The sequence below is a fragment of the Actinoplanes sp. NPDC024001 genome (assembly GCF_040638955.1).
In the GTDB taxonomy this organism is placed as follows: domain Bacteria; phylum Actinomycetota; class Actinomycetes; order Mycobacteriales; family Micromonosporaceae; genus Actinoplanes.
Genome location: NZ_JBEZZB010000040.1, coordinates 1 through 55314, shown reverse-complemented (window position 1 = coordinate 55314; position 55314 = coordinate 1). Strand labels below are relative to the sequence as shown.

Sequence of the window (55314 nt, the reverse complement as noted above, 5' to 3'; positions counted from 1 at the left end):
GCCCCTTTCCGGCGGCAACCCCCGACGAACGGCCAGGCCACCCTCGACCCCGCTCTGACCTGCACCGCGATAGCCCGCCGCAGGGAAGATTCCCTCGATAGAGGCCCCGGTCGAGTGACGCTGGCACTATGCGGGCATGGATGCGCAGCTCGCCGTCGACGCGCAGGGCAGCGACCCGGGGAACTACACCTACATCTACCGGTTGGACCGGCCGTGAGTTCGCGTGGCGCCCCCGGCCCCACTCCGGGGGCGCCACGCGGGCCTCGTCAGCTGCGGTAGACGCCGAACTCGTGCAGCGAGTAGCCGTACGTCGTGGCGCGGCTGGTGCCGTTGACCCGCACGTATCGGCCGGTTCCGGAGACGTTCAGCTGGTCGAAGCCGCCGTCACCGGAGGCGGTGGTGTACACCGTGGTCCAGTTCGACCCGTCGGACGAGGTCTGCACGGTGTACGCGGTCGCGTACGCCGCCTCCCACGCGAGCTGCACGTGGTTGAACGACTGCACCGAGCCGAGGTCCACCTGCAGCCAGGCGGTGTCCACCCATTCGCTGGCCCACCGGGTACCGTAGTCGCCGTCCACCGCGTACGACGGCAGCTGCGGCCCGTTGGTGCCGGTCGGCTGGTGCGACGAGGCGGTGACGGTCCTGCCGCGGGCCAGGTTGGTGCCGGGCACGGTCGGCGGGACGACCTTGAACGAGCGCTGCTCGATGCCCACGTTGCCGTGCCCGTCGTAGGCGTACACGTACACCTTCCAGACCCCGAGCGCTTCCGGGGCCCGTACGGTGAACTGGCCGTTGCCGGTCTGAGTGAAACTCAGATGGCGCAGACCTCGGTTGCCGGTGATGTGCTTGTCGCTGGCCATCAGGTGATACCGGATCAGGTCGCCCTGCGGGTCGGTGGCGGTGGTGGACACCGTGAAGGTGCCGCCCGCCGGCACGGCGGTCTGGTTGCCCACCGTCATCGCGGTGATCTCCGGCGGCGTGTTCGGCGCGGCCTGCCCGGTGTAGGCCTGCCGCATCGCGTGATATCCGAGGCGCCGCCAGCCGCCGGTGGTGGTGTTGAGCCAGACGCCGCCGAAGTCGTTCTCGATCCCGTAGTGGAACTCGGTGGCGCCGAGCGCGACCCCGGGATCTCCCTTGATGGCGTTCCAGCTGTACGTGTATCCGGCCCGCTTCTGCAGGTCGGTGGGCTCGTTCGGCACCCCGTTGACGTCGTTGGGCACCTCCCACTCACCGGCCGGCCCACCCTCGGTGAGGATGTACGGCTTGGTGTAGCCGCCGGCGATCCAGTCCCGTTTGACGGTGTCGATCGCCCCGTAGGAGTTGACCGCGAGCAGGTCGAGCGCCGGCGCGTGCGGCTTGTAGTAGGTCCAGGCGTGCGTGTAGGCGTCGGTCGAGGTGACCGGGTGGTGGGGGTCGGCTCCGTGGATCGCCTCGGCGACCTCGTTGACGAACTTGGCGTAGGCCACCCGCCGCGCCTCGACCACCTCGGCGGAGAGCCCGTAGTTCTGCATCTCCAGGATGACCTCGTTGCCGACGTCCCAGAGCAGCACGCCGGAGCGGCCCTTCAGCTCGTTGACCTTGGCGACGATCTCGGCCTTGACCGCGGTCTTGTAGGCGGTGTCGTTGACGTAGTCGGCGCCGTGGTTGAGCCACAGTCCGACGACCACCTTGATGCCGTGCCGGGCGGCGGTGTCGAGCAGCAGCGGGGTGCTGGCGTCCGGGCCCCAGATGCGGATGGTGTTGACGCCCATGTTCTTCAGGTCTCGCAGGTATCCGTCGGCGGCGCCCTGCGGCGGGCCGTAGGTCATGCCCTTGACCTCCCACGGGGCGCCGTTGACGGTGAGCTGCCAGTTGCCCTGCGTACCGGTGACCTTGACGACGCTCGGCCCGGCGGGGACGGGCGGGTCGGTCATGGCCGGCGCCGTGGCGCCGGTCGCCCGGGACACGGTCACCGAGTCGATGCTCAGCACGCCGCCCGAGGTGGTCTCGGCGGTCGGCGTGGTGTGGCCGGCGATCGCGTTCGGCAGGGAGCCGCCGATGGCCAGGTCGAAGCGCAGGTAGAAGCCGTGGTGCACGGCGGCCTGCCAGGCGGCGACGCCGACCTGTGACTGGCGGACCACCCAGGTCTGCCGGCCGTCGAGGTAGAAGCGGATCTCCTCGTCGGTCCTGGTCCGGTCGATGATCTGGGTGTACTCGTGGTAGCCGGTCTGGCAGCCGGCGCAGGACGCGAAGCCGGAGGAGCGGCCGTCGTACTCGTTGCACGGCCCGCCGGGCGCGGTGCCGCAGTGCAGCGTCTGGGACAGCTCGCTGCGGCCGTTGACGCCGGTCATGATGTCGGTCTCGCCGACGCCCGGCCAGTTGGTGTAGTTGCCGCGGTAGGCGGCGCCGGTGGCGCGGAAGCCGGGCCAGTAGCCGAGGCCGTTGGCGACGTCCGGCTGCTTGAGCACGGCGCTGAACTTGAGCAGCTCACCGCGCTGCGGGGCGAAGTCGGTGCGCTGGGTCTCGATGCGCCCGGAGGTCCACTTCCCGGCGCCGTCGCGGATCGCTTTGATGGTGAGCTTGCCGGGTGCCGTCGAGGGAGACGTTGGCGGTCGAGTCGCTGGCGGTCTCCACCGAGCCGGTGCCCCAGTTGGCCGCGCCGCCCGGGTACTGGGTGCCGGTGCGCCGGATCCAGTTCGCCGCGCTCGGTGAGGTGTTCGCCGGCCCGTCGAAGGTGTCGGTCCAGATCGTGCTGAACTCGTCCGGCTCCGTCGTCGGCCCGCCGCCGGTGAGCACCTGGAACTCCCACAGCGAGTAGCCGTAGCCGGAACCCCGGGCGGTGCCGTTGAGGCGCACGTAGCGGCCGGTCGCGCTCAGGTCGATCGTCTCGGTGCCTCCGGCACCATTGCTCTGGGTGTGCACGGTGGTCCAGGTGGCGCCGTCCGCCGAGGTCTGGATCTGGTACGCCTTACCGAACGCGCCCTCCCACTGCAGGGTGACGCGGCAGATGCTGCGGCTGGCGCCGAGGTCGACGCGGATCCACTGCGGGTCGGCGAACTGGCTGGACCAGCGGGTGGCCGCGTTGCCGTCGAACGCCTTCTCCGGCCCGACGTCGGCGCCCTCGGACGAGGAGGCAGTGGCCGGCCGGCCCTGTGCCGCGTTCTCGGTGCAGCCGGCCGTCGGCGTGGACCCGCCGTAGACCTTGAACTCGTAGAGCGAGTACCCGTAGCCGCTGCCGCGGGCGGTGCCGAGCAGCCGCACGTAGCGGCCACTCGCGGTGACGTCGATCGTCTCGGTGCCTCCGGCACCATTGCTCTGGGTGTGCACGGTGGTCCAGGTGGCGGCGTCCGTCGAGGTCTGGATCTGGTACGCCTTACCGAACGCGCCCTCCCACTGCAGCACCACCCGGCTGATGCTCGCGGTGGCGCCCAGGTCGACGCGGATCCACTGCGGGTCGGCGAACTGGCTGGACCACCGGGTGCCGGCGTCCCCGTCGAAGGCCTTGTCCGCGCTGACGTCCGCGCCCTCCTGGGAGGAGGCGAGGGCGGGCTTGCCCTGGGACAGCAGGGTGTCGGCGGCGCTGGCGGCGGTCGTCACGGCCACGCCGGCGAGGCCGAGCAGCACCGCGAGGACCGCGGCGATACTTCTCTTACTCATGATCACGCCCAAGGGAAAAGGGGTTGGAAAGCGCTCTCCAAGCGAGGGCGATTGTTTCGCCCATGTTGCCGGGCGTCAATAGACAGCATTGACATCGGTGGTTCCGGAACCGGAGACTGCGCGGGTGTTCGCGAATCCCCGGCTTCTTCTCGCCTGCGCCGCGATGGTCACCCTGGCCGGATGCGGCACACCCGCGGCGACGGCGCCCTCCCCCGCTCCGGCCGCGTCCGCCACCCTCGATGCGGCGTTCGGCGGCACCGACCGCTCCTGGATCGAGATCAACATCGCGATGGACGAGGAGCTGATCCCGCTGCTCGCCCTGACCGCCGCGAACAGCGACGACCCGGCCGTCCGGGAGCTGGCGACGCAGGTCAGAGCCGTGATCGACGAGGAACTGGCGACCCTGCGGACGCTGCACACCGAGGCCGGCCTGCCGTCGGAGAACCCGCACAAGGGCATGCCGATGCCGGGAATGGTCACCCCCGAGCAGGTCACCGAGGCCGCCGCCAATCAGGGGCCGGCCTTCGACGCGATCCTGCGCGAGTGCCTCCGGGCACACCTGCGGCAGAGCCGCCAACTCGCCGACAGCGAGCAAAAAGCCGGCACCGAACCGCGCACGGTGGCCCTCGCGGAACGCATTTCCGCGAACCGCGAATTGTTTCTGAAAAAACTGTAATCGGGTTGCCGTCAAATCCGTCCGTGTGGGAGTTGAGCGCGCCGCGCCCAACTCCCACAGCGCCGGGTTACCGGGGCAGTTCGTAGTTCTCGTTGAGGGCGGCGCCGCGCTCCGGCTTGTACTGGTCGAAGCCGCGCGGGTTGCACTGCAGCCCACCGTTGATGCAGTGCCGCACCAGCGCGGCCAGCGTCGGCGGGTCCCAGACGTTGTAGACGTCGTAGTGGAACGAGTACCCGCGCCCGCTGGAGAACCGGACCTGCGACATGTCCCCGCTGACCGGCCACGCCATCTTGAACTCGATCATCGGCACGGCCACCGGGTGCGAGGCCGGGCAGACCCCGTTGACCGGGTACGACATGTGGCTCTTGTGGTCCGGCGAGTCGAGGTGGATGCCGTTCCAGCAGCTCGGCGCCTGGTAGCGGACGTTGAGCTGGGTGCCGGCCGGGCAGTTCGCCGGGATGTCCCAGTTGAAGGCGCTGTTGCCGCACTCGAAGCCCTCGACCGCGCCCGGCGCGTAGCGGAACTCGTCGAGCGTCGCGGTCGGGCTGCCGACCACATAGCGCAGGCCCGGCGGGAACGGCCGCACGCTGCGGTAGTCGATGACACCGCTCTTGTAGTAGATGACCTGCGGCCCGTCCGGCTGCACCGCGGTGTTGCCGTTGAGCAGCGTCGGCATCCAGTAACCGGTCTTGTCGCCGGGCGTGATGCAGCTGGTCCCGCCCGCCTGCAGCGACGCCAGGGTGGAGTTGGCGTTGGTGGTGCGGTTGCCCATGAACGTGTGCGAGTGCGAGGCGCCGGGCAGGTTGGGGAAGACGATCGGGTCGTCGTTGAGGTTGGTCCGGCTCACCGAGCAGTTCGCCTGGAACTCACGGTGGGTGACCGGCGGGTTCTGCGCGGGCGGCGTCGCGGTGGACGGGACGACGCCGGTGACCGGCGGGTTGGCGTAGACGTATCCCGGCCCGTCGGTCGGCTGCGGGGTGGCCGACGAGGTGCCGTAGACCTGGAACTCGAAGAGCGAGTAGCCGTAGCCGGTGGCCCGCTGGGTGCCGTACATCCGCACGAAGCGGCCGCTGCCGTTGACGGTGAGGCTCTGCCGGCCGCCGGTGCCGGCCGTGGTGCTGTAGACGGTGGTCCAGGCGTTGCCGTCCGGCGAGGTCTGGATCTGGAAGGCCCGCGCGTACGCCGCCTCCCAGTCCAGCACCACCTGGCTGATGGTCGCGGTGGCGCCGAGGTCGACGCGCAGCCACTGCGGGTCGGCCCACTGGCTGCCCCAGCGGGTGTCGGAGCGGCCGTCGAAGGCCGCGATGGCGGGCGACTCGCCGTTCTCCAGGGACGAGGCGAGGGCCGGGCGGCCCTGCGAGAGCAGGGTGTCCGCGGCTTGCGCGGACGGGTTGCCGACGAAGAGCAGCGCGCCGGCGAGCACCACGGCGCACACCGGCGCCAGGATCCGTTTTCGCATGGGGATCTCCACTGGGGGTGAGGACGGGACACGCTTGGAGAGCGCTTTCCAGTGTTGGTGTGCTTCGTCACGTACGTCAATGTTCTGAGGTTCCGGAACGCGGCTGTCCGGGGCCTCTGGGCAAGCGCTCTCCGTGCTATAAACGTCGGCATGCAGAGTGAGCGGCTGCCCACGCTCGAAGACGTGGCGCGCGTGGCAGGCGTCTCGCGCTCGACGGTGTCGCGTGTCATCAACGGGATCCGCAACGTCGACCCGCAACTGCACGAGCAGGTGTGGAGCGCCGTCGACCAGACCGGTTACGTGCCGAACCTGCTGGCCCGTTCGCTGGTCACCCGGCGCACCGGCACGGTCGCGCTGGTCGTCTCCGACTCCGAGACGCACGACGACGACCCGTTCATGAGCCGGTTCTTCTCCGACCCCTATTTCGGCCGGGTGGTCGGCGGCCTGATGAGCGTGCTGCGCCCGCTCGGTGTACAGCTGGCGCTGCGGATGGTCGGCGCCGACGGCCACAAGCGCCTGGTCGGCGATCTGCGCAACGGCCAGGCCGACGGCGCCGTGGTGCTGTCGCTGCCGGCGCACGACCCGCTGCCCGGCATGCTCGTCGCCGCCCGCATCCCGGCGGTGCTGATCGGCCGCCCGGCCGAGCCGGTGCCGATCAGCTATGTCGACCTGGCGAACGAGGCCGGCGCCGCGCTCGCCGCCGACCGGCTGGTCGAGCACGGCTGCCGGCAGATCGGCATGATCTCCGGGCCGGTCGAGGTCCCGGCCAGCGTCGACCGTGACTCCGGCTTCCGCCGGGCGCTGGCCCGACACGGGCACGCCTGGGTGCCGCAGCGGGTCGGCAACTTCACCAGGGACAGCGGTGAGCAGGCGATGCGCGACCTGCTGGCCGAGCAGCCCCACCTGGACGGGGTGTTCGCCGCCAACGACCTGATGGCGCTCGGCGCGCTGCTCGCGCTGCGCGACGCCGGCCGCCGGGTGCCGCAGGACGTGGCGGTCGTCGGGTTCGACGACAGCAGCGCCGCGGTCGCCGCCCGCCCGGCGCTGACCACCGTGCGGCACCCGCTGGAGGACATGGCCGCCGAGGCCGCCCGGCTGCTGCTGGCCCGGGTCGACGATCCGGGCGCCCGGGTCGCCTCGGTCATCTACGAGCCGACGCTGGTGGTGCGCCAGAGCGCCTGAATCACCCGCCCCCGGTGGGGTAATACGTCGATATGGCCAACCCCGAACAGGACAACCTCGGCAGCAGCACCGACCAGCACGTCGACGACCTCGAGGAGACCGGTACGTTCGTCACCGACGAACCGCCCCGCGGCGACGTCCCCGCCCACGGCAGCAGCAACGCCGGCGTCAACGCCACCCGGGCCAACCGTCCCGACCACGACAGGGACGACACCGAAGCCTAGGGTGGAACAGCGGTTCGAGAGCGAATCGAGAGCCGCGCCCGCCAGCATGGAGGGAGCCGGGCGGGGTCCTACGCCCCAAGCAACGGCCTCGCCCGGCCCCGCAGCGATCTCGGGAGGCTGCGGTGACCACACCGGATTACGACGATCTCTATCGCGCCGCCGGCTCCCGGCCGCCGTGGGAGATCGGCGGTCCGCAGCCGGCTCTCGCCGCGGTCCTCGACGACGGGATCCGGGGGCCGCGGGTGCTCGACGCCGGCTGCGGCACCGGTGACCTCGCGCTCGCCCTGGCCCGGCGGGGTTTCCAGGTGACCGCGGTGGACATCTCCCCGGTCGCCATCGAGACCGCACAGGCCCGGGCCGCCGCCGCCGGGCTGAGCGTCGACTTCCAGGTGCAGGACGCCACCCGCCTGTCACTGCCGCCGGCCGGTTTCGACACGATCGTCGACTGCGGGCTTCTGCACAACCTGCACCGGCACGGCGGCGCCGACACCTACCTCGCCCAGCTGCCCGCCCTGGCCGCGCCGGGCGCGCACCTGATCGTGCTGGCCGTCAGCGCCGCCGCGGGCGAGGGCTGGACCGTCACCGAGCAGTACCTGCGGGACGCTTTCGCCGAGCCGGCCTGGACCGGTGCCCGGATCGAGGAGACCGAGGTGGTCGCCCAGGTGGACGGCGAGCCGTTGAGCCTGCGCGGCTTCCTGCTCAGGGCAGCAGCGCCGCCACGTCCGGCTTCTCCTTGACCAGGCCGTCGGCCACGGCCAGGTCGGCGAGGGTCTGCACGGACGCCGTGTTGATGTCGGCCGGCCAGCGGGGCAGGATCAGCTTGTCCCGCGTCTCCGGCGGGATCTTGGTGTAGGTGGCGAGCACCTCCCGCACCTCTTCCGGGTGGCCGTCCGCATAGGCCAGCGAGGCCTTGATCGCCTCGGTGAAGCGGGCGGCCAGATCGGCGTCCTCGGCGAGCAGTTTCTGCGAGGTGAAGTACATCGCGACGGTGAGGTCGGGCGCGACGTCGACGTAGGGCGAGGCGATCCGGCGGGCGCCGGCCGCGATCGCCGTCTGCTGGAACGGCTCGACCACGAAGATGGCGTCGACCCGGCCGGCCTCCAGCGCGGGCACCTGGTCGGGGAAGGCCAGCTCGGTGAACTTGACCGCGGTGGCGTCGCCACCGTCCTTCTTCACCGACGCCTTGACGCTGGTCTCGACGATGTTCTTCAGCGTGTTGGCCGCGACCGTCTTGCCGGCCAGGTCCTTCGGCGACTTGATCGGGCTGTCCGCCTTCACGTAGAGGGCGCCGAAGTCCTTGCCGTCCTCGCCGGTCGAGTTGTTGCCGTTGGCGACGACCTTGATCGGCACCTTCTGGGTCTGGGCGATCAGCAGCGAGATGCTGTTGCTGAAGCCGAACTGGAACTGCCCGCTGAGCACGGCCGGCACGATGGCCGCGCCGCCCTGGGCGGTGGTCAGGGTCAGGTCGATGCCCTTCTCGGCGAACAGGCCCTTGGCTTGGCCGAGGTAGATCGGGGCGACGTCGACGATCGCGATGACCCCGACGTTCACCTTGTCCAGCTCGCCGGAGGCCGCCGGCTCGGGATCGTCGCCGCCGTCACCGCACGCGGTGACCGTGAGAAGCAGCGCGGCGAGAGCCGCGAGAACAGGACGTCGTCGCATCGGGACTCCTATGTCGGCCGGCCTTTCGCGGTCGATCTTATCGACATATGTGGATCTTCGCCGCCCTCGTTCAGCAGGCTCGCATCATGCTCGTAAACCCAGCCGAGCGCGTTGAACGACCAGGCCTGCGAGCCGGCTGTCAACTGCCGGTCACGCTCGCGCTGGGCGGGCCCGTCCGGCAGGTGGAAGCGGGTCTTGTTGCCCGCCGACATCTCCTGCAGCCGGGCGGTGCGGGGCAGGCGCAGCCGCTCGTAGCGCAGCAGCGCGTCCGGCACGGCGGCGTCCTCGCGCAGGCAGGCGGCGAGGGTGGCGCCGTCCTCGACGGCCTGCGCGGCGCCCTGGGCCATGAACGGCAGCATCGCGTGGGCAGCGTCGCCGAGCAGGGTGACCCGCCCGGACGACCAGCGCGGCATCGGCGGACGGTCGAACAGCGCCCACACGTACGTCTCGTCGGCGGCCCCGATGATCTCCCGGACCTGCGGATGCCAGCCCTGGTAGGCGGCGAGCGCGTCCCTGATCTCGCCGTGGTCGGTCCAGGACTCCCGGGTCCACCGGTCCTGCTCGATCACCGCGACGTAGTTGACCATCCGCTGGCCGCTGATGAAGTAGTGCACGAAGTGCTGCCCGGGCCCGAGCCAGATCTGCGCGGTCACCTCCAGGTCCAGGTGTTTCAGCCGGTCGGCGGGCACCACCGCCCGGTACGCCACGCAGCCGGTGAACCGGGCCGTGTCGGCGCCGAACAGCCCCTGCCGCACGGTGGAGTGGATGCCGTCCGCGCCGACCAGCACGTCCGCCGTGACGCGGTGACCGCCGGCGAACCGCACCCGCACGGACGAGCCGTGGTCGGTGAACCCGGTCAGCCGGTGCCCGGTGTGCACCCGCTCCGCGGGCATCGCGGCGGCGAGCGCGGCGAGCAGGTCGGCGCGGTGCATCTGGTAGTGCGGAAACCCGTACGTCGCCTCCAGCGCCTCGGCGAGCGGCGCGCGCAGCAGCGTGCGGCCGTCGTCCCAGCGGCGCTGGTGCCAGGCGAGCGGTTTGACGCCGGTCGCGGCGAGCGCCCCGGCCAGACCGAGCCCGTGCAGCACCCGTGACGCGTTCGGGCTGACCTGCACGCCGGCGCCGACCTCGGAGAGCCGGGCCGCCTGCTCGTAGATGTGCACGTCGAAGCCGGCCCGCAGCAGGCAGAGGCCGGCGGTGAGCCCGCCGATGCCGCCACCGATCACCGCGACCGACCGCTGCTCGTCCCCCATGGCCCGATCATTCATCGACGCCGGTCGCCGCGCTACCGGATTCTGGACAGCCGGCCGTTGATTGATTTGCTGGTCAGGGCGTCTCGATCAATCAATTCCGCGGATAGAAACACTCTCGGTCGAGCGCCGCGCACTGACGGAGGGCGGCGCTCCGGACGAAGGAGACACACGTTTTGAAGACGAAGATCGGTGCCGCTGCGGCGGCGCTTGCCGCCGGTGTCACGACGGTCGTCGCCGGGCCGAGCGCGGCGGTCGCCGCCGACGTCAACCCGTACTCGGCGTCGGCGATCTGCGGCTCGGGCTACACCGTGATCGACAAGCAGGTCAGTGAGGGCGAGTACTACATGTACCTGCTCTACAACAGCAGCAACGGCAAGAACTGCGCGGTCACGCTGAAGCAGGCCAACCTGGGCACGCCGACGCTGACCGACGTCTACCTGATGGGCCAGAAGGACGCCGGGGCGGCCGAGGACTACGGCAAGTTCACGTACTACGCCGGCCCGGTCTACCTCTACGCGCCGAACGAGTGCATCCAGTGGGGTGGCTTCGCCACGGTCGGCAGCAAGACGTACTACTACAACAGCCCGTGGGAGCACTGCGGCTGATCACTTGGCCACCGGGTACAGGCAGGCGGTCTCGGCGGCGGTGCTTCGCGGCGCTGTCGAGGCCGCCCGGCCGTCCAGGGTGCGCAGGTCGGCGACGGCGGTCGGGCTCTCCCCGCCCAGGCAGGCGACGGCGGCGAGCACGGGCGCCGTCCCGGCCGGCCGCCGCCAGGACACGGCGGCGCCACGGCTGGTCAGGGCGATCTGATGCCAGACCGGCGGGCCGTCCGGGGCGGCCGGGTCGGGATGGTAGGCGGCGTAGCCGACCACCTCGACGCCCGGTCCGGCCGCGTTCAGCGTCACCTGGTCGCCCCGCGCGGCGACGTCCAGGGTGATCGCGCTGGGTGCGGGCCGGTCGCCGGCGCAGCGGGTGGCACCGGCGCCGGCCGGCGGGTTGCCGTGCACGATCGCCGACGCGAGCACGCCGCCGCCGGCCACCTGGAACCAGCGCACGTCCGGGGTGCCGGCGGTGGCGTCGAAGATCGGCTCGCCGAGGCAGAAGCCGGTCAGGCCGACCGTGCAGCCGGGCGGGATCGTGTAGAGCTCGGGTTCCACGCGGGCCGGGCCCCGCCGGACCTTCGCCCCGCTGCCGTAGGTGGTCGCGGTGAACGCGGCGCCGTCCGCGACAGCCGGGCAGCCGGGCGCGGCGGGCGGCTTCCGCTTCGCCTCCGGCTCGTTCGACCGGGTTCCCCATGCGACGCCGGCCGCGGTCAGAGCGAGGATCAGCCCGGCCACCGTGGCAAGGCGACGGCCGACCGGCCGCGCCGCCGGCACGGCCGGCTCGCCCGCCTGCGGCGGCTCACTGCCGGAGATCGGTTCGGCGCCGGAGATCGGTTCGGCGCCGGAAACGAGAGTGCCGGAGACCGGCTCCGGCACGGGGTCGAGCTCCTGCCACCGGTTGCGCCAGGCCTCCTGGTCACCGTTCAGGGCGCCGACGTACGCCAGGAGCACGTCCAGTGACGGCCGCCGGGTGCCGCTCGCCGCCTCGGACAGGGTGGACGCGCTGTACCCGGTCCGGCGGGCCATCGCCCGGTAGGTCGGGCTGCCCGCCTCGGCCCGCAGCTTGCGCAGGTCGTAGGCGAGTGACTCGACCGGTCCCGCGGCCGGGTCGATCGGGCGTTCCTGGCGGGCCATCCTCTCCCCCTCCGCCGGAGCGGTACAAACCGGGAGATCCTACGTGGCTGTATCTCCGATGTGGACGGCCGGTCTCTCGTAGCAGTACTCCAGGCCGTCCTCCTCGTCCCATTGCTCGCCGACCTTGCGGAACCCGTACTGTGCGGCGAGCCGGTAGGAGGGCTCGTTGTCGGGGCGGATGCTCACCCGTACCCGAGAGACCTGATCGTCGTCGGCCGCGCGAGCCAGCAGGGCTTCGAGGGCGGCGCGGGCGTAGCCGCGCCGCCGCTGCTCCGGATCCACCGCGTAGCCGATCTCGACCAGCCCGGTGGCGTCCGGCGGCTCGTGAAACCCGGCCCGGCCCACCGCCAGGCCCCGCTCCTCGTCCCAGATGATCCCGGTCACCCAGGCGGCGCTGGCCGGGTCCTCGTCCCACTGGCGGCCGCGCATCTGCCACACCGCCCGGCATTCCGGCCCGGCGAGATAGGCGGAGGCCGGCACCGGGCTCATCGCGTTCGCCGCGGCGAGGTCACCGTCGGCGAGCGCCCGGAACACCGGTCCGCTCAGGTGCACGATGCGCACCCGTGGGCCGCGGTTGTCGTCAACTGGTCGCTCGATCACGGTGCGAGGGTGCCGCATCCGCCGCCCGGCGGGTACCGATTTTTCGCAATGATCTCCGCGGCGATGTCGGCGGCGGGCCGGCCGTCGGTGCCGACCTCCAGGCCGCCGAGGCCGGCCAGGGCCCGCAGGTTCTCCGCGGAACGGGCCGCGACCTCGGCCAGGTGGGCGGCCGGGCGGCCGGTCAGCTCGTCGCCGGCCAGGGCCGCCGGGGTCTCACCACGGCCACGGCGGGCGGCGCGCTCGGCCAGCGTCTGCGGGCTCGCGGTGAGGCGGCACAGGGTGAGCGTGGTGGCGGGCAGGGCCGCCCGGTAGGTCGCGAGGTCCCGCGGCCGGTCGAGCGGGCCGACGGCGACCAGGCAGTCCGCCCCGGCGTCGCGGAAGGAACGCCAGACCGCGGCGAGGTTGGCGGCCTTGAGCCGGTGGTTGCCGGGGTCGGTGTCGTGGGCCGGGCGGCGGAACCCGATCTGGTCGAGGTCCACGAAGGCGGCGTTCACCCCGGCGAGCCGCAGCTGGTGGTAGACCTGCCAGCCGATGGTCGACTTGCCGATCGCGGCCGGACCGCAGACCCACAGGACGTCGCCGGGCGTCGCCGGCAGCCGGCTTCCCGGCGGTTCCGCGGCAAGGGCCGGCGGCTCCGGCAGTTCCGCGGACAGGCCCGGCGGCTCTGCGGACAGGCCCGGCGGCTCCGCGGTCGGTGCCGACAGCGGTGGACCCGGCGGCTCCGCGGCCGTGACCGGCGGCTCCGCTGCAGGGGCGGGCGGCGGCCAGCCGGTGCGGGCCAGCACCCGGTCGGCCACCTCGGCGACGGTCAGGCCGGTGGTGTCCACCCACAGCGCGTCCGGGAAGGTTCGCTTCAGGGTGGCGGCGTGCGCGACCGAGTTCGCCAGATCGTCGCCCGGATGGTTGCGGGCCGCCAGCCGCCGGGCCAGGTCGGCCTCGTCGGCGTGCAGCAGGCAACTGGTCACCGCCGCGTGCGGGACGAGGGCGGTCTCCACGCCGCGCGCCGGATCGGTGACGCCGGAGACGAGCAGGCAGCAGACGCCCGCCGCGCGGAAGTTGACGGCGAGCGCGTCGAGGGTGCGGGCCTGCAGCAGGTGCCGGCCGTGGTCGCCGGCCGGTTCCGGCGCCCAGTGCCCCGGCGCCGGCGGCCCGTAACACATGCCGAGCTGGTCGATGTCGACGAAACCGGCGTCCACCCCGGCCGCGGTGAGCCGGGTGAACAGCTCCCAGGCCACGGTCGACTTGCCGGCGGCGGACGTGCCGGACAGCCAGAGCAGCGGCAGCATGGCCGCGAGTATCGCGGGCCGGCGTGCGGTCGTCGACCGAATTCCGCGCCGGTCAGAGCAGACCGTGGTCGCGGGCTTTGACGACGGCGTCGCCGCGCCGGGAGGCGGCCAGCTTGCGGTAGATCGATCGCAGGTGGGCCTTCACGGTGTTCACCGAGATGCCCAGCTCGACGGCGATCTGCCCGGCGCTGAGATTGGTCGGCAGGAACCGCAGCACGTCCGCCTCCCGGTCGCTGAGCCCGCCGGCACCGGTGTCGTGCGGTGACCTGCGCGCGGCGCGAATGTCCGCGAAGAGCTGATCGGTGAAGGCAGTGCGATCGCACAGGTGCAGCAGTTCCTCCAGCCGGCCGCCGGCCTGGTGCCGGAACGGCCGCCGGATTCCCTCCCGCTCGGCCAGCGAGACCGCGCCGCCGAGGAAGTCCACAGCCCGGCTGGCCTGCCCGTGGGCGTCGGCGAGCAGGGCGTTGAGGATGCCGGCCTCGACGGTGGCGACGGTGTGCGGCAGTGCGGTGGGTTCCGGGGCGAGCAGCCGCTCGGCGAGGCGGAGGTCGCGCAGTGCCAGGGCGGCACGGGCCTGGACGACGCGTCGCGGCAGGTCACCGGCCGTGCCGGGATCGCGGTGCGCGACCCGTTCGGGATGGCCGGCGGCCAGCTCGGTCTCGTCGTCGAGCAGCGACAGCCAGCCGTCCAGGGTGGGCACCCGGGTCCGGGGGTTGCGGTCCTCGCGCGCGGTGCGCAGGTGGTGCCGGGCCAGTGCGGGGTCACCGTGTGCCAGGGCGAGGCGGGCCTGGACCCCCGACAGCACCAGACGCTGAGCGGCCTCCGGATCGTTGCGGTGTGCCTGTGCTCCGGCGTGCAGGGCTTCCTCGGCCGCGACCAGGTCGTGGCGGTCCAGGTGGACCAGGGCGAGGGCCAGGTACGCGGCGACCGCTTGCAGAGTCGTCGCCCAGCCGCCGCGGTCGGCGAGGTCACGGGCCCGCCCGGCCAGGTGCGCGGCCTCGTGCACGGATCCGCACATGACCTGCAGCAGGGCCAGATGACCGGCGGCGTTGATCTCGGCGAGTTCCAGCCCGGCGGCCCGGGAGGCGCCCGCGGCTGCCCACAGGTCGCGGGCGGCCGCTTCGGTGCGACCGGTCCACAGCTGGGCGACGCCCCGGTTGTTCAGGGCGATGGCGCGGTGCTGGGCGGCCGGGGCGCCCTCGGCGGCACCGCCCTCGGCGAGCAGGGCGAGCAGCTCGGTGCCGCCGGCGGCAACGGCCGGCATGTCGCCGACCGCCCGGTCCACGGCGAGTTGCAGGGTGAGCACCATGACCTCGACCGGGCGGTGCTCGCCGTTGACCGACCGGCTGCGCAGCAGCTCGCGGGCGCGGTGCAGACGGGCCGGGATGGCGTCGTAGTCGCCGGCGTGGAAGAGCAGGACGGCCGCGCAGATCATCAGTTCCGGGGTGCTGTCAGTTCGTCAGCCGGCACCTGCTGCAGGACGCGCACCAGCGAGCGGCGGTGCGCGGAGAGGATCAGCGGCGCGGCCTTGCCGGTCACCAGCCGGCCGACGTACGCCCAGTCCCGCGCCGCGATGGCGTGCGACAGCGCCTCCATCACCTCGTTGTTCGCCGCGTACCAGCGGGCGGCGCGCCGGTGCAGTTCGGCGACCGCGGCCGGCGTCTCCCGGATCAGGTTGTGCCCGAGCGCCTCACGCAGCAGGTGGTGGTAGCGGAACCAGAGCGGTCTCTCGCCGAGGCGGACCACGAAATCGTTGTCGTTCTCCAGGCTCTCCAGGGTGCGCTGGCTGTCCGGCTGCGCGGTGATCGCGCTGGCCAGGCCGGCGCAGAGCCGCTCGCAGATGCTGGTCTGCAGCAGGAACCGCCGCTGGCGCCGGGACCGGCCCTCCAGAACCTCGCTGATCAGGTATTCCTCGACGCCGCGCAGGTCACCGGCGAAGTCGGCGAGCCGGCGCCCGCCGTCCGGAGCCGCCAGGAAACCGGCGCCGAGGTTCAGCCCGACCGCCCACCCCTCGGTACGTTCCAGCAGCGCGGCCAGGTCCTCCGGGGCGGGACGCGGCCCGTGCCCGTCGATCAGTGCCGCCGCCTCCTCGGCGGTGAACGCGAGGTCGGCCGACCGGATCTCGGTGACCTGCCCGGCCGCTCGCAGCCGGTGCAGGTTGAGCGCCGGGCGCGACCGGCTGATCAGGACCAGGCGCAGCCCGGCCGGCGGGTGGCGCAGCAGGTCGTCGATCTCGTGCAGCACCTGACCGTCGGTGATCTCCTGGAAGTCGTCGACGATCAGCACGCTCGGGTACGGCAGCCGGCCCAGCCCGTCGGCGAGGCGGCGGGCCCGCTCACGTTCGCCGGGCGGCACCGAGCCCAGCTCCGCGAGCGGATTGCCGGCGGGCACGGCGCCGGCCACACGCAGGGCGGCGATCACGTACGCCCAGAAGATCTGCGGATCGTTGTCGTGCCGGTCCAGGCTGAGCCAGGCCACCGGCCGGGTCTGCGTCTGCGCCCACGCCGAGACCAGCACGGTCTTGCCCCAGCCGGCCCCCGCGCAGACCAGGGTGACCGGCGTGCCCAGGCCGGTGTCGAGCAGGCCGAAGAGGCGTTCCCGGTCGACCCGGGAGCGCATCGGCTGCGGGCGTGCGGTCTTGGCCTCGATCAACGGCATGGACAAGGAGCGCCACCTCGCACCAACCAGGATTCGGCGCTAGCCAAGCACGTTGTTGAGCGCTGATGCAACAACCCGTTCAGCCGGTGGGCGCCCCGACGGTGCGGCGCACGCTCCAGTCGAAGCCGCCCTCGCAGACCACCGTGCCGCTCGCCGCGCTGACGCTCGCCGTGGTGGTGAAGCGGGCCCGGTCCGTGGTGCCGGCGAAGACACCGGTGAGCTGGGCCCGGGCCGTGTCGTCGAGGACGCAGGTGGCGGTGAGCCGGCCCCGGGCGGGCGCCCGGAAGCGCAGCCTCGCCGAACCGCCCAGCGGAACGATGCCCTCGAACGCCGCCTCGGTGGGCCCGGCCGCGATGATGGCCGCCAGGCCGGCCGCGTCGATCAGCGTGATCAGCCCGCTGGAGTGCAGCGATCCGATGACGTTGGTCAGCTCCGGCCGGACGTCCAGGGCGACCACACCGACGCCGTCGGCGGCTCGCAGCACCTCCAGGCCGGCGGCCTGGTGCGCCGGGATCGAGCCGAGCAGGGTGCGGGCCAGGCCGGTCAGGTCCATCCGCCCAGGTTGACCGGCCGAGGTGAACGACATCTGTCGTGCTGTCGGCCGATGGCCGTCGTTTCCCCCGCCCAGCGGCGACCTGCCCCGCCCGGCAGTTCGCCGCAGCTCACCATCCGCCAGCACCTGGCGCCGGCTCACACTCCGGCAGGACCCCTGCTGGACGCTCATACTCCGGCGGCGACCGCGGCGGCGACGAAGAGCACCTGCAGGGCGGTGCGCTGCGGCAGCGGGGTGACCGGCCGGCCGCCGAGGGTGCGGGAGCGCCGGGCGGCGGAGACGTTGGCCGGGAACATCGCCAGCATGAGCAGCGCGAGCCCGGCGGCCGCGAACGGTGCGAGACGCGGGATCAGCAGGGCGATCGCGCCGGCCAGTTCCAGGACGCCGGTGACCGTGACCAGCAGGCCGGGCCGGGGCAGGCCGGGCGGGACCATCGCGATGAGGTCGCGCCGCATGGCGGGTGGATAGAAGTGCACCACCCCGGTCACCACGAACATCAGCGCGAGGCCGCCGCGCAGGGCGGGCTGCCAGGCGTCCAGGGCGTCGACGCCGGCCACGCCGAGCAGCCGGAGCACCACGAAGCCGCCGATCAGAGCAATCAGAGGAGCCATCACCATCACCTTTCCAGTGGAAAGTTTCCACTGGAAAGATAGCGCGCTGGCGCAATGTTGCCAATGGCAAGATAGGATTTCGGGGTGACGAAGACCGAGCAGCCGGGCTACCACCACGGCAACCTGCGGCGGGTGATGCTCGACGCCGCCCTGCAAGCCATCGAGGAGTCCGGCCCGACCGGCTGGAGCCTGCGGGAGCTGGCCCGCCGCGCCGGGGTCTCGCACACCGCGCCGGCACACCACTTCGGCGACAAGACCGGGCTGCTGACCGCGGTCGCCGCCGAGGGTTTCGAGCTGTTCGCCACGGCGCTCACCGCGGCCGGCGACGACTTCTTCGAGGTCGGCACGGCCTACGTCGGCTTCGCCGTCACCCACCCGGCGCATTTCCGGGTGATGTTCCGACCGGAGCTCTACCGTCCCGACGACCCGGCCGTCAGCCCGGCCCGCGAGCGCGCCGGGCAGATCCTCGCCGCCGGTGGCCGCGAGCTCTCCCCCGGCCCGGGCCGCGACCGCACCACCACCGTGGCCGCCTGGTCGATGGCGCACGGCTTCGCCAGCCTCTACCTCGACGGGGCGCTCGCCGACGGCGCCGAGATCGACCCGGTGGCCGTCGCCCGCGACATCCTCGGGCTGACCTTCGGCCACCTGCGCCCGGGAGCGACCACGCCGAAATAAGCGCGGAAGCGGTCACGCCGCGGTGAGCGCGGTCACGCTCCGGTAAGCGCGGAAGCGGTCACGCCACGGTGAGCGCGGAAGCGGTCACGCCGGAATGAGACCGGCCAGGGCGGTGCGGGCCTCGCTCAGGGTGGCGATCTGCTGGTCCAGGTCGGACAGCCGCTCCCGCAGCAGCCCGGCGACGCATTCGTCCACATCGGGGCCGGCGCCGGTCACGCAGGGCAGCACCTCGCGGATCGTCGCGGTCGGCAGCCCGGCGGCGAGCAGCGCCCGGATCTGGCGGACCACCAGTGGGGCGCCGGAGTCGTACCGCCGGTGGCCGGTGCCGCTGCGCTCGGCGGTGAGCAGGCCCTGCTCCTCGTAGTAACGCAGCAGCCGGATGGACACCCCGGTCTCGCGGGACAGGGCACCGATGCGCATGAGCCACCTCACAAGCGCTTGAATCTCACATCGGTGAGAGATTCTAGCGTCGACCGCATGAGCGAAACGATCTTCTCCATCGGCGGCGACCTTCCGGTACGCCGCATCGGGTACGGCACCATGCGGCTCACCGGGACGCCGGAACCGGATCCGGCCACGGCGCCGGTCTGGCACGGGCCCACCGACCGGGACGCGGCGAAAGCGGTGCTGCGGCGCGCCGTGGACCTGGGCGTCAACCTGATCGACACGGCCGATGCGTACGCACTGGGGGCGAGCGAGGAACTGGTGGCTGAGGCGCTCTACCCGTACCCGGAAGGTCTGGTGATCGCGACCAAGGTCGGCGTGGCGCGTCCGAGCCCGGCCGAGTGGGTGCCCGTAGGGCATCCGGCCTACCTGCGTCAGCAGGTCGAGTTGAGCCTGCGCCGGCTGCGCACCGACCGCATCGACCTGCTGCATCTGCATCGCATCGATCCGACGGTGCCGTTCGCCGAGCAGATCGGCGCGCTGCGCAGGCTGCGCGACGAGGGCAAGATCCGGCATGTGGCGCTCTCCGAGGTCGGCGTCGCCGAGCTGCGCGAGGCGTCCCGGATCGTGCCGATCGCCGCGGTGCAGAACCAGTACAGCGTCTCGAACCGGATCCACGACGAGGTGGTGGACCACGCGGCCGCGCACAAGATCGCCTTCCTGGCGTTCTTCCCGCTCGCGATGGGTGAGCACGCCCGCGCCGGGTCCGCGATCGCCGAGGTGGCCGCTCGGCTCGGCGCGACACCCGGGCAGGTGGCGCTGGCCTGGCTGCTGCGCCGCTCCCCCACGCTGATCCCGATTCCCGGCACCACGTCGATCGCGCACCTCGCCGAGAACCTGGCCGCGCTCGACCTGGAACTGCCGGAGGCCGAGTTTTGATCAAAGGCGGTGGGGCAAGCACCTGGCCATGACCACCACGCTGAAAGCCCTCGTCCTCGGCTGCTCCCTGAAGAAGTCCCCGGCACCGTCCAGTTCGGAACTGCTCGGCCGCGAGGTGCTGACCGCGCTGGCCGACCACGACGTCGACGGGGAGCTGCTCCGGGTCGTCGACCACGACGTCCGGTTCGGTGTCACCACGGACGAGGGCGACGGCGACGCCTGGCCCACCATCCGGGAGAAGATCCTGGCGGCGCAGATCCTGGTGATCGCCACCCCGATCTGGCTGGGCCAGCCGTCCAGCGTCTGCAAGATGGTGCTGGAACGCCTCGACGCCGAACTGTCCGAGACCGACGATCAGGGCCGCCTGCTGACCTACGGCAAGGTGGCCGCGGTCGCGGTCGTCGGCAACGAGGACGGCGCGCACCACGTCACCGCGGAGGTGTACCAGGCGCTCAACGACGTCGGGTTCAGCCTCGCGGCGTCCGGCGGCACCTACTGGGTCGGCGAGGCCATGCAGGGCGTCGACTACGACCAGGCCGGGCCGAAGCCGGACACCACCGGCAAGGCGACCGCCACCCTGGCGGCGAACACCGCCCACCTGGCCCGGCTCCTGCAGGCCCAGCCCTACCCGGCCGGCTGATCGGCCGACTTGGCGTCCTGCTCGATCTGGGCCGGGTCGGCCTTGAGGTCCTTGGCGGCGAGCTTCTCGGCGCGGGCCATCGCCCGTTCCACCTTGGCGCCCATGTCCGCGACGGCGATGACGATCAGCCCGGCCTGGCCGGCGTCGAGGCTCTCGCCCAGCTCCTTGAGGTCCTGGCGGCTCATCCCGGCGGCGGCGTGCCCGGCGAGCGCGCCGAGCAGCGCTCCACCGCCGGTGGTCGCCGCGAGCAGGCCGCCGCCGACCGCGGCGAACGGGAACAGCGCCACGACCAGGCCGGTGGCCAGTCCGAATCCGCCGCCGAGCACCCCGCCGACCCGGGTCGGGGTCTCGTGCTTCTTGACGATTTTCGTCTTGCCGTCGGCCCGGCGCTCGACGACGGCCGCGTCGTACGCGTCGATCAGGCGCGCTTCGGTGTGCAGGTCCTTGACCAGTTCGTAGTCCGCCTTGGCCGCGTCCACGGAGGCGTAGACGCCGACGTAGGCAAGAAATGTGTCGACAGCCATGAGCTGATGCTCGTCGACGGCTACCGGGCGCGCCTCATCCCTGGGAGGTGACTACCCGGTTGCGGCCGGCACGTTTGGCCGCGTAGAGGCGGCGGTCGGCCTCGGCCAGCAGGTCCGCCTGGTTCGCGGGCCCGGCCGCGCCGGTGCTCACCGCGCCGATGCTGACGGTGACCGGCAGCTCCCCGGTGATCGGCGCCCAGTGGTGCCCGGCCACCCGCAACCGGACGGCGTCGAGCAGGGCGGTCGCGTCGCCGGGCAGCACCAGCAGGAACTCCTCGCCGCCCATCCGCGCCGCGAAGCCGTCGCCCACGACGTCCGCGAGGAGTTCGGCGACGGCCATCAGCACCCGGTCGCCAGTGTCGTGCGACAGCGTGTCGTTGATCCGTTTGAAGTGGTCGAGGTCGAGGAGGGACACGGTCACCGCGGTGCCGGCGGCGGCCGCCGCGGTGAGCACGTCGGGCAGCCGCTCGTCGACGTAGCGGCGGTTCCAGAGGCCGGTGAGCGGGTCGCGGCGGGCCTGCTCGCGATAGCGTTCGGCGTCGCGGCGGGCCTCCGCGGTCTCGAAGACCGCCTGCCGGGCGCGGGCCTTCGCCTCCTGCTGGGTGGAGCGCAGCTGTTCGCTGGCCGCGTGGTAACGCTTGTACTCGGCGAACGCGGACCGGTGGTCCCCGGCGGCGGCGAACAGTTCGGCCTGCTCGGCCAGGACGCGCACCCCGACGGCGGTCAGCTGGTGCTCGGCGCAGAGCTGGCGGCAGCGGTCCAGGCTGGCCTGCGCCCGGTCGAGCGCGCCGCGGTGCCGCTGGGCCACGGCGAGAGTCAGGGCGGCCTCGGCGGCGTCGTGGGCCTCGTACCACGGTGGCGCGTCGTAGACGTCGCGCAGGATCTCCTCGGCCTCGGCGTAGCGGCCGGCGCTGATGTGGATGTTCGCGACCGTGTCGCGTTCGACGATGAGCAGGTCGCGGCCGATCGCGCGGGCCGCGCGGTACATGCGTTCCACCGCGGCCAGCGCGGTGCCGGCGTTGCCGGCCTCCAGTTCGGTGTACGCGAGGTTGTTCAGCACCAGCAGCTGGCGGGTCAGGTCGCCGATGCCGACGGCGATGCTCTCCGCCTGCCGGTATCGCTCCCGCGCCTCGTCGGTGGAGCCGTTCTCGGCGAGCGAGTTGGCGAGCCGGATCAGATGGATGATGCGCAGCCCGGCCGGCGCCCCGTCGTCGAGCAGGTCCACCGCGCCCAGGGCGTGTTCCAGGCTGGCCGCGTGATCGCCCAGGTAGTGGAAGGTGAGCGCCAGGTGGAAGTGGCTGCGGGCCAGCAGCGGCCGGCAGTCGTGCTGTTCCGCCCACCGGTGGGTGGTGAGGAAGACCCGGGTGGCGTGCTCGACGTCGCCCTCGCGGCGGCGCATGTCGGCCTGCACCAGCCGGGCCCGGTGTGCGGACACGACGTCGCCGAGCCGGTCGGCGGCCGCGGCGACGGTGGTCGCGCGGGCGAGGATGGCCGCCACGTCGTGCCCCTCGTGGTTCTCGAGGTCGTCGAGTTCGGCGGCAACGTCCAGGGTCACCGCCGACGTATCGGCACCGGGCGCCGGAACTGAAGCAAACAAAACCCTCAGCCCGCACCCCGCCCCGCCGATGTCTGGCGACCGTATCGCAACCGGCACGCTACGGAGGACGCACGATGAGACGTACGAACAAGGTTGTGCGGACCGCGGTGGCGGCTGCCCTGATGAGCGGCAGCGTGCTGGCCGCGCCGGTGCCGGCGGCCGCCGCGACGGGTGGTGGGTGGCTGACCACCGTCCCGGCCGGCACCGGCGGGACCAGCCTGAAGGACGTGCGCACGATCATCGGCGCGGACACCGGGACGGCGGCGAGACTGACCGGCGACGGGGTGGGTGTGGCCCTGCTCGACACCGGGGTGGCCCCGGTCGCCGGGCTGCCGGCCGCGAACGTGGTTAACGGGCCGGACCTGTCGTTCGAGTCGCAGGCCGACAACCTGCGCTACCTCGACTCCTACGGGCACGGCACGCACATGGCCGGCATCATCGTCGGCAACGACAGCGCCAGCGGCGCCCGGGGCCTCGCCCCCGGCGCGCAGCTCACCTCGATCAAGTTGGGTACGGCGAACGGCGCCGTCGACGTCTCCCAGGTGATCGCCGGAATCGACTGGGTGGTTGAGCACCGCAACGACGACCCGAGCAACCCGATCCGGGTGCTGAACCTGTCGTACGGCAGCGGCGGCAACCCGTCGGCCGCGATCGACCCGCTGCAGTACGCCGTGGAACGGGCCTGGAAGGCCGGCATCGTGGTGGTCGCCGCGGCCGGCAACGAGGGCAACGCCGAGGCGCAGCTCACCAACCCGGCCACCGATCCGTACGTCATCTCGGTCGGCGCCGCCGCCACCAAGGGCACCGTGAGCACCGCCGACGACGACCTGGCCGCGTTCAGCAACAGCGGCACCACCGGCAAGCCGCTCGACGTGCTGGCGCCCGGCGAGTCGATCCTGTCCCTGCGCGACCCCGGCTCCAGCATCGACGACGCGTTCCCGGCGGCGCGCAGCGGCACCACGCTGTTCCGCGGCAGCGGCACCTCGCAGGCCGCCGCGGTGACCTCCGCCGCCGTCGCCCTGCTGCTCGAGGCCAAGCCGTCACTCACCCCCGACCAGGTGAAGAACCTGCTCAAGCGCGGCACCGCGCTGACCACCGGCAAGGCCGGCACGCTGAAGCTCAAGCAGATCAACGTGACCACCGCGCTGGGCCTGACCCCGGCCGCCGACAGCGCCCAGAAGCACCCGCTGTCCAGCGGCGCCGGCGAGATCGACGACGCCCGCGGCACCACCCGAGTCGTCAGCAACAGTGTGGCGCTGACCGGCGAGTTCAGCGTCTTCGGCCCGTTCCACAGCGCCAACTGGGCGGCCATGACCGCCGCCGGGCAGGCCTGGATCGGCGGCTCCTGGATGGGCACCACGGTCGCCGGCAACGGCTGGACCGGCACCTCGTTCGCCTCGAAGACGTGGGGCGCCGCGGTGTGGCCGGTCATCCCGTGGGGCGGCAGCCGGGTCTGGACCGACCCGAGCTGGTCCGGCCGCGCCTGGTCCGGCCGGGCCTGGTCGGCGGACGCGTGGACCGGCGCCCGTTACACCGCCACCGACGGCTGGAGCACCGCCCTCTGGGGTTAGGGCGCGTTCGCGCTCAGATAGGCCAACAGGACCGGGTCGGCTGCCCAGCCGGCCCGGTCGACCTCTTCACCGGTGCAGGTCAGCAGCGCCACCGTCACGGTCGTCTCGCCGCGCGCGATGACCCGCCAGGTGCCGCCGCTCTCCGCCCACCGGTCCAGCACCTCGATCGCAGGATTCGTCGACATACCTCATTCTGGCTCGCAGGCCGCATGATGGGGCATGCGGGAGCGCGGGGTGCTGGTCTCACTGGTGATCACTTCCAGCCTGCTCCCGGTCGCCCTCGGCGTCGCCGTCAACGTCGCCACCGGCGGGACGCTGCCCGGGCCGTTGCGCCCGCTGACCGCGCTGGCCTGGCCGGTGGTCGGCGTCCTGACCGTCATCACCGCCGCCCTGGCCATCTGGCAGGCCCGGCACAGCGCGGCCCCGGCAGCGCCGGTTCCGGCCCGCCCGGCGCCGGCCGATCTGCCGCTGCCGCCGGCCGGCCTTGCCGGCCGCGATGCCGAGCTCGCCGAGCTCGCTCGATGGACCACCGATGGCGTACGGGTGATCGCGATCACCGGTCCCGCCGGGGTGGGTAAGTCGGCTCTGGCATTGCGGCTGGCCACGCAGGTGGGCGCCCGGTTCCCGGATGGCCGCCTGTTCACCGATCTCGGCGCCGGCCGGACGACCGCCGACGTGCTGGCGTGGTTCCTGGCGGGTTTCGGCGAGCGGGTCGATCCGGCGCTCACCGAGCAGCAGCTGCTACGGCGTTACCGGTCGGTGCTGGCCGGCAAGCGGGTGCTGGTGGTGCTGGACGACGCCCCGGCCAGCGGCGTGGTGCGGCCGTTGCTGCCGACGGCGCCGGGCTGCCTGGCGATCGTCACCAGCCGGCGGCCGCTGACCGGCCTGGATGAGGCGGTCCACCTCCCGGTGGCGGCCCTGCCCACCGCCGCGGCGGTGGAGTTGCTGGCCGGCCTCGCCGGTTCTGACCGCGTGGCGCGCGAGCCGGCGGCGGCCGAGCAGGTGGTCCGGGCGTGCGGTGCGCTGCCGCTGGCGGTGCGGATCGCGGGTGCCCGCCTGGCTCACCGGCCCGCCTGGAGCGTGGCGGACCTGGCCGCCCGGCTGGCTGACGAGCGGTCCCGCCTGGACGAGCTGCACACCGGCGATCTGGCGGTGCGCAGCAGCTTCCGGGCGAGCTATGACGATCTGCCGGCGCCGGATCGGCGCGCTTTTCGGCGCCTGGGCGCGATTTCCGGGCGTTCGTTCGACACCGCGACGGCGGCTGCCGCCCTCGGCCCGCCCGACCGTGCGGCCACCGCGCCACCCGGCACGACGGACGGCCCTGGGCGGCAGCGGCAGCCCGGCGGCGCGGCTGCGGCGTCACCCGGCACGACGGACGACCCAGGGCGGCAGCCTGGCGGCGCGGCCGCGGCGTCGCCCGGCAAGAGGGACGAACCGGGGCGGCAGCCCGGCGGCGCGGGCGCGGCGCTGGAACGGCTTGTTGACGCCGGGCTGCTGGAGCCCTCGGCGCGCGACCGCTACCGGTTGCACGATCTGCTGCGCCTCTTCGCCCACGAGTGCCTGATCGCCGAGGAGTCCCCGGCCGAGCGTGCCGCCGCTCTGGAACGCCTGGTCGACCGGTATGCCGGCCTGGTCACCGGCGGCGCCGCCGCCGAGATCACTGCGGAGCGGGATGCTCTCGTCGCGATGCTGGCGCGTGCCGTCGACGACGGGCGGCCCGACGCGGCCTGGCGGCTCTGGCAGGCGACCGAGCGGTCCGCAACGCTGCGGGCCGACTACCGATTCCGGCTGGCCGCCGGCCGGCAGGCCGTCCGCGCCACCGAGGCGGGCGACGATGCCCGGCGTCAGGCCCACGCGCTGTGGCGGCTCGGCCGGGCCACCGACCTGGTCGGCGGCGCCGCGCAGGCCGTCGACCTGCTGTCCCGGGCGCTGCACCGATGGGTGGCCGGCACCGACGAGAACAGCCGCTGCCGCCTGCGCTGCGACCTCGCCAACGCGCTCGGCCACGTCGGCCGGCTCGACGACGCGGCCGAGCAGGCCCGAACCGCACGCTCCGGCTTCGCCCGGCTCGACGACGCGGCCAGCGAGGCCTAAGCGCTGAACATCCTCGGCAACCTGCTCCTGCGAACCGGCGACCCCGCCGGCGCGGTCCCCCTGCTCGAACGCGCGGTCGCCCTGCGCCGGAAGCACTCCGACGCCGCGCTGGCCGGCTCGTTGCTGCAGCTCGGCACGGCCCGGCTGGACACCGGCGAACCCGGCGCCGCCGGCACCGCCTACCGGGAGGCCCTCGCCGAGTACCGCCGTCTCGGTGACCGCCCCGGCGAGGGCCGTGCGCTGCGCGCCCTCGGCTGGCTCGCCACCGCGAACGGTGACCCCGCCGAAGCGCTCGCCCACCATGAGGAGGCGGTCCGGGTCCTCGCCGAGACCGGCACGACGGTCGACTACGGGCTCAGTCTCGAATCGGTCGGCGACTGCCGTTTCGCCACCGGCGAGTTCACCGCCGCCGACCAAGCGTTCCGCAAGGCGGTGGAAACGTTCACCGCCGTCGACAACCCGGTACGCCTCGGCATCGGCCTGCTGAAACAGGCGGCGGCACAGAGGGCGCTCGGCCGGCCGGGCCCCGCCGGAGAGGCCGAACACGAAGCCAACCGCATCCTGGCCGGCATCGACGCCCCGGAGATCCACGAGGTCCGCACTCGGCTCCGGTAACCCCCGGGGATCGGCGGCAGGTGGCGGTATCCGCGGGTTCCGGCCAGGCACGCGGGGTGACGCGGGCCATAGCGATGATCTTCGGTCGCCGTCGCGCGTCTCATCGGACAGAGCGTCCTACTCATGTCCGAGGAGCATCATGACTTTCGTACTCGTACCCGGGGCTTGGCACCTGCCGTCCGCGTTCGACCTGCTCAGGGGCGAGCTGGACCGGCTCGGGCAGCCCAGTCTCGCGGTCAGGCTGTCCACCGCCGGGCCGGAGCCGCGGGGTGGCCTGCGGGAGGACGCGGCGGCCGTGCGCGCGGCGATCGAGGCGGTTGACGGGCCGGTCACGGTGCTCGCCCATTCCTACGGCGGGATCCCGGTGACCGAGGGCGCGGCCGGGCTGGCGAACGTCGAGCGCATCATCTACCTGGCCGCGTTCGTCCCGGACGTCGGCGAGTCCATGTTCACGCTCCTCGGGCTCCCCGACCCGGCGGAGACCGACGGGCTCTTCCCGGTCAACGACGACCCGCGCGCGCAGCTCTACGGCGACGTGCCCGACGAGATCGCCGAGCGGGCCGTCCGGCAGCTCGTCGTCCAGCGCATCCAGCCGTGGGTGGACCGGGTCACTCAGGCGGCGTGGCACACCGTGCCGACCACCTACATCGTCACCGACAACGACAATTCGCTGTCGAGCGAGCTGCAGGAGCGGATGGCGAAGCACTGCGACGAGGTGCACCACATGCCCACGAGCCATTCGCCGTTCCTCTCGCGTCCCGCTGAATTGGCCGCGCTGATGACCGGCAAAGCCGGCGTGTAGACCTGCTGCCGCGAGTCCACCGTTACGGGGCGTTCCGGAGAAGCGTGACGCTGACGGCGAAGCCCGCGAGAACTATGAGGTACCCAGCGCCGATCCAAGCCCAGCGGTCCCGGCGAGGCCATACCCAGGCCGCGAGGACAGCTACGCCGAGACCACCGATCGCCGGGTAGAGGAACCCGCGCGAAGCAAACCAGAAGCCGTCCTCGGCGCAGACGGCAGGGTCTCGCTCCGGGCCGTCACACGACATTGCCAGGGCGAGCCCGACAAGGGACGTCCCCGAGAAGGAGATGACTGCCAGCAGCGCAGTTGCAGCTATCGCCGCGACTGTGCTGCGCCTGGTCCGCCGGCCGGGCCGAGCGGGCAGCCCGCCGGTGGTCAGCCATGCCCAGCGCACCTCGGGAAGCAGGAACGCCGGCCTGTCCGGCTGGTGGTTCCAGACGTCGCCCGACCATCCTGCCGGCTGGAGCGCGCGCAGCCGGCCGATGCCATCCGATGCGCTGCCGGCCGGTGTCAGGTCAAGATCAAACTCCAGGTACCGGGGGTCCTTCCCGTACGTGCCGATCTCGTGCACCTGAACATGACCGTGGCCGGCGAGACGGTGAGCCAGGGCCGTGGCCAGTTCCTCGCTCCGGGCAGCCGGTGCCTCGGCGAACAGGCGAATACGAATCTGGTCGGACGTACTCACCAGTGCAGCGTGACGCGTGCCGCGGGGCCGCCGCACACATTCGCCGCTTCCCGCCCCGGTGTGCCTCTTACGGGCACGGCTGGGGTGCCAGGGTGCGGAGCACGCAGAACTCGTTGCCCTCGGGGTCCGCGAGCACCACCCAGCTCACGTCGCCCTGGCCGACGTCCACGCGACGGGCTCCGAGCGCGATCAGCCGTTCCACCTCTTCGTCACGGCTGACATCGATCGGGCTGACGTCGAGGTGGAGGCGATTCTTGACGACCTTGCCCTCCGGCACCCTGGCAAAGATCACGGTTGGCGGCTGCGGCGCCGCTCGCACCGCCTCCACCGTCGGCTCCCCGGCGGCGATCTCGACCAGGTCGGGTCGTTCGTCGATGATCTGGTAGCCCAGCACCTGGCACCAGAACCCCGCCAGTCCGCGCGGATCGTGACAGTCGATCGACAACTCCGTGAACCTGCTCGTCATGCTCGCCCTTCCGCCAACGGTCACCGGATCATCGTCCGAGCTACGGTCGTCCGCCAACGATTTCCGGGGCGTCCGCTCGTACCGTGGGGTGTGGGTTAGGTTCTTGGCTCCAGAATGCTTGAGATCGTTGGAGCTCCGATGCTTTCCCCCACCCAGACATCGCTGAATCGCCGTAGCGGGCGCGCCCTGGGCGCAGGCCTGGCGGTCGCGGTGACCGGGGTGGTCTTCGCCGCGCTCGCCGGCTTCATCGGGCTCCCCGGGCGGTCGCCCGGCCTCGTGGTGGCCGCGGCGGGCACCGCAGTCGTGCTGGCGGGTGGCGTAACGCTCGGCGCGCTGATCCGCTCGGCTGCCGCCACGCCGGCGTCGCTCGGACAGTGGATCCGCCGCTCCTCAGCCGGCGCCCTGCTGCTGACGCCGGCCGCGCTGCTGGCCACCCGGCCGTTCCTGGCCGACGGCTGGTCCTTCGCCACCTGCGGGACGCTGGTTGACCGGTACCGTCCCGCCGCTTCCGACCTCACGGAGTTCCGGCTGGCCTGTGATGCCGCCGCCGGTGATCGCCTTCTCCAGACAGCGATCCTGGCCGCCGCGGGCTGCCTCGCGGCGGCGGGCTACGGACTGTGGCTCCGTCTCCGGTCGTCACCGGCCCGCGCCGAAAGTTCACTGCGGGCTCACTGACCGAGCTGATCGAATCGGATGTCCCGGCGTGCGAGGCATCGAGGCGGCCTCAGGCCCGGGACCACCCTAGCGACGGTGATTGACGTACAGCACCCGGCCGATCGCGAGCACCGCGAAGCCACCGAGCAGGTTTGCCGTGATCGCCGTCCCGGCGCTGTGGTCCTCCCAACTGTCGGTGACGGTGACGGCCACCACGATCACTTCAACGAGCACCGCCACGAATCCCAGCGCCCACAGCATCGCGCCACCGAAGGCCGCCCTGGCAGTCTTCTTGCTCGGTAGTGTACGAACGCCGCCCTGCGGGCCGCCGATAGCCGCCTCGATGGCGTCTCGAATCTGCTGCATCTCATCGTTCACAGCTTTGGAGAAGGAAACCGATGCGCCGTCTTCCATCGGTGGCCGTCCGGCAGCCGGCCCGAATCGGCTGATCGGCATGGGCTGAACGCCCTTCTGGATAACCTGCAGGTATCCGTAGTTCAAGGTCGTCGCCGGCTTGAACGCCACCCCGGCCAGTTGGCCGATATGCAGCCGCCGCTCGCCTTTGAGTACATGGCCGAATCCATCCTGTCCGATGACGACCCACTGGCCATCGAATACCGCATAGCCGAGGACGCCCCGCGCTCGAAGTACCGGAGAGGGAGCTCGGAGCGGCGACTCCGCCTGCGCGGCAGGCGGCGAGACCACGGTTGTTTCGGCTACCACCATCGAGCCCTCACCCATCCCGAGCCTGCGTGGCCGTTGTGGCGACGGTCCGCTTGCAACGTGGCGGTAAACGTACTCGTACAACTCATCGACGGTGATCCGGCCATCGCGATTCAGATCCGCAGCACCGGTTCCTAATCCGGCCACCACCGCCTCCGTGAAGTAAGACGGTCGCACCACCTCCGACTCGATGTCCTCGAAGCTGACTTCCCGCTCACCGGAAGCGGTCAGCACCGCGACTCCGCTGCCCTCCGGTAAACCACGGACTAATACGTCGACGTCCGCTTCGGCACCCGATCGCGCTTGCATACCCGCAATGAATCCGCCACTGAAGCAGCAATCGACCAGCACGACGGTAGACCTTGAACGACTCTCATAGATTCGGTCGCGCACCCATTCTGCGGCCACAGCGGTCGCGCTCAGATACTCCTTTTCAGTATCGGAGAATGCGAAATACAGCTTGCCCTGCCTATCCGGCAGGCCATGAGACGAGAAATAGACCAGGTTGAGTGCATCATCGACCCGGGCCTGCAGCAGAAAGGCTTCGACGGCCCGCTGCGCTTCACGCGCATTGCAGTCGATCTGTGCTGACACCTGGTCGTACCCGGCTTCCCGCAACACACGGCCCAGTTCCTCGACATCACGCCGCGGAGAACGCAATTGCGCGAGCGAGGAGTCGGTGTAGGTGCCACAGCCGACCAACAACGCTCGGCGCCGCCGCGGTGATCTTGTCACGAGGCGTTGTCCACCCGACGCAGATATGCGGATACGAGCTGGTCGCGCTGCTCCTTGGAGACGCGGCCCTGGAATCGGTTTCCATCAATCTCGATCACCACGTCGTTCGGCTGGCGGCTCAGCCACGACGCGATGACGACCATCAAGCTGTCCAGCACCGTGGGAGCCAACGTGACGGCGAACGCACCGACGGCAACCAGGGCCTCGGACTTGGCGCCGGCCGGCGCCTTACCAGCAGTCATTGGTTCAGCGCCGTCGACGTCGACCTTCAGAATTTCTCGTCGCAGCCCAGCGGCCAGGGCAGCCACGTCGTCGGCATCCAGGGCAGGGCATGCCACTGAGAGGGACATCTGCACCTGATTCATCAAGCGCCTCAATTCGGTCCACCGGCAACTCCGCAGGACGACCGCGACACTAGCGACTCGCGGCAGCAAAAGCGTCAGCCACTCGGAGGAAAGCCGAACCCCATCGTCGAAGCCCGGCTATGCCCGGACTGAATCATGCTGTGCTGATCTCGGGTGGTCATCGCCGACCGGATGATGCGGGGCGCGATCAAGCCGGCGGCGGCGAAGATTCCCGCCAGGCCGAGCCAGCCCGGCACACCCCAGCCGATCACCAGGGCGGTGAGCAGCGGCGGCGCGATCATGTTGCCGATCTGCCGGCCGGTTTGGTAGACCGCCTGGTACTGGCCGTGTGCCCACTCCCGCGCCAGGTCGAAGACCACCACGAACGAAGCGCCGGCCAGTCGCAGTTCACCCAGGACGTGCACGGCCGCGGCGGTCAGGGCCAGCACGACCACCAGCCACGTCGGCGCCGCATCGGTCGAGGCGAACAGGACGCAGGAGGCCGCGACCAGGAGTGCGGCGCGGAAGATGGCGGGCGGCGCGTCCGCCAGCGTCTGCATCCCGCGCGTGGCCCGGACCTGCAGTGTTATGCACCCGACGGTGTTGACGAGCAGGACCACGGAGACGAGCGCGGCCGGGGCATCGGTGCGCGCCACCAGCCACAGCGGCAGCGCGAGGGTGAGCATGTAGTTGAACAGGGCGGCGACGAGACCGTCGAGGGCCGCGAACGCCAGGAACGGCCGGTCACGGAGCGCCACCATACGCGGCCCACCGATCGGTGCTCGGGTGGAGCGAGCGGGGGCCGCCCGCGTGATGATCAGTGCGGCTGCCAGGCAGGTGACAGAGTTCCCGAACAGCACGGCCAGGTAGGCGGCCCGCGTGTCGGCCAGCAGCGCGGCGCCGGCCACGAGTGTTCCGAGGGCAATGCCGGCGTTGTTCGTCGAGCGCAGGAACGCCCTGGTGCGGATGCGTTCGGCCGGCGGCACCGCGCTCGCCGTCATCGCGCCGTTGGCGGCTTTGACGACGGCATCGCCGACGGCGATGAGGCAGGCGAGCGGGACGAAGGTGGCCAGGTCACGGACGAAGGCCACCGCGGCGCACGTCACCGCCAGCGCCAGCAGTGCGGTGATCTGCGAGGTACGCGGGCCGGCGCGGTCGATCACGTACCCCAGCGGGGTGGTGAGCAGGACGCCGGCGCCGGCGGAAACGCTCAGGGCCAGGGCGAGTTCGGCCGGTGTCAGCCCGGCGGAGCGGGTCAGGAAGAGCGCGCCGCATGCGAGGTACGCGCCGTTGCCGACGGTGTTGACGAGGGTGGCGAGCGCCAGGACGCGAGGAGTTCCAGGGGCGGGCAGCACCCCTGAACCCTAAAAGTACGTACGTACGGTTTGCAAGGCGTTTGATTCAGTGCGGAGCTCTCGCCGGGACGGTCTGCTCGGCCACCGTGTCGTCGAGGCGCGTGCCGCGCGTCTCCACCGCATACCCCGCGACCGCCAGCGCCGCCAGCAGAAACGCCGCCGCGAACGCCGACAGTGCCGCCGGCAGCGACGCGGCCAGCAGCGCACCCCCGGCCAGCGGCGCCGCGACCGCCCCGATCCGGGCGAACCCGCTGGCCGCCCCGAGCCCGGAGGCCCGCAGCTGGGTCGGGTAGCGCTCCGGCGTGTAGGCGTACAGCGCCGCCCACGCCCCCAGCGTGAAGAAGTTCATCAGCCCCGCCGCTACGAACACCAGCGCCGCCGAGTCCGCGATCGCCCAGGTGAACGTGGCCAGCGCCGCCGCCGCCAGATACCCGGCGAGGACCGGCTTGCGGCCGGCCCGTTCGACCAGCCAGGCCGCCGACAGATAGCCGGGCAACTGCGCCAGCGCCAGGAAGAACACGTACTGGTAGCTGCGCAGGAACCCGTACTCGTTGGCGAAGATCTGCGGCAGCCAGGAGAAGATCCCGTAGTAGCCGAACCCGATGAGCAGCCACACCGCCCACAGCAGCAGCGTCACCCGCCCCAGCGCCCCGCGCAACAGGGTGCCCGGCCCGGTCGCGCCTTTGCCCTCCGGTGGGGTCAGCGGCTCGCTGAGCGGCGGTGCGCCGTTGACCCGCGCCACCCGGTCGATCAGCTCGCGCGCCCCGGCCGCGTCACCCCGGCTGAGCAGGTAGCGGGCCGACTCCGGCACCCGCGCCCGGGCCCAGAGCACGAGCAGCGCGGCCGCCGCGGAGCTGGCCAGCAGCCACCGCCACCCCAGTGTCGGCATGATCAGCAGGGCGAGCCCGGCGGCGATGACCGTGCCGGCCGCCCACCAGCTCTCCAGCAGGACCAGCCAGCGCCCCCGGTCGCGGGTCGGCAGATATTCGGTGAACAGGGCGAAGTCCAGCGGTAACGCCCCACCGAGCCCGAATCCGGTCAGCGCCCGCAGGACCGCCAGCCACACCGGGTCGGTGGCGAACGCGGACGCCACCCCGAACACCGCGAAGATCGCGATGGTGAGCTGGAACCCGAGCCGCCGCCCGACCCGGTCGGCCATGATCCCCCAGAACCACGCGCCCACCAGCATCCCGGCGAAGGTCGAGGTCACCACGGCCCCGGCCTGGCCGGGACTCAGGCCGAACTCGCGGGTGATCCCCGGCAGCGCGAACGACAGCAGCAGGATCTCCGCGGCGTCCGCCGCCCAGGTGACCCCGCACAGGAAAAACAACCGCCGCTGGAACGTCCCGAAGCCGACGCGGTCGATGGCGTCCTGGATATGCACGGCTGCGGGTTACCCCGAGCAGCGCCGTTGACGCGTGCCCGCACATTCCCGGTGTGGCCGGCCGCACCCGGCCCGGATCCGGGGCGGGTGCGGGCACAACGCCAGAGATCCACGGCGACGGATATCCGACACCCCGGCGGGTGATCAGATGTGTCAATTTGATCGTCATGCTTCGTCGAGTTTGGACAGTCGCCGTTGCCGCCCTCCTCCCTCTGACAACGCTGGTCCCGGCCGGGCCCGCGCACGCCGCCGTCACCCCGCTCGCGAAAATCAACTTCCAGCCGGCCGCCTCCGCGCCGCCGGCCGGCTGGACCGCCGACACCGGCGCCGCGTTCGACGCGGCCCGGGGCCGCGGCTGGGTGCGGCAGGACGACCGCACCCCGCTCGATCTGATCCGCAACACCCGGGACCGGGCGCGCTCCGGCGTCGGCCCGCTGCTCAACACGCTGATCCACATGCAATATCAGCATGTCGGCGGCACCACCGGCGTGGCCACCGCCGGCGCCTGGGAGTTCACGGTGCCCGACGGCCGCTACCAGGTCACCGTCTCGGTCGGGGACCAGCCCGCCTACGACAGCAGCCACACCGTACGGGTCGAGGGCGTCACCGCGATCAGCGGTTTCGTCTCGACCGCGGCCGCCGAGTTCCGGCAGGCCACGGTCACCGTGCCGGTCACCGACGGGCGCCTGACCCTGGACGCGGTCGGTGGCACCAACACCAAGCTGAACTACGCCGAGATCTCCCGGGTGACCGACGAGCCCCCGGCTGCGCTGACCGCCACCGCCTCGGACGGCCAGGTCGCGCTGAGCTGGACCGGCAGCTCCGCCACCTTCCAGGTGCTGCGCGACGGCACCCCGATCGGCACCGCGAACCGCACCTCGTTCCTGGACACCACGGTGACCAACGGCACCGCCTACACCTACCAGGTCACCGACGCTTCCGGGCAGTCGAACACGGTCACCGCGACGCCGTCCGCGGTCAGCCTGAAGGTCAACTTCTCGGATGCGGCAACCGCGCCACCCGCCGGTTACGTGCGGGACTCCGGCGGGGCGTACACCGTCGCCCGCGGATACGGCTGGGTCGACCTCGGCGAGCGTACGCCGGTGGATCTGACCGGCAACGGCCGCAACCGCAACCCGGCGGCCGGCCAGGCCGACCTCCGTCTCGCGACGCTGATGCACGCCCAGCTGCCGGCCGGCTCGGCCGGCGTGCCCACGCCGGGCGCGTGGGAGGCCGCGGTCCCGCCCGGCCTCTACACTGTGACCGTCGCCGTCGGCGACGCCGGCACCTCCTACAACAGCGTGCACTGGGCGAACGTCGAGGACCAGAACGCGATCGCCGGCTTCGTGCCCACCGCGGCCACCCGGCACGCCACCGCGACCCGCACCGTGCGGGTCACCGACGGCAAGCTCACGCTGACGCCGTCCGGCGGCAGCAACACCAAGTTCCACTACATCGACATCGCGAGCGTCCCGGCCTGGGGAGCGATTCCTTCGGTACGGGCGAGCACGCCCGCCAACACGGCCACGAACGCGCCCACCACGACCAGCGTGGTCGAGGACCTCGTGCTGCCCAACGGTGGGGTCGCCGCGTCGTCGCTGACCGCCTCGACCGTCACGCTGACCCGGCTCTCCGACGGCGCGGCGGTGCCCGCCACCACGATCACCAGCGGCGGTGGCGACGTCGTCAACCTCTCCCCCACGGCGGCGCTGGCCGCCAACACCGCCTACCGGTTCACCCTGACCAGCGGTGTGCGGGACGTGACCGGGAAGGCGTTCGCGCCGTTCTCGATGGTGTTCACCACCGGCTCGGGCGGCGGCACCGGCGGTCCGATCGCGTTCGACAAGACCGTGGGCGTGGCGACCGGCGCCAAGTTCACCACGGTGGTGAAGGGCCCGGACGGGCGGCTCTACGCCGGCACCCTGGACGGGCGGATCTTCCGCTTCCCGATCAACCCCGACGGCACGCTGGGCACGGCCACGGTCATCACGACCGTACGCGACAACGCCGCCGCCCTCGGCCTGCCCGGCGCACCCGCCCGTACGGTGATCGGCATGGCCTTCGACCCCGCGTCGACGGCCGCCGCGCCGATCCTGTGGGTGACCGACAACTACGAGTACGTCGGCCCGCTGAACGTCCCCGACTGGTCGGGCCGGATCGGCCGGCTGACCGGGGCGAACCTGGGCACCTACACGCAGGTCGTGGTCGGTCTGCCCCGCTCGGTGAAGGACCACGAGACCAACTCGCTCGCGTTCGGGCCGGACGGCGCGCTCTATCTGAGCCAGGGCGCCAACAACGCGATGGGCGCCCCTGACTCGACCTGGGGCAACCGCCCGGAACGGCTGCTCAGCGCGGCGATCCTGCGGCTGGACCCGGCCCGGCTGCCGGCCACACTGCCGGTGAACGCGAAGACCGAGGACGGGGGCAGCTACGACCCGTACGCGACGGGCGCGCCGCTGACGCTGCACGCCACCGGCGTGCGCAACGCCTACGACCTGGTCTGGCACCGCAACGGCCACCTGTACGCCCCGACGAACGGTTCCGCGGCCGGCGGCAACACCCCCGCCACCCCGGCGACGCTGCCTGCCTCGTGTGCCCGCCGCGGCTACACCGGGCCGTCCGTGCCCGCTCTGACCAGCGTCAGCACGCCGGAGACCGACTACGTCTTCGACGTGAAGCCGGGCCGCTACTACGGCCATCCGAACCCGGTGCGCTGCGAGTGGGTCCTCGCCGGCGGTGATCCGACCGACGGCACCGACCCGTTCGAGGTGCCCGCCTACCCGAACGGCACCCCGCCGGACCCGAACTTCGACCTGGCCGGCACCTACGACGCCGGTCTGCACGCCTCCGCCAACGGGGTCATCGAATATCGCGGTCCGGCGTTCGGCGGCGCCCTCGACGGCAAGCTGCTGGTCGTGCGCTACTCGTCCGGCCAGGACATCCAGACGTTCGACGTGGCCGCGTCCGGCGCGCTGTCCAACCGCACCACGGGAATCACCGGACTGACCGGTTTCAGTCAGCCGCTCGACGTCACCGAGGACCTGTCCACCGGCAACCTGTATGTCACCGAGCTGGGCGCCAGCCGGATCACGCTGCTGAAGCCCCGCCTCTGACCACCTCGTGCGCCACCCGGTTGAGGGCGACCACCCTGGCATCGGCCCGTTCCGCGTGCCAGGCCAGTCCCCACTCGACCGGGTCGGCGCCGGTCAGCGGCAGGTAGGCCACGTCGGGGCGGGCGTAGTAGCGGCGCACGTGCGCCCCGACGGGCAGCACGCCGCGGCCGGACCCGACACAGGTGAGCATCTCCTGGAACGTCGCCGCCGGCGGCAGGACCGGCAGGTCCGCGAGCTCAGCGACCGGCACGGCCTGCCGCGCGGCGAGCGGATCCTGAGCGGAAACGGCCAGCATCCGCGCCTCGGAGATCAGCACGCCGCCGGCTGCCAGGCCGGGCACCTCGATCGGGTACGGAACCAGCGCCACGTCCACCACCCCGTCGAGCAGCCAGGTGGCGAACTCGCCGAGCTGAGCCTCCCGCACCGGGACCTCGGCCGCCGGGTGCCGCTCCCGGTAACGCTCGACGATCCGCAGCACGAACTGCCCGCCGGCCGCCCCCACGAAGGCGACGCTGACGGTGCCGCTGACCCGCCGGACCGCGGCGTTCACCTGATCCCAGGCGGGCCGTAGCTCGTCGCGGAGCTGCCGGCCGGCCTCGGTCAGCGCGACCCGCCGGCTGGTCCGGTGGAACAGCGCGGCGCCCACCCGCCGCTCGAGCTTGGCCACGGTCTGGCTGATCCGGGTCGTCGAGACGTGCAGCCGTTCGGCCGTACGCCCGAAGTGCAGTTCGTCGCCCAGAGTGAGAAACGCTTCGATCTCGTGCCGTTCGAGCATGGACCACCGCCGATCGTGAAGCTGTGCTTCACGATCGTTGCACACTCTCGCGTTGATCGATGAAGGGTCCGGGCGAAGACTTCGACGCATGTTCATCACCCGCGACCACGCGCTCGACTCCGACCGGGACCTGCGTGACCACCTGGAGATCGTCGACGCTCTGTACCGCTTCGGCCTGGGCCAGGATCTCGCCGACCGCGCCCTGTTCGCCTCCTCGTTCGCGCCCGGCGCCGAACTCGACTTCCGCCCCGCCGCCCGCCGCTGGGGCGGCACCCCACCCCTGATGACCGGCCGCGACGCGATCGTCGACACCATCCTCGACGGTTTCGCCGGCCGGGTGATCACCACCCACCAGGTCACCAACCCGCGCACCGCGATCACCGGCGACACGGCGAGCCTGACGGCGCTGGTGGAGGCGCAACACGTGCTCGTCGCCGACCCGGGCACGCACGCCCTCCTGAAGAACCGCTACGCCGTGAGACTCGTCCGGGACGGCGGGCGCTGGCTGATGACCCACGTCCACATCGAGAACGTCTGGCTGACGGGTGACCCGGTCGCCATCTTCGGCGCGGCGCAACCGGTCCGGTGACGCGATCGCAGGCCGCGGGCCGCACGGTGAGGTGTGGCCCGCGGCGTCAGCCGGTCACTTCCAGGTCATGTCGACCTGGCGCTCGAAGGTGACATATCCGGCCCGCGCGAAGGCGGCCGCCATCGGCACGTTGCCGACGTCGGTGGCGGCGCGGACCCGCGGCACGCCCTGCGCCGCGAGCACCCCGGTGCCGGCTGCCAGCAGATCATCGACGTAGCCGTGCCCGCGGTGCGCGGGCACCACCCCGATATACGCGATGATCGGGTGGTAGCCGTTGTGCGCCGGGATCACGAAACCCACCGGCTCCCCGTCCGGCAGGGTCGCGACCCGCCACCACTCGTGCGGGCTGGCGTAGCGTTCCAGCTCGTCACGGTACTGCTCCTCGGCCGCCTGCCGGGCGATCGTCCGGGCCAGGTCGGCGCGGCTGTGCGCGTCGAGGGTGCCGTCGAGGACCTGCGTCATCAGGCCGATCAGCTCGCCGGCGTCGCGCGGCTCGCGGAAGACGAGCCGGTCACCCGGCTCGCGCAGCGGCGTGCCGGGCCGCCACTCCAGGCGCAGCCGTTCCACGAACAGCCGGGCACCGGTCTTCTCCAGCGCCGTCAGCCAGGCCGGGGCGGCGTCACGCCAGTCCGGCTGCAGATAACGCGTGTAGTCCGGCGGCGTCGCACCGGCGGGCAGGGCGGCCCGCAGCAGCCGCACCCCGTCGTCGGGATCCCGGACGTCGAAGACGTCCATCACCTGCGGCTCCGCGTCACCGGGCCTCGACCACCAGCCGGCGCGGGCCGTCACCCGGCCGCCCCGCAGGGCGACCCACAGCCATTCCGGCCGGCGGCGCCCGGCGGTCAGGTCACCCTTGATCTCGGCATCAAGAACGTACGAGAACTCGGCGTTGAACAGGTCGACTTCGTCAGGCCCGCTGATCGGGCGAAGGGTCAGATCCTGGTCGTGCAGCGTCAAGGCGAACTCCATCGTGGATGCGCCCCGCCCGGGAGGACGTGAGCGCGGTGTGCGTGCGATACATGGCTCAGCTCCTCCTTTCTCGTAGGTCCGGCCGCCAGTTCTATCCGCCCGCCCCAGACCTCGCAACGCATTAATCCGGCCACCCGGTCGGCGGCGGCGGGACCCGGACGGCCCCGCCGTGACGCGGCGCGCGATCAGGTGGCGGTTGCGGCCAGGGTGGGCGGGACCGCGGCACGGCGCGGGCGGCGCGAGATCAGGAACAGGCCGGTGGCCGCGGTGAGCACCGTCATCAGGACCGACGACGCCACCGGTGAGAACAGCACGTCGCCGTGGCCCGGGAAGCTGACGTATCCCTCCACCAGCAACGGCGTGACGATCGCGTTGCTCATGCTGTGCATGAGCACACCCGGCCAGATCGAGCCGGTCCGCACCCGCATCTCCCCGTAGAGCAGCGCCGCGGCCATCAGGCCGGCGAAGAGCAGCACCAGGAACAGCGGCATCGACAGGGAGGTGACCAGCCGCATGTCCGCCTCGGACGTCCACACCAGGTAGAGCGGCAGGTGCCAGGCCGCCCACACCGCGCCCACCAGCAGGTGCGGGGTGGCGGCGCCGCGCAGGCCCAGCGCCATCGCGGTGCGGGTGCCGTAACCGCGGAACGTGAACTCCTCGATCGGGTTCTTGATCAGCTGGACCGCGAAGACGGTGAGGAAGGCCGTGAGGAACGCAGCCGCGTCGCCGGACAGGGTGGCCGCGCCCGCGACCAGGCCCAATCCGAGGAGGACCGCGGCGGCCAGCGGGTAGAAGAGCGCGGCGAAGCCGAACCACCTCGTACGGTGGGCGAATCTCAGGGTGAGGCCCAGCGGCCCGGCGCCGTCGCGGGAGAGGAAGTAGAGCAGGAGGCCGGCGACTGCCGGGCCGAGGATGAAGAGCAACTGGCCGAGGGTGCCGTCGCTGGTGCTGAAGGCGACCTCGTTGGCGGCGGCCTCGCCGCCGGCCCGGTCGAGGGCGACGCCGGCCCAGCCGGCGCCGACGGCGGCGATCGTGAAGAGCAGGAAGTTGATCCGGGTGGTCGTCATGGCGATGGCGATCCTCCTGGGAGGGCGCTGAGCGCGGCGAGGGATTCGTCGGCCCAGGCGATCGTTGATCGGCTGTGGTGGATGCCGGCCCGGAGGGTGGTGCGGATGTAGGGCCAGTCGGGGGTGTCCCCCTCCTCGGCCTCCAGCCGGGCGAGCAGTGCCTCGTACTCGGTCAGCCGGCCCTCGGCGGCGGCACGGGCCTGTTGCAGCAGGTCACGGCAGCGGTCGGGGCCGAGGGTGCGGCCGAAGAACAGGCGCAGCATGAGCCCGTCGCGAGCGGGCACCTTCCGCGCCGGTTCGCTGAGCAACTCGATGAGACGCGCGGTTCCGGACTCGGTGATCACGAATTCCGACGACCGGGCGCGGGCGCCACCACGGCGCCGCACGTGCCCCTCCTCCTCGAGGGCGTGCAGCGTGGGATAGATCTGCCCGAAGCTCTCGCTCCAGAAGTGGCCGAGCACGTCACGGATGGTTTCGCGCAACGCGTAGGCCGTCATCGGCTCGATGCTGAGCGCACCGAGGACCGCCATCTGGGTCTGACTGGATCGGGCCATGATCTATCACCTCTTTGTATCTGCCAGATATTTCTAACAGATACAAGCAAGCGAGTCACGGCGTCAGGGCGGCGACCAGGTCGGCGTCGCCGGAGAGCATCGCGGCGCGCTGGGCGGGGTCACGAGAGCCGGTGTGGACGGCCCACCGGCCATCGGGGCGACGCTCAGGGGCCGGTCCAGCTCGAGCATGTCCCGACCCTACGGCGGGCGGCGACGGGGTCGATCACGCACGCCGCCCTGTGCGAGCATGTCGCGAACGCTCACCCGGAGGTCTCTCGATGCCACGCCAGTTCGCCGTCCTGATCGCCCTGTTCGTCGGCGGCCTCGGTGGGATTCTCACCCACAGCGCCCTGGACAGCGCCGGCCTGCCGGACCTGGCCCGCAACATCATCGCCGGGATCGTCTTCGCCCTCGGCCTCTGGATCGCGCCGGTGCTGGTCGGGCGGGCCGACCTGGCGCACGTCCTGGTGATCGCGGTGGGTTCGCTGGCCTCGCTGGTCTCGGTGGTCAACGACGGCGTGCGCGGCCTGATCGTGGTGGTGATCGCGGCCGCGCTCGGCGCCCTGGCGGTCTGGGCCCGCCGTTTCGTCGACCCGGACCGTGAGCAGACGGTCCGCCGCCTCAACTGAACAACGCGCGCCCCCAGTAATCGTCCGGGCCGGACAGGCCCGGCGGGCAGGCGAACAGCGCGCTGGACACGTGCCGGATGTACTCGTTCAGCTCGTCGCGGCCGGAAAGGCTGCGCTGCACCGGGATGAAACCGGTACGCGGGTCCCGCTGATAGGCGATGAAGAACAGCCCCGCGTTGAGCCGCCCCAGCCCGTCCGACCCGTCGACGAAGTTGTAGCCGCGCCGCAGCATCCGGGCGCCGTTGTTGGTGTCCGGGTGCGCGAGCCGCACGTGCGCGACCGGCGCGAGCAGCGGCTCACCGTCGGCGCCGACCGAGGTGAAGTCCACGTCGTCGAACTCGTCCTGCCGGCCGAGCGGCGCGCCGCTGCCCTTGGCCCGGCCGACGATCATCTCCTGCTCGGCGAGCGGTGACCGGTCCCACGTCTCCACCAGCATCCGGATCTTGCGGGTGACCAGGTAGGACCCGCCGGTCATCCAGTCCGGGCCGTCGCCGGGCTGCACCCACAGGTGCTCGCGCAGCAGGTCGGTCTCCTCGGCCTTGAGGTTGCGGGTGCCGTCCTTGAACCCGAACAGGTTGCGCGGGGTGGCCTGCCCGGTGCTGGTCGACGAGGTGCGCCCGAAGCCGAGCTGCGACCACCGGACGCTGACCACGCCCATCCCGATGCGGGCCAGGTTGCGGATCGCGTGCACCGCCACCTGCGGGTCGTTGGCGCAGGCCTGGATGCCGATGTCACCGTCGGACAGCGCCGCGTCGAGGGTGTCGCCGGTGAACCTGGGCAGCGGGGCCAGGGCGGCCGGCTGCCGGGAGGCGAGGCCGAAACGGCGGAACAGTGCGGGCCCGAAACCGATGGTGAGGGTGAGCGCGGACGCCGGCAGGCCGATCGCCTCACCGGTGTCGTCGGGCGGCGCCTCGGGAATGCCGGCCACCGCGCCGATCTCACCGGCGTCGTGGCCCCGCGTCATCCGGGCGGCGGCCGCCGTCCACTCCTTGAGCAGCCGCACCAGGCGGTCGCGGTCCTTGGTGATGACGTCGAAGGCGACGAAGTGCAGCCGGTCCTGGGCCGGGGTGACGATGCCGGCCTGGTGCTCGCCGGTGAAGGCGACCGCGCCGGTGACCGGGTCCGGCTCGGCCGACGGCGCGCGGCGGGCGACCAGGGCGGCCGTGCCGGCGACCCCGGCGGCCCCCGCCCCGGCGAGGGCGAGGGCGCTGCGGCGGGACAGGGCAGCCATGCTCAGGCCTTCTTGGCGACCACGGCGGCCACCTGGCTGATCGGCTCGGCGAGAGCGTTGATCGCGTCCGACAGCTCCTTCAGGTCGGCCTGGGACAGCTCGGTGTGCAGCTTCCAGCCGTCGCCGGCCCGGTGCTTGGCGAGGGTGGCGTCGACGTTGGCGAACTGCGCGTCGACGGTCTTCACCAGCTCGGGGTCGCGCTCCTCCAGGACCGGCCGCAGTGCCGCGATCGCCGCCTTGGAGCCGTCGATGTTGGCGTTGAAGTCCCACAGGTCGGTGTGCGAGTAGCGGTCCTCCTCGCCGGTGATCTTGCCGCTGGCCACCTCGTCGAGCAGAGCCTTGGCGCCGTTGGCGAGCTGCAGCGGGGAGAGCTTCTCGGCGTTGGCCTTCTGCACGACCTCCTTGACGTCGGCCATCAGCTGGTCGGCGATCGGGCCGGACTTGGAGACGTCACCGGCGATCCAGAGGTCCTTCTCGATGCGGTGGAAGCCGCCGAAGGTCAGGCCCTCCTCGGTGACCTCCTCGCGGCCGTCGATGCGCGGGTCCAGGTCGCCGAAGATCTCGGCGACCGGCTCGATCCGCTCCCAGTAGGTGCGCGAGATCGGGAACAGCGCCTTGGCCTTCGGGATGTCGCCGGCCTTCACCGCGGCGACGAACTCGGCGGTCCGCTCCTCCAGGGCGGCGGTCTGGCTCTTCACGTAGCGCGAGTAGCTGGCGGTGGCGGCCAGCAGCGCGGCGTCGTCGGTGAGCGGGGCCGCCGAGCCGGAGACGGTGAGCGGGCCCCGGATCCCCTTGCCGATCATGCCGGGTTTGCAGGCCGTCTCGTACTGGCCGGCGGGCAGCTCGACGTGCAGGTTGCGGGACAGACCCGGGGCGATGTTCTCCACCTCGGCCATCACCCGGTCGCCGGGCGCGTACACGTAGAACTCGGTGACCTTGTTCCCCTTGTTGGTGACGGCGAAGACGCTGGTGCCGGCGTCCAGGGTGGTGCGGGCCACCTCGCAGGTGCTGTCGGTGGCCTGGACCGCGATCGGGCCGCCCGCCGCGGTGGTCTCCGGCTCGCCGGCGCCGCACCCGGCGAGCAGGGCGGCGGACGTCAGAACGGCCAGGGGACGGAAGGTGCGCACGAAATTCTCCTAGGACTGCGTTACGGGGGCCGGCTTGCGCCCGGCGGGGCGCAGGAACAGGAAGAGCACGGGTACGGCGTACGCACACCAGGCGGCGACCTCGAGGACGCTGGCCGTGGGGGTGACGTTGAACATGCCGGTGAGCAGAGCCGTGTACCAGGCGGACGGGTCGAGCACGCCGCTCGCGTCGTAGGCCAGGGTGTTGAGGCCTGGCAGAACCCCGGCCTCCTGGAGGTCGTGCACGCCGTATTTGGCGATGCCGGCGGCGACCAGGACGAGCAGCGCCCCGGTGACGGTGAAGAAGACGGTCAGGTTGATCCGGACCGCGGTGGCGTACATCAGCCAGCCGATCGCGACCGCGGTGAGGATGCCGCCGATCAGCGCGTAGAGCGGGCCGCCGTCGATCTCGGCGCCCTGGGCCGCGGAGTAGAAGATCAGCGACGTCTCCAGGCCCTCGCGGACCACCGCGAGGAAGGCCATCACGGCGACCGCGATCCCGCCGAGCCGCAGGGCGTCGCTGAGCCGGCCGCGCAGGTCACCGGCGATGGACCGGGAGGCCCGGCGCATCCAGAAGATCATCCACGTGACGAACGCCACGGCCAGCAGCGAGGTGATCGCCTCGAAGAGCTCGCGCTGCTCGTACTCACGCAGCAGCGTGGTCGAGGTGAAGTTGAGCAGCCAGCCGAACAGCACGGACAGGGCGACGGCCAGGCCGACCCCGAGCCAGACCTGCGGGAGCCGGTCACGGCGCTCGGAACGGACCAGGAAGGCGATCAGGATGCTGACCACCAGGGTGGCCTCGAGGCCTTCGCGCAGGCCGATGAGGTAGGTGGCTAGCATGATCTCCTTCCCGATCTTCTACACGCTGTAGATGATGCGCCCCCAGATTAGGGATGCCTTACCTAAGGTGTCCAGTGGGAGACTGAACCGGTGCTCGATCACTTCATCTGGGAGGTGGTGGTCTGCCCGGCGGTGATCGCCGTCGCGGCCCGCTACCTCGCCGACCGCCTGCGGCCCGCGGCCGCGCTCACCTTCCTGGTCACCGCGATCGCCGCGGCCGCGGCCGGCTGCCTGGTCACCCTCACGGCGTTCACCCTCAAGGCGGCAGCCGAGCTGCCGGCCACCGGCGCCCTGCTGCACTTCTCCGACCGGTACGTCCGAGCCGACACCGCCGCCGCGCCCTGGGTGTCCTGGCTCTCCGTGGCGATGCTGGCCGCCGCCCTCGCCGCCATGGCGGTGACCTGGCGCCGCCACCGCCACGACGTCCGCTTCGCCCGCCGCTACGCGACCCTGCCCGCCACCGACGGCCTGGTCCTGCTCGACGACGACCGCCCCGAGGCCTTCGCGGTCCCGGGCGACGGCGGCCGGATCGTGGTCACCACCGGCATGCGCGCCGCCCTCGACGACACCCAGTACGCGGCGCTGCTCGCCCACGAACGCGCCCACCTGGCCGGCCGCCACCACCGGCTGGTGCTGATCGCCCGGCTCGCCGCCGCCGTCCACCCGGCCTTCCGCTGGCTCACCCGGCGCATCGACTACCTGGTGGAACGCGCCGCCGACGAGCGCGCCGCGGCCGAGTTGGACAACCGCCGGGCGGTGGCCCGCGCGATCGGCACCGCGGCCCTGGTCTCGGTCGGCGCGACCGGCCTGCGGATGGCCCCGTCCGGCCCCGACCTGCGGCGCGCCGGCGCCGTCCCGCGCCGGGTCGCCTCCCTGCTCAGCCCGCTGCGCGCCCGGTCACCGCTGCCGCTGGCGATCCCGCTCGCGGCCGGCCTGTTCTCGCTGGCCTGGACCGCCGAGTGCGTCTACGACCTCGGCGAGCTGCTGGCGGCCGCGCACCTCTAGTCGCCGAGCAGGCGGCGCAGCAGGTCCTCGTCGCCCGGCTCCAGGGTGTCGACGAACCGGCGCAGCACGGTCGCCCGGTCGGTGCCGGTGTCGAGCAGGGCGGTCATCCGCTCGGCGGTGACCGAGGCGCTGTCGGTGAGCGGCGCGTAGCGGAAGGCGCGGCCCTCCCGGTGGCGGGCCGCCATGCCCTTCTCGTGCATGCGGGTCAGGATCGTGACCACCGTGCTGTAGGACAGCGGCAGCCGCAGCCGGTCGAGCACCTCTCGCGGGGTGAGCGGCCCGGCCGCCCGGACCAGGACGCCGAGGATCTCGGACTCGAGTTCACCGGCGCGTCGCCGGGCTGCTGGTTCGTCGGGCGGCACGAGCGGCAGCTTACCGGTCAGCCCGCGGCGGCACGATCGATCACCTCGCCGACGCCCGGCGCGAAATCGATGCCGGGGCGGAACAGCCCGTGCCGGGTGAACCACAGCTGAAGCTCGAGTTCGGCGCCGCCGCGGTGCCGGGCCAGCACGATCACCGCGTCGTCGGTGCTGGGCGTCACCGGCAGGCGGGAGCCCTCCCCGGCGTTGCCGCGCACCAGCGCCACGCACCGGTGCTCGCCGAGCCGCTGCGCCACCCGGCCGGCCGGGTCGGGGCCCGGACCGGCGACGAGGGGCCGCCGGTCCGGCACGACGTGCAGCTCGCCGGCGTCGTCGAGGAGCACCCACAGCGACTCGACGCCGCCGAACGGGGTCCACCGCAACGGGGTCTCGCGCAGCATCACCAGCGCCACCCGGGCGAAGTCGCGCCGCACCTCGGCCGGATGCCCGGCCAGGCCGGCGGCGACCTGCGCGGGCTGCACCGCGAGCCGGGCCCAGACCAGCGCCGGCCGCGGCAGCGGCAGGCGGGCGCCGATCTCGGCGAGTTCCTTGCGGGCCTGCTCGTCGCGGCGGATCAGGTCGGCGATGCGGGCCTGCCACCCGTCCAGCTCGGCGGCGAGGACCGCGTCGCGGTCCTCCGGCGCCGCCAGCTCCAGGGCGATGGCGGTGCCGTCGAGCCGCACTCCCGGCAGCAGCTCGCCGTACTCGGACCGCGCCGCCGGCCAGGCCGGGGTGCCGACGGCGGCGACCAGCTCGGCGGCGCGGATCCGGGCGGCCAGGTCTTCATCCATGGACGCCATCCTGGCGCACCGGTGAACGCCGAAAGCGACGGACCGGCCGAACCGGCCACAGACATTGTTATTGATCACTGAATTTGGCAGTGTGCCCAGGAGATGCCGACAGTGACGGTCGCCGATGGCCGCCGCGCTGCGGTGGTTCTTCGGGAGGGGGGTCCGATGACCCGGCGGCGACGGCAGATATTCATCGGCACACTGATCGGGGCCTTGGTGGCCACCACCGGGGTGGTGGGGGTTCACCTGGCCGGGGCCGCGGCGCCCGCACCCGCCGCGGCGAGCGGCGGCGAGATGCCCAGCGCACTCGGCGGCCACCTCGCGGCGATGCGGCAGGCCGGGCCCAACCACGGCGTGCTGGACAGCCCGGGCGCGCTCGGCCTCGGCGAGTTCGACGAGCGGGCCTATCCGGCGCAGAGCATCAAGGTCGCCCAGGTTGACCAGTCTCGGACAGCGTTCAGCTCGGCCGACAAGCGCACCGCCCCGCAGGGCCGGATCCGGCAGAACCGCTGGACGAACGTCGGGCCCAGCGAGGCGCTGTACCCGTTCACCGAGTTCCGCAACGCGTTCAACTACGTGCCGAACGAGTACGTGGCGGGTGGCCGCACCACCTCGATCGCGGTGAGCCACAGCTGCCGTCCCGGGTTCTGCCGGGCCTACATCACCCCGGCCGGCGGCGGCGTCTGGGCCACCCTCGACATCCTCGCCGCCAAGCCGAAGTGGGCCTACCTCGGCGGGCCGCTGGGCATCAACGCGGCCGGCTCGGTCACCATCGACCGCAACGACCCGACCGGGCTGACCATCTACGTCGGCACCGGCGAGGCCAACATCTGCGCCTCCGGCTGCGTCGCCGGCGTCGGGCTCTACCGGTCCACCAACGGCGGCCTGACCTGGCAGGGCCCGCTCGGCAAGAAGGAGCTGGGCGGCAAGGGTCTCGGTGAGATCGTGATCGAGCCCGGCAACCCCAAGACGCTGTACGTGGCGACGACCACCGCCCTGCGCGGCATGTCGAGTGTCTGCTGCAGCGGCATCACCCGCCCGGTTCCCGACGCGGCGAAGTGGGGCCTCTACAAGTCCACCGACACCGGCAAGACGTGGAAGTTCATCCACAACGGCTCGGCCGACCCGGCGCAGTGCACCGGCAGCACCGAGGAGTGGACCAACAACTCGACCTGCTCGCCGCGCGGTGTGCGCCACATCGAGCTCGACCCCAGCAACAGCAAGATCGTGTACGCGTCGTCGTACGCCCGGGGCATCTGGCGCTCGCCGGACGCCGGCGCCACCTGGACGCAGATCAAGCCGTCGCTGGCGCCGACCGTGTTCCAGACCCGGGCCGCCTTCGACGTGACCAAGCTGCCCAACGGCAAGACCCGGATGTACGTCTACGAGGGCAACATCGGCACGCCGTACTCCCGGCTGCTGCGCAGCGACGACGTGGCCACCGGCACGCCCGCGTTCGCCGACCTGACCAGCGCGAACGTCGCCGACCCGGGTTACGCCACCTACAACCAGTGCGGCACCCAGTGCTGGTACGACATGTTCGTGCACACCCCCGACGGGCATCCCGACATGGTCTACACCGGCGGGTCGTACGTCTACGGCGAGACCATCGCCAACAAGCGGGCCGTCGTGCTCTCCACCGACGCCGGGGTCTCCGGCACCGACATGACCTTCGACGGCACCGACGAGCTGCACCCGAACGGCCTGCACCCGGACCAGCACGACATCGTGGTGAACCCGCGCAACCCGTTCCAGTTCTTCGAGGCCAACGACGGCGGCGTGTCCCGCTCCAGCGGCGAGTTCGTCGACCGCTCCGACTGGTGCGACGACCCGCGGCGGGCGCTGAACGCCGCGCAGCTCGCACGCTGCCAGCAGATGCTCTCGCGCATCCCCTCGCGGCTCGACGACATCAACGACGGCCTGTCCACGCTGCAGTTCATGAGCCTGTCGGTCAGCCCGCACGACGTGAACCTGCTGCAGGGCGGCACCCAGGACAACGGCACCTGGGAGAACAAGGGCGAGCGGCGGCGCTGGCTGAACACGATCATCGGTGACGGTGGGCAGTCCGGGTGGGACGTGGCCCGGCCGGAGTTCCGGTTCCACACGTACACCGGCGTCCAGATCGAGGTGAACTTCAACAACGGCGACACCGGCAGCTGGATCTACGTCGGCGAGCCGATCGACGCGCAGCCGAACACCCAGTTCTACGCGCCGGTGATCAGCGACCCGCGGGTGAGCGGCACGATGTTCGCCGGGACCTCGGTCAGCGTGTACCGGACCAAGACCTTCGGTCTTGGCGACCGCACGCTCGCCGAGGCCAACGAGATCTGCAACACCTGGACCGGTACGTTCGACGAGCAGTGCGGTGACTGGGCGCAGCTCGGTCCGACCGCGCTGACCGACGTCCTCTGGGGCGACAAGGCCGGCGGCGCGGTCGCCGCGATCGAGCGGTCCGCCGCCGACACCTCGACCGCCTGGGCGGCCACCACCACCGGGCGGGTGTTCGTCTCCCGCAACGTGGACGCCGAACCGGCCTCCGCGGTGCAGTGGACCCGCATCGACGACGACCGGCAGCTGCCGAACCGGTTCGTCAGCAGCATCTACCCCGACCCGAAGAACCCGGCGCGGGCGTGGATCTCGTACAGCGGCTTCAACTCGAACACCCCGGCCACACCCGGGCACGCGTTCGAGGTGACCCTCGCCGCCAGCGGGGCGTCGACCTGGAGCGACCGGTCGTACAACCTGGGTGACCAGCCGCTGACCGACCTGGTCCGCGACGACGTCACCGGCGACCTGTACGCGGCCACCGACTTCGGTGTGCTGCGCCTGCCGAGCGGCACCCGGGCCTGGGTGCGCGCGGCGGGCGGGATGCCCAACGTCGAGGTCACCGGCCTGACGATCGTGCCGGGTAAACGCATCCTGTACGCGGCCTCACACGGGTTGAGTGCCTGGAAGCTGGACCTGCGCAAGTAGATGAGGACGCAGTGGCGCACCCTCGGTGCGGTGTTCGTACTGCTGGTGTTCGTGCCACCACTGCTCCTGCTGGTGTCGGGGTCGCTGACCGAGCCTGGTCAGCCACCCCCACCGACCCCGCGGCTGGTGCCCGATCCGGTCACCACCGCGGGGTACGAGCAGGCCTGGTCGCTCGGCGGCCTCGGCCGGGCCACGCTCAACTCGGTGGTGGTGGCCGTGCTCGCGGTGCCGCTGAGTGTGCTGGTCGCCGCGTGGGCCGGGTTCGCCCTGGCCCGCTCGTCGCGGCGGCTGGTCACCGTGGTGGTGGCGGCGTCCCTGCTGGCCCTGATGGCGCCGGCCACCGCCCTGCTGCTCCCCCGGTTCGTCATCTTCCGGTACCTGGGCCTGACCGACACCCTGGTCCCGCTGATCGCGCCGGCCCTGCTCGGCGCCTCCCCGCTCTACGTGCTCGTCTACTACCTGGCGTTCCGCGCCCTGCCCGCCGACCTGTACGACACCTGCCGGCTGTCCGACCTGACCCCCGTGCAGACCTGGTGGCGGTTCGCCCTGCCGGTGGTGCGCCCGGTGACGGCCGCCCTCACCGCGCTGAGCTTCATCCTCACCTGGTCGAACTTCCTCGATCCCCTCGTCTACCTCTACGACCGTGACCTGTTCACGCTGCCGCTGGCGCTGCGGTCGCTGTCGGTGCTGGACCCGACCAACTTCCCGGTCTTCCTGGCCGGCGCGGTGGTGGCCACGCTGCCACCGGTGATCGTCTTCGTGCTGGCCCAGCGATGGTTCCTCCGCCCCGACTCGTTCAGGAGTTGAGATTGCGACGTTTCACTGCCCTCCTGCTGTGCGCCGTGCTGGCCGCCTGCGGTTCCCCCGGCACCGACGAGAACGACAAGCCGGTGCAGCTGCTGGTGTTCGGCGCCCCGGAGGAGCTGGAGGCCTACCGCACACTGGTCGGCTCCTATTCCAAACCGGTGCAGCTCGTCGAGGCCAGCGACCGGGAGGACCTGCTCACCAAGCTCTCCACCTCGATCGCCGGCGGTTCCCCGCCGGACCTGTTCCTGATGAACTACCGCTTCTACGGCCAGTTCGCGGTGAAGGACGCGATCGAGCCGCTCGACGAGCGGATCGCCGCGTCCGGCGCCATCGACCCGGCCGACTACTACCCGGTCGCGATGGACGCCTTCAAGTGGCAGGGCAAGCAGCTGTGCCTGCCGCAGAACGTCTCCAGCCTGGCCGTCTACTACAACCGCACCCTCTTCGAGAAGTACGGCGTCGCGCTGCCGAAGACCGGCTGGACCTGGAACGACCTGCTCACCACGGCCGCCGCGATGACCCGCGACGCGAACGGCGGGGTGATCCGGGCGGCGGAGACCGAGGGCGCCGCGGTGCGCCCGGCCGTGCACGGGCTCGGCATCGAACCGTCGATCATCCGGCTGGCGCCGTTCGTCTGGTCCCACGGCGCGGACATCGTCGACGACCCGGCCCGGCCGACCCGGCTCAACCTGGACACCCCGGCCGCCCGGGAGGCCCTGAAGAACCTGATCGACCTGCGCCTGGCGTACGGCGTGGTGCCCACCGACCAGGAGGTCGAGGCGGAGGACGACGAGTCCCGGTTCGTCAACGGCCGCCTGGCGATGGTGATGTCGTCGCGGCGCTCCACCACCACCTTCCGGTCGATCACCGGCTTCGAGTGGGACGTCGCGCCGCTGCCGGTCTACCAGAAGCCGGTCGGCGTGCTGCACTCGGACGCCTACTGCCTGACCCGCGGCAGCACCAACAAGGACAACGCGTGGAAGTTCCTGGAGTACGCGATCAGCGCCGAGGGCCAGAAGATCATCGCCGCGACCGGGCGGACCGTGCCGTCGCACATCGAGGTCTCCACCAGCCCGGCCTTCCTGGGCCCGGCACAGCCACCGCGCAGCGCCAAGGTCTTCCTGGACGCGATCCCCACCGTCCGGGCGCTGCCGACCGTGTCGACCTGGCCGGAGATCGAGGACGTAACCGGCGGCATCCTGGAGAACGCGTTCTATCGAGGTGACCGCCTGGACGACGTGATCCGGCAGCTCGACGAACAGACCCGGCCCCTGTTCGCACGGGCGGAACATCCGCGATGATCGTTGCATGACGGACGCCGGGCTGGTTCTGGAAGGGGTCTCGGCGGGTTATCGGGACGCGCGGGTGCTGCACCGGCTCGACCTGGAGGTGCACCGCGGCGAACTGCTCGTGGTGCTCGGCCCGTCCGGTGCGGGCAAGAGCACCCTGCTGCGGCTGGTCGCCGGGCTGCACCCGGTGGCCGAGGGCCGGGTGCTGATCCAGGGCCGCGACGTGACCACGCTGCGGCCGGGCCGGCGCAACGTGTCCATGGTGTTCCAGTCGTACGCTCTCTTCCCGCACCTGAGCGCGCTGGACAACATCACTTTCGGTCTGGAGGTCCGCGACGTCTCCCGGGCGCAGGCCCGGGAGCGGGCGCGGGCCGCCGCGGCCTCGGTGGGCTGCGCGCACCTGCTCGACCGGCGGCCGGGTCAGCTCTCCGGCGGTGAGCGGCAGCGGGTGGCGCTGGCCCGCGCGCTGGTCCGCGAGCCGGACCTGTTCCTGTTCGACGAGCCGCTGTCCAACCTCGATCCGGAGCTGCGGGTGGAGACCCGCGGCGAGCTGAAGGCGCTGCACGCCCGGCTCGGTGTGACCTCGGTGCACGTCACCCACGACCAGACCGAGGCGCTGGTGATGGCCGACCGGATCGCAGTGCTCCGCGACGGCCGCCTGGAACAGCTGGCGACCCCGGACGAGATCTGGCGCGAGCCGGCGACCGTCTTCGTGGCCCGGTTCATCGGGTCCCCCGCGATGAACCTGGTGCCCGCCGACGGGCCGATCGTGCCGCACGGCATGCCGTCGCCGCCGGCCTCCGGCCGTCTGCTCGGCTTCCGGCCGGAAGCGGTGCGGCTCACCGGCTCCGGCACGCCCGGCACGGTCGAGCGGGTCGACGTCGTCGGTGAGGATGCGTACGCGTACGTCAGGCTCGCCGATCATGTGCTGACCGCGCGCGTGCCCGCCGTGGGAAGGCCGCAGCCGGGGGAACCGGCCGGGGTCAGCGTCAGCTGGCCCGACGTGCATGTCTTCGACGCCGAGACCGGCCGGCGGGTGCCGTGAGAGACCGCAGCCAGCGGCAGCTGTGGCTGATGCTCGCGCCCTACCTGGTGGGCCTGGTCGTGCTGGTGCTGGGCCCGTTTCTGATCACCCTGGCGCTGGCGTTCACCGACTACGACCTGATCCGGCCGCCGGTGTGGGCCGGCACCGCCAACTTCAGCGAGCTGACCGGCGACCCGATCTTCCGGACCGCCCTGGTCAACTCGCTGGTCTTCGCCGCCGCCGCGGTCCCGTTGCGGCTGATGATCGCGCTGGGCCTGGCCCTGCTGCTGCACCGGCGTGCGCTGGCCGCCGGTCCGGCGCGCACCGCCGCGGTGCTGCCCGCCGCGGTCCCGGAGATCGCCTACGGCCTGCTCTGGCTGTGGCTGCTCAACCCGCTCTACGGCCCGATCAACCAGGTGCTGCGCCTCGGCGGCGAGAACGGCCTGACCGTCCTGGGCCGCACCCCGCCGCTGTGGCTGACCGACCCGACCGACGCGCGGGCCGCGATCGTGCTGATGAGCCTGTTCACCATCGGCGAGACGTTCATCATCCTGCTGGCCGCCCGCCGCGCCCTGCCCCACGACGTCTACGAGCTGGCCGCCCTGGAGGACGCCACCAGCTGGGACGTGCTGCGCCGGATCACCCTGCCGCTGATCGCCCCGGTGCTGGGCCTGCTGCTGATCCGCGACGTGATCCAGAGCCTGCACTTCTCGTTCGTGCCGGCCCTGGTGGTGACCGACGGCGGCCCGCCGCCCTACGCCACCACCTACATCCCGCTGTTCGCCTACCGCACCGCCTTCGAATACCTTCGGTACGGGTACGCCGCCGCGGCAACCCTCGTGATGCTGCTGCTCACGGTCGCAGCCGTCGCCGTGCAATGGCGACTGTTGCGGCGTTACACCCGTTTCCACGACAGGTGACACCGGGGATCCGGGAGGCCGTGCTCACCGTCCCATCCACATGCGCGCCCACCGACCCGGCCGCGTGGAAGGAGTGACGCCCATGCGACGCCCGCTCGCCCTGCTGCTGGCCGTCGCCGTCGTGGCGCCGGCGACCGGCTGCGGGTCCGATCCGCCGCCGGCCGGCGCACCCGCACCGACCGCCACACCCACCGGAGCGCCCTCCATGCCGCCGCCCACCGAGGCCACGCCACCGCCGTCCGATCCGCCGTCCGAACCGCCGGCCGATCCGCCGTCCGGCGAGGCCCCGCCGTCGCTGCCGCCGCCCAGCCGGGGCGCGCCGCCGTCGAGCCCGCTACCGCCGTCGTCCGGCGAGCTGCCCGGCGGCCTTCCGTTCGGCGAACGCAACCTGACCGGCGTCGTCGAACGCGCCGGCAACTGCACGATGCTGCGGGTCGGCAAGCGGCTGTGGGGCCTGACCGGCACCCCGGTCACCGCCCTGCAGCCCGGCGCGGAGGTGGCGGTCAGTGGTCAGGTGACCACCCCCGACCCGGCGTGTCCCGCCGAGGTCGCCCGGGGCCTGGTCGTCCACCGAGCCACCCCGGTCTGACCCGTTACCTTTCTCTCGTCGCGCCGCCCCTGGACCCGCTCTGCCGGCGGCCGCTCAGTCCGGTCCCGGCGTGAGGCCGTCCAGGACCACGCTCCGCCCGGCGTCGCTGTCGCTGGTGGGCGCACCGCACGCCGCGCAGCGCGTGGTGGCCGGGGTCGAGGCGCCCCGCTGGTGGAACGTCAGCGCAGCCGACACGGCGATCACCGCCACGATCGCCACCATGACCGCCGCCGTGGCCAGTGTCGTCCAGTCCGCGTTAGGTCCGCCGCCGTACAGGGCGACGGCGAGTTCCTCGGCCAGCGGGTGCAGCCACAGCATGCCGATCGGGCCGAGCAGCACCAGCAGCGCCCAAGCGCCGCGCAGGTCGTTGCGCGCGGCCAGCCCCACCGCGGCGAGGAGTGCCGCCAGCAGCAGCACCAGTCCGGCACCGGGCAGGACCCGCCCGGCGGGCCAGCCGTAATACGTGAAATCGTCGTGGCTCAGGGTCGCCGCCACGGGGAGAACCGCGGCGGCGCCGGCGAGGGGCAGCAGTCGTAGCCACAGGGACAGCCGGCCGGGAACGCCGAGCGCCACGAGCCCGAGGCAGGCCTGCGCGAGCAGCACGAACAGCGGCGGCCGATGATGACCGACGACAGCGGCGAGCGGCACGACCGCGACGGTGAGGACGAGCGCGAACCCGATGGCTCGGCGCGTCCACCGGCCGGGTGCCACCACGTGCGCCACCGCCGCGAGCAGCCAGGCCGCCCAGACACCGATTCCGAGCGAGACGGCCGTGCCGCGCTGCTCGAAGCCGGGCCACGCCGTCGTCGACAGGCTGAGCTCCAGCATGGTCCACCCGCCGGCGAGAGCCGTGGCGGTCGCCAATGCCAGAATCGCGGCCAGCCGCAGGCCCGCGCCGAGTCCGGTGGCGCCGGCCGCGCGCAGGCGCTGGCGCAGCCCGCCC

General features: G+C 72.2%; 55 protein-coding genes. 23 read left to right on the top strand and 32 right to left on the bottom strand.

Going from position 1 to position 55314, the window contains the following annotated elements:
- Nucleotides 1-266: 266 nt before the first annotated feature.
- Both AB0F81_RS17890 and AB0F81_RS17885 read right to left on the bottom strand, forming a co-directional pair.
- Complete coding sequence (locus AB0F81_RS17890) at nt 267-2447, bottom strand: discoidin domain-containing protein (protein ID WP_360198302.1); 2181 nt, start codon at nt 2445-2447, stop codon at nt 267-269.
- A gap of 19 nt (nt 2448-2466) precedes the next feature.
- Nucleotides 2467-3636, bottom strand: coding sequence for a discoidin domain-containing protein (locus AB0F81_RS17885; RefSeq protein ID WP_360198299.1), 1170 nt, complete (start codon nt 3634-3636; stop codon nt 2467-2469).
- A gap of 124 nt (nt 3637-3760) precedes the next feature.
- Between AB0F81_RS17885 and AB0F81_RS17880 the strand changes: the two genes are divergently transcribed.
- On the top strand, nt 3761-4312 hold the full coding sequence (locus AB0F81_RS17880) for a DUF305 domain-containing protein (RefSeq protein WP_360198296.1): 552 nt from the start codon (nt 3761-3763) through the stop codon (nt 4310-4312).
- 67 nt (nt 4313-4379) lie between these two features.
- Here AB0F81_RS17880 and AB0F81_RS17875 read toward each other — a convergent pair whose 3' ends face one another.
- Complete coding sequence (locus tag AB0F81_RS17875) at nt 4380-5771, bottom strand: DUF1996 domain-containing protein (protein WP_360198293.1); 1392 nt, start codon at nt 5769-5771, stop codon at nt 4380-4382.
- A 150-nt stretch (nt 5772-5921) separates the two neighbouring features.
- Here AB0F81_RS17875 and AB0F81_RS17870 point away from each other — a divergent pair, with 150 nt between their 5' ends.
- From AB0F81_RS17870 to AB0F81_RS17860, 3 genes are all read left to right on the top strand, one after another.
- Complete coding sequence (locus tag AB0F81_RS17870; RefSeq protein WP_360198290.1) at nt 5922-6953, top strand: LacI family DNA-binding transcriptional regulator; 1032 nt, start codon at nt 5922-5924, stop codon at nt 6951-6953.
- A gap of 32 nt (nt 6954-6985) precedes the next feature.
- Complete coding sequence (locus AB0F81_RS17865) at nt 6986-7177, top strand: hypothetical protein (protein WP_360198287.1); 192 nt, start codon at nt 6986-6988, stop codon at nt 7175-7177.
- 122 nt (nt 7178-7299) lie between these two features.
- On the top strand, nt 7300-7914 hold the full coding sequence (locus tag AB0F81_RS17860) for a methyltransferase domain-containing protein (protein WP_360198285.1): 615 nt from the start codon (nt 7300-7302) through the stop codon (nt 7912-7914).
- Here AB0F81_RS17860 and AB0F81_RS17855 read toward each other — a convergent pair.
- Complete coding sequence (locus tag AB0F81_RS17855) at nt 7877-8839, bottom strand: ABC transporter substrate-binding protein (RefSeq protein WP_360198282.1); 963 nt, start codon at nt 8837-8839, stop codon at nt 7877-7879. The genes AB0F81_RS17860 and AB0F81_RS17855 overlap by 38 nt on opposite strands.
- An 8-nt stretch (nt 8840-8847) precedes the next feature.
- Nucleotides 8848-10089, bottom strand: a complete 1242-nt coding sequence (locus AB0F81_RS17850) for an FAD-dependent monooxygenase (protein ID WP_360198279.1) — start codon at nt 10087-10089, stop codon at nt 8848-8850.
- Nucleotides 10090-10262: 173 nt separating this feature from the next.
- Between AB0F81_RS17850 and AB0F81_RS17845 the strand changes: the two genes are divergently transcribed.
- Nucleotides 10263-10694, top strand: a complete 432-nt coding sequence (locus AB0F81_RS17845) for a spore-associated protein A (RefSeq protein WP_360198276.1) — start codon at nt 10263-10265, stop codon at nt 10692-10694.
- On the opposite strand, the gene AB0F81_RS17840 is transcribed toward AB0F81_RS17845, so the two are convergent.
- The 7 genes from AB0F81_RS17840 to AB0F81_RS17810 form a co-directional block, all read right to left on the bottom strand.
- Nucleotides 10695-11825 (bottom strand): helix-turn-helix transcriptional regulator, encoded by a 1131-nt coding sequence (locus tag AB0F81_RS17840; RefSeq protein ID WP_360198273.1) that lies wholly within the window; start codon nt 11823-11825, stop codon nt 10695-10697.
- A 39-nt stretch (nt 11826-11864) separates the two neighbouring features.
- Nucleotides 11865-12386 carry a GNAT family N-acetyltransferase gene (locus tag AB0F81_RS17835; RefSeq protein ID WP_360198359.1) on the bottom strand — a complete coding sequence of 174 codons (522 nt, stop codon included), beginning with the start codon at nt 12384-12386 and terminating at the stop codon, nt 11865-11867.
- A 35-nt stretch (nt 12387-12421) separates the two neighbouring features.
- On the bottom strand, nt 12422-13711 hold the full coding sequence (locus AB0F81_RS17830) for a hypothetical protein (RefSeq protein WP_360198270.1): 1290 nt from the start codon (nt 13709-13711) through the stop codon (nt 12422-12424).
- Nucleotides 13712-13763: 52 nt separating this feature from the next.
- Nucleotides 13764-15146: a LuxR C-terminal-related transcriptional regulator gene (locus AB0F81_RS17825; protein ID WP_360198267.1), complete on the bottom strand. Its 1383-nt coding sequence runs from the start codon at nt 15144-15146 to the stop codon at nt 13764-13766.
- Nucleotides 15146-16375 (bottom strand): hypothetical protein, encoded by a 1230-nt coding sequence (locus AB0F81_RS17820; RefSeq protein WP_360198264.1) that lies wholly within the window; start codon nt 16373-16375, stop codon nt 15146-15148. The genes AB0F81_RS17825 and AB0F81_RS17820 overlap by 1 nt, the downstream gene beginning before the upstream one ends.
- A gap of 73 nt (nt 16376-16448) precedes the next feature.
- The gene (locus AB0F81_RS17815) at nt 16449-16922 is read right to left on the bottom strand and encodes a DUF4442 domain-containing protein (protein ID WP_360198262.1); all 474 of its coding nucleotides are present in this window, start codon (nt 16920-16922) and stop codon (nt 16449-16451) included.
- Nucleotides 16923-17089: 167 nt separating this feature from the next.
- Entirely contained in the window at nt 17090-17533 is a 444-nt protein-coding gene (locus tag AB0F81_RS17810; protein WP_360198259.1) for a DoxX family protein, read from the bottom strand.
- 135 nt (nt 17534-17668) lie between these two features.
- Here AB0F81_RS17810 and AB0F81_RS17805 point away from each other — a divergent pair, with 135 nt between their 5' ends.
- Complete coding sequence (locus tag AB0F81_RS17805; protein WP_360198356.1) at nt 17669-18208, top strand: TetR/AcrR family transcriptional regulator; 540 nt, start codon at nt 17669-17671, stop codon at nt 18206-18208.
- An 84-nt stretch (nt 18209-18292) separates the two neighbouring features.
- Here AB0F81_RS17805 and AB0F81_RS17800 read toward each other — a convergent pair whose 3' ends face one another.
- Complete coding sequence (locus tag AB0F81_RS17800; RefSeq protein ID WP_360198256.1) at nt 18293-18628, bottom strand: MerR family transcriptional regulator; 336 nt, start codon at nt 18626-18628, stop codon at nt 18293-18295.
- Between the two features lie 57 nt (nt 18629-18685).
- Between AB0F81_RS17800 and AB0F81_RS17795 the strand changes: the two genes are divergently transcribed.
- Together AB0F81_RS17795 and AB0F81_RS17790 are read left to right on the top strand one after the other, a co-directional pair.
- On the top strand, nt 18686-19531 hold the full coding sequence (locus AB0F81_RS17795; protein WP_360198254.1) for an aldo/keto reductase: 846 nt from the start codon (nt 18686-18688) through the stop codon (nt 19529-19531).
- Between the two features lie 28 nt (nt 19532-19559).
- Nucleotides 19560-20171, top strand: a complete 612-nt coding sequence (locus AB0F81_RS17790; protein ID WP_360198251.1) for an NAD(P)H-dependent oxidoreductase — start codon at nt 19560-19562, stop codon at nt 20169-20171.
- Here the strand turns inward: AB0F81_RS17790 and AB0F81_RS17785 are convergent.
- Nucleotides 20156-20695 carry a hypothetical protein gene (locus AB0F81_RS17785; RefSeq protein WP_360198248.1) on the bottom strand — a complete coding sequence of 180 codons (540 nt, stop codon included), beginning with the start codon at nt 20693-20695 and terminating at the stop codon, nt 20156-20158. The genes AB0F81_RS17790 and AB0F81_RS17785 overlap by 16 nt on opposite strands.
- A gap of 34 nt (nt 20696-20729) precedes the next feature.
- Nucleotides 20730-22250: a GGDEF domain-containing protein gene (locus AB0F81_RS17780; RefSeq protein ID WP_360198245.1), complete on the bottom strand. Its 1521-nt coding sequence runs from the start codon at nt 22248-22250 to the stop codon at nt 20730-20732.
- A gap of 116 nt (nt 22251-22366) precedes the next feature.
- On the opposite strand from AB0F81_RS17780, the gene AB0F81_RS17775 reads away from it, so the two are divergent.
- Complete coding sequence (locus AB0F81_RS17775) at nt 22367-23863, top strand: S8 family serine peptidase (RefSeq protein WP_360198242.1); 1497 nt, start codon at nt 22367-22369, stop codon at nt 23861-23863.
- On the opposite strand, the gene AB0F81_RS17770 is transcribed toward AB0F81_RS17775, so the two are convergent.
- Nucleotides 23860-24048 carry a hypothetical protein gene (locus AB0F81_RS17770; RefSeq protein ID WP_360198239.1) on the bottom strand — a complete coding sequence of 63 codons (189 nt, stop codon included), beginning with the start codon at nt 24046-24048 and terminating at the stop codon, nt 23860-23862. The genes AB0F81_RS17775 and AB0F81_RS17770 overlap by 4 nt on opposite strands.
- Before the next feature lie 34 nt (nt 24049-24082).
- Here AB0F81_RS17770 and AB0F81_RS17765 point away from each other — a divergent pair, with 34 nt between their 5' ends.
- From AB0F81_RS17765 to AB0F81_RS17755, 3 genes are all read left to right on the top strand, one after another.
- Nucleotides 24083-25957 carry an NB-ARC domain-containing protein gene (locus AB0F81_RS17765; RefSeq protein ID WP_360198236.1) on the top strand — a complete coding sequence of 625 codons (1875 nt, stop codon included), beginning with the start codon at nt 24083-24085 and terminating at the stop codon, nt 25955-25957.
- 3 nt (nt 25958-25960) lie between these two features.
- A complete protein-coding gene (locus tag AB0F81_RS17760) occupies nt 25961-26572 on the top strand; it encodes a tetratricopeptide repeat protein (protein ID WP_360198354.1) in 612 nt (203 codons plus the stop codon).
- A 139-nt stretch (nt 26573-26711) separates the two neighbouring features.
- Nucleotides 26712-27374, top strand: a complete 663-nt coding sequence (locus AB0F81_RS17755) for an alpha/beta hydrolase (RefSeq protein ID WP_360198233.1) — start codon at nt 26712-26714, stop codon at nt 27372-27374.
- A 22-nt stretch (nt 27375-27396) separates the two neighbouring features.
- Here the strand turns inward: AB0F81_RS17755 and AB0F81_RS17750 are convergent, their stop codons facing one another.
- The gene (locus AB0F81_RS17750; RefSeq protein ID WP_360198230.1) at nt 27397-28059 is read right to left on the bottom strand and encodes a hypothetical protein; all 663 of its coding nucleotides are present in this window, start codon (nt 28057-28059) and stop codon (nt 27397-27399) included.
- Nucleotides 28060-28126: 67 nt separating this feature from the next.
- On the bottom strand, nt 28127-28525 hold the full coding sequence (locus AB0F81_RS17745; RefSeq protein WP_360198351.1) for a VOC family protein: 399 nt from the start codon (nt 28523-28525) through the stop codon (nt 28127-28129).
- A gap of 138 nt (nt 28526-28663) precedes the next feature.
- Between AB0F81_RS17745 and AB0F81_RS17740 the strand changes: the two genes are divergently transcribed.
- Nucleotides 28664-29200 carry a hypothetical protein gene (locus tag AB0F81_RS17740; RefSeq protein ID WP_360198227.1) on the top strand — a complete coding sequence of 179 codons (537 nt, stop codon included), beginning with the start codon at nt 28664-28666 and terminating at the stop codon, nt 29198-29200.
- Nucleotides 29201-29266: 66 nt separating this feature from the next.
- On the opposite strand, the gene AB0F81_RS17735 is transcribed toward AB0F81_RS17740, so the two are convergent.
- The 4 genes from AB0F81_RS17735 to AB0F81_RS17720 all read right to left on the bottom strand — a co-directional run bounded on the left by AB0F81_RS17735 (nt 29267) and on the right by AB0F81_RS17720 (nt 33720).
- Nucleotides 29267-30637 (bottom strand): caspase family protein, encoded by a 1371-nt coding sequence (locus AB0F81_RS17735; protein WP_360198224.1) that lies wholly within the window; start codon nt 30635-30637, stop codon nt 29267-29269.
- Nucleotides 30634-31002 (bottom strand): hypothetical protein, encoded by a 369-nt coding sequence (locus AB0F81_RS17730; RefSeq protein WP_360198221.1) that lies wholly within the window; start codon nt 31000-31002, stop codon nt 30634-30636. Before AB0F81_RS17730 ends, AB0F81_RS17735 begins: the two co-directional genes overlap by 4 nt.
- A 74-nt stretch (nt 31003-31076) precedes the next feature.
- Nucleotides 31077-32336 (bottom strand): MFS transporter, encoded by a 1260-nt coding sequence (locus AB0F81_RS17725; protein ID WP_360198219.1) that lies wholly within the window; start codon nt 32334-32336, stop codon nt 31077-31079.
- Nucleotides 32337-32382: 46 nt separating this feature from the next.
- Complete coding sequence (locus AB0F81_RS17720) at nt 32383-33720, bottom strand: MFS transporter (protein ID WP_360198216.1); 1338 nt, start codon at nt 33718-33720, stop codon at nt 32383-32385.
- A gap of 167 nt (nt 33721-33887) precedes the next feature.
- On the opposite strand from AB0F81_RS17720, the gene AB0F81_RS17715 reads away from it, so the two are divergent.
- On the top strand, nt 33888-36833 hold the full coding sequence (locus AB0F81_RS17715) for an Ig-like domain-containing protein (RefSeq protein ID WP_360198213.1): 2946 nt from the start codon (nt 33888-33890) through the stop codon (nt 36831-36833).
- Here AB0F81_RS17715 and AB0F81_RS17710 read toward each other — a convergent pair.
- Nucleotides 36808-37608, bottom strand: a complete 801-nt coding sequence (locus AB0F81_RS17710; protein WP_360198211.1) for a LysR substrate-binding domain-containing protein — start codon at nt 37606-37608, stop codon at nt 36808-36810. The two genes, AB0F81_RS17715 and AB0F81_RS17710, sit on opposite strands and share 26 nt — an antisense overlap.
- Before the next feature lie 88 nt (nt 37609-37696).
- Here AB0F81_RS17710 and AB0F81_RS17705 point away from each other — a divergent pair, with 88 nt between their 5' ends.
- Nucleotides 37697-38197: a nuclear transport factor 2 family protein gene (locus AB0F81_RS17705; RefSeq protein ID WP_360198208.1), complete on the top strand. Its 501-nt coding sequence runs from the start codon at nt 37697-37699 to the stop codon at nt 38195-38197.
- Nucleotides 38198-38251: 54 nt separating this feature from the next.
- Here the strand turns inward: AB0F81_RS17705 and AB0F81_RS17700 are convergent, their stop codons facing one another.
- The 3 genes from AB0F81_RS17700 to AB0F81_RS17690 all read right to left on the bottom strand — a co-directional run bounded on the left by AB0F81_RS17700 (nt 38252) and on the right by AB0F81_RS17690 (nt 40787).
- Complete coding sequence (locus AB0F81_RS17700) at nt 38252-39166, bottom strand: GNAT family N-acetyltransferase (protein ID WP_360198205.1); 915 nt, start codon at nt 39164-39166, stop codon at nt 38252-38254.
- A gap of 185 nt (nt 39167-39351) precedes the next feature.
- Nucleotides 39352-40233, bottom strand: coding sequence for a CPBP family intramembrane glutamic endopeptidase (locus AB0F81_RS17695; RefSeq protein WP_360198202.1), 882 nt, complete (start codon nt 40231-40233; stop codon nt 39352-39354).
- Nucleotides 40230-40787, bottom strand: coding sequence for a PadR family transcriptional regulator (locus AB0F81_RS17690; RefSeq protein ID WP_360198198.1), 558 nt, complete (start codon nt 40785-40787; stop codon nt 40230-40232). The genes AB0F81_RS17695 and AB0F81_RS17690 overlap by 4 nt, the downstream gene beginning before the upstream one ends.
- A gap of 278 nt (nt 40788-41065) precedes the next feature.
- Between AB0F81_RS17690 and AB0F81_RS17685 the strand changes: the two genes are divergently transcribed.
- Nucleotides 41066-41416, top strand: coding sequence for a hypothetical protein (locus tag AB0F81_RS17685; RefSeq protein ID WP_360198195.1), 351 nt, complete (start codon nt 41066-41068; stop codon nt 41414-41416).
- Here AB0F81_RS17685 and efeB read toward each other — a convergent pair.
- The 3 genes from efeB to efeU are packed head-to-tail and all read right to left on the bottom strand — an operon-like array spanning nt 41409 to nt 44614.
- Nucleotides 41409-42647: an iron uptake transporter deferrochelatase/peroxidase subunit gene (gene efeB, locus AB0F81_RS17680; protein WP_360198192.1), complete on the bottom strand. Its 1239-nt coding sequence runs from the start codon at nt 42645-42647 to the stop codon at nt 41409-41411. The genes AB0F81_RS17685 and efeB overlap by 8 nt on opposite strands.
- A gap of 2 nt (nt 42648-42649) precedes the next feature.
- Nucleotides 42650-43774 (bottom strand): iron uptake system protein EfeO, encoded by a 1125-nt coding sequence (gene efeO / locus AB0F81_RS17675; RefSeq protein ID WP_360198189.1) that lies wholly within the window; start codon nt 43772-43774, stop codon nt 42650-42652.
- A 9-nt stretch (nt 43775-43783) separates the two neighbouring features.
- Nucleotides 43784-44614, bottom strand: coding sequence for an iron uptake transporter permease EfeU (gene efeU / locus AB0F81_RS17670; RefSeq protein WP_360198186.1), 831 nt, complete (start codon nt 44612-44614; stop codon nt 43784-43786).
- 90 nt (nt 44615-44704) lie between these two features.
- Between efeU and AB0F81_RS17665 the strand changes: the two genes are divergently transcribed.
- The gene (locus tag AB0F81_RS17665; protein ID WP_360198183.1) at nt 44705-45619 is read left to right on the top strand and encodes a M56 family metallopeptidase; all 915 of its coding nucleotides are present in this window, start codon (nt 44705-44707) and stop codon (nt 45617-45619) included.
- Here the strand turns inward: AB0F81_RS17665 and AB0F81_RS17660 are convergent.
- A complete protein-coding gene (locus AB0F81_RS17660; RefSeq protein WP_360198180.1) occupies nt 45616-45981 on the bottom strand; it encodes a BlaI/MecI/CopY family transcriptional regulator in 366 nt (121 codons plus the stop codon). The two genes, AB0F81_RS17665 and AB0F81_RS17660, sit on opposite strands and share 4 nt — an antisense overlap.
- A 17-nt stretch (nt 45982-45998) precedes the next feature.
- On the bottom strand, nt 45999-46769 hold the full coding sequence (locus tag AB0F81_RS17655; protein WP_360198177.1) for a hypothetical protein: 771 nt from the start codon (nt 46767-46769) through the stop codon (nt 45999-46001).
- A 165-nt stretch (nt 46770-46934) separates the two neighbouring features.
- Here AB0F81_RS17655 and AB0F81_RS17650 point away from each other — a divergent pair, with 165 nt between their 5' ends.
- The 6 genes from AB0F81_RS17650 to AB0F81_RS17625 all read left to right on the top strand — a co-directional run bounded on the left by AB0F81_RS17650 (nt 46935) and on the right by AB0F81_RS17625 (nt 54371).
- Nucleotides 46935-49742 carry an exo-alpha-sialidase gene (locus AB0F81_RS17650; RefSeq protein ID WP_360198174.1) on the top strand — a complete coding sequence of 936 codons (2808 nt, stop codon included), beginning with the start codon at nt 46935-46937 and terminating at the stop codon, nt 49740-49742.
- A complete protein-coding gene (locus AB0F81_RS17645; protein WP_360198171.1) occupies nt 49743-50549 on the top strand; it encodes a carbohydrate ABC transporter permease in 807 nt (268 codons plus the stop codon).
- Between the two features lie 2 nt (nt 50550-50551).
- On the top strand, nt 50552-51850 hold the full coding sequence (locus AB0F81_RS17640) for a sugar ABC transporter substrate-binding protein (protein WP_360198168.1): 1299 nt from the start codon (nt 50552-50554) through the stop codon (nt 51848-51850).
- 7 nt (nt 51851-51857) lie between these two features.
- Nucleotides 51858-52883 carry an ABC transporter ATP-binding protein gene (locus AB0F81_RS17635; protein WP_360198165.1) on the top strand — a complete coding sequence of 342 codons (1026 nt, stop codon included), beginning with the start codon at nt 51858-51860 and terminating at the stop codon, nt 52881-52883.
- A gap of 29 nt (nt 52884-52912) precedes the next feature.
- Nucleotides 52913-53782 carry a sugar ABC transporter permease gene (locus tag AB0F81_RS17630; RefSeq protein WP_360198348.1) on the top strand — a complete coding sequence of 290 codons (870 nt, stop codon included), beginning with the start codon at nt 52913-52915 and terminating at the stop codon, nt 53780-53782.
- A gap of 82 nt (nt 53783-53864) precedes the next feature.
- Nucleotides 53865-54371: a hypothetical protein gene (locus tag AB0F81_RS17625; RefSeq protein ID WP_360198162.1), complete on the top strand. Its 507-nt coding sequence runs from the start codon at nt 53865-53867 to the stop codon at nt 54369-54371.
- Nucleotides 54372-54425: 54 nt separating this feature from the next.
- Here AB0F81_RS17625 and AB0F81_RS17620 read toward each other — a convergent pair.
- Nucleotides 54426-55314: hypothetical protein (locus tag AB0F81_RS17620; protein ID WP_360198159.1), on the bottom strand; the 889-nt coding region annotated here is incomplete at its 5' end.

What these genes read in the sequence shown, in the direction of transcription:
- AB0F81_RS17730 (WP_360198221.1), bottom strand. Translation starts at nt 31,002, where the DNA reads ATGAATCAGGTGCAGATGTCCCTCTCAGTGGCATGCCCTGCCCTGGAT.
- AB0F81_RS17885 (WP_360198299.1), bottom strand. Translation starts at nt 3,636, where the DNA reads ATGAGTAAGAGAAGTATCGCCGCGGTCCTCGCGGTGCTGCTCGGCCTC.
- AB0F81_RS17635 (WP_360198165.1), top strand. Translation starts at nt 51,858, where the DNA reads ATGACGGACGCCGGGCTGGTTCTGGAAGGGGTCTCGGCGGGTTATCGG.
- AB0F81_RS17650 (WP_360198174.1), top strand. Translation starts at nt 46,935, where the DNA reads ATGACCCGGCGGCGACGGCAGATATTCATCGGCACACTGATCGGGGCC.
- efeB (WP_360198192.1), bottom strand. Translation starts at nt 42,647, where the DNA reads ATGGCTGCCCTGTCCCGCCGCAGCGCCCTCGCCCTCGCCGGGGCGGGG.
- AB0F81_RS17810 (WP_360198259.1), bottom strand. Translation starts at nt 17,533, where the DNA reads ATGGCTCCTCTGATTGCTCTGATCGGCGGCTTCGTGGTGCTCCGGCTG.
- AB0F81_RS17710 (WP_360198211.1), bottom strand. Translation starts at nt 37,608, where the DNA reads ATGCTCGAACGGCACGAGATCGAAGCGTTTCTCACTCTGGGCGACGAA.
- AB0F81_RS17785 (WP_360198248.1), bottom strand. Translation starts at nt 20,695, where the DNA reads ATGGCTGTCGACACATTTCTTGCCTACGTCGGCGTCTACGCCTCCGTG.
- AB0F81_RS17695 (WP_360198202.1), bottom strand. Translation starts at nt 40,233, where the DNA reads ATGACGACCACCCGGATCAACTTCCTGCTCTTCACGATCGCCGCCGTC.
- AB0F81_RS17700 (WP_360198205.1), bottom strand. Translation starts at nt 39,166, where the DNA reads ATGGAGTTCGCCTTGACGCTGCACGACCAGGATCTGACCCTTCGCCCG.
- AB0F81_RS17625 (WP_360198162.1), top strand. Translation starts at nt 53,865, where the DNA reads ATGCGACGCCCGCTCGCCCTGCTGCTGGCCGTCGCCGTCGTGGCGCCG.
- AB0F81_RS17745 (WP_360198351.1), bottom strand. Translation starts at nt 28,525, where the DNA reads ATGACGAGCAGGTTCACGGAGTTGTCGATCGACTGTCACGATCCGCGC.
- AB0F81_RS17840 (WP_360198273.1), bottom strand. Translation starts at nt 11,825, where the DNA reads ATGGCCCGCCAGGAACGCCCGATCGACCCGGCCGCGGGACCGGTCGAG.
- AB0F81_RS17775 (WP_360198242.1), top strand. Translation starts at nt 22,367, where the DNA reads ATGAGACGTACGAACAAGGTTGTGCGGACCGCGGTGGCGGCTGCCCTG.
- AB0F81_RS17865 (WP_360198287.1), top strand. Translation starts at nt 6,986, where the DNA reads ATGGCCAACCCCGAACAGGACAACCTCGGCAGCAGCACCGACCAGCAC.
- AB0F81_RS17795 (WP_360198254.1), top strand. Translation starts at nt 18,686, where the DNA reads ATGAGCGAAACGATCTTCTCCATCGGCGGCGACCTTCCGGTACGCCGC.
- AB0F81_RS17705 (WP_360198208.1), top strand. Translation starts at nt 37,697, where the DNA reads ATGTTCATCACCCGCGACCACGCGCTCGACTCCGACCGGGACCTGCGT.
- AB0F81_RS17740 (WP_360198227.1), top strand. Translation starts at nt 28,664, where the DNA reads ATGCTTTCCCCCACCCAGACATCGCTGAATCGCCGTAGCGGGCGCGCC.
- AB0F81_RS17630 (WP_360198348.1), top strand. Translation starts at nt 52,913, where the DNA reads ATGCTCGCGCCCTACCTGGTGGGCCTGGTCGTGCTGGTGCTGGGCCCG.
- AB0F81_RS17870 (WP_360198290.1), top strand. Translation starts at nt 5,922, where the DNA reads ATGCAGAGTGAGCGGCTGCCCACGCTCGAAGACGTGGCGCGCGTGGCA.
- AB0F81_RS17825 (WP_360198267.1), bottom strand. Translation starts at nt 15,146, where the DNA reads ATGATCTGCGCGGCCGTCCTGCTCTTCCACGCCGGCGACTACGACGCC.
- AB0F81_RS17875 (WP_360198293.1), bottom strand. Translation starts at nt 5,771, where the DNA reads ATGCGAAAACGGATCCTGGCGCCGGTGTGCGCCGTGGTGCTCGCCGGC.
- AB0F81_RS17790 (WP_360198251.1), top strand. Translation starts at nt 19,560, where the DNA reads ATGACCACCACGCTGAAAGCCCTCGTCCTCGGCTGCTCCCTGAAGAAG.
- AB0F81_RS17830 (WP_360198270.1), bottom strand. Translation starts at nt 13,711, where the DNA reads ATGCTGCCGCTGCTCTGGCTGTCCGGCACGTCCGCCGCCGGCAAGTCG.
- AB0F81_RS17690 (WP_360198198.1), bottom strand. Translation starts at nt 40,787, where the DNA reads ATGGCCCGATCCAGTCAGACCCAGATGGCGGTCCTCGGTGCGCTCAGC.
- efeU (WP_360198186.1), bottom strand. Translation starts at nt 44,614, where the DNA reads ATGCTAGCCACCTACCTCATCGGCCTGCGCGAAGGCCTCGAGGCCACC.
- AB0F81_RS17815 (WP_360198262.1), bottom strand. Translation starts at nt 16,922, where the DNA reads ATGGACCTGACCGGCCTGGCCCGCACCCTGCTCGGCTCGATCCCGGCG.
- AB0F81_RS17685 (WP_360198195.1), top strand. Translation starts at nt 41,066, where the DNA reads ATGCCACGCCAGTTCGCCGTCCTGATCGCCCTGTTCGTCGGCGGCCTC.
- AB0F81_RS17770 (WP_360198239.1), bottom strand. Translation starts at nt 24,048, where the DNA reads ATGTCGACGAATCCTGCGATCGAGGTGCTGGACCGGTGGGCGGAGAGC.
- AB0F81_RS17855 (WP_360198282.1), bottom strand. Translation starts at nt 8,839, where the DNA reads ATGCGACGACGTCCTGTTCTCGCGGCTCTCGCCGCGCTGCTTCTCACG.
- AB0F81_RS17765 (WP_360198236.1), top strand. Translation starts at nt 24,083, where the DNA reads ATGCGGGAGCGCGGGGTGCTGGTCTCACTGGTGATCACTTCCAGCCTG.
- AB0F81_RS17850 (WP_360198279.1), bottom strand. Translation starts at nt 10,089, where the DNA reads ATGGGGGACGAGCAGCGGTCGGTCGCGGTGATCGGTGGCGGCATCGGC.
- AB0F81_RS17755 (WP_360198233.1), top strand. Translation starts at nt 26,712, where the DNA reads ATGACTTTCGTACTCGTACCCGGGGCTTGGCACCTGCCGTCCGCGTTC.
- AB0F81_RS17805 (WP_360198356.1), top strand. Translation starts at nt 17,669, where the DNA reads ATGCTCGACGCCGCCCTGCAAGCCATCGAGGAGTCCGGCCCGACCGGC.
- AB0F81_RS17645 (WP_360198171.1), top strand. Translation starts at nt 49,743, where the DNA reads ATGAGGACGCAGTGGCGCACCCTCGGTGCGGTGTTCGTACTGCTGGTG.
- AB0F81_RS17655 (WP_360198177.1), bottom strand. Translation starts at nt 46,769, where the DNA reads ATGGATGAAGACCTGGCCGCCCGGATCCGCGCCGCCGAGCTGGTCGCC.
- AB0F81_RS17800 (WP_360198256.1), bottom strand. Translation starts at nt 18,628, where the DNA reads ATGCGCATCGGTGCCCTGTCCCGCGAGACCGGGGTGTCCATCCGGCTG.
- AB0F81_RS17715 (WP_360198213.1), top strand. Translation starts at nt 33,888, where the DNA reads ATGCTTCGTCGAGTTTGGACAGTCGCCGTTGCCGCCCTCCTCCCTCTG.